At 72.6% G+C, this 54,342-nt stretch carries 60 protein-coding genes, 1 other RNA gene and 2 pseudogenes (1 of these 63 only partly in view); 29 read left to right on the forward strand and 34 right to left on the reverse strand.

Translation table 11 applies throughout. The features are described 5' to 3' along the window. Window positions 1-126 carry the start of an epoxide hydrolase family protein gene (locus O7635_RS03090; RefSeq protein WP_278078878.1) on the reverse strand. It extends 1,080 nt beyond the left edge of the window, so the window shows 126 of its 1,206 coding nt (coding positions 1-126); it begins with the start codon at window positions 124-126; its stop codon lies beyond the left edge, outside the window. A 235-nt stretch (window positions 127-361) separates the two neighbouring features. Here O7635_RS03090 and O7635_RS03095 point away from each other — a divergent pair, with 235 nt between their 5' ends. Beyond that, window positions 362-2,293, forward strand: coding sequence for a KUP/HAK/KT family potassium transporter (locus O7635_RS03095; RefSeq protein ID WP_278078879.1), 1,932 nt, complete (start codon window positions 362-364; stop codon window positions 2,291-2,293). A gap of 8 nt (window positions 2,294-2,301) precedes the next feature. Here the strand turns inward: O7635_RS03095 and O7635_RS03100 are convergent, their stop codons facing one another. Then, window positions 2,302-2,679: a metalloregulator ArsR/SmtB family transcription factor gene (locus O7635_RS03100; protein ID WP_278078880.1), complete on the reverse strand. Its 378-nt coding sequence runs from the start codon at window positions 2,677-2,679 to the stop codon at window positions 2,302-2,304. A 101-nt stretch (window positions 2,680-2,780) separates the two neighbouring features. On the opposite strand from O7635_RS03100, the gene arsM reads away from it, so the two are divergent. Continuing rightward, the gene (gene arsM / locus O7635_RS03105) at window positions 2,781-3,536 is read left to right on the forward strand and encodes an arsenite methyltransferase (RefSeq protein ID WP_278078881.1); all 756 of its coding nucleotides are present in this window, start codon (window positions 2,781-2,783) and stop codon (window positions 3,534-3,536) included. A gap of 78 nt (window positions 3,537-3,614) precedes the next feature. Here arsM and O7635_RS03110 read toward each other — a convergent pair. The 6 genes and pseudogenes from O7635_RS03110 to O7635_RS03135 form a co-directional block, all read right to left on the reverse strand. Then, window positions 3,615-4,283 (reverse strand): annotated as a pseudogene (locus O7635_RS03110) (MIP/aquaporin family protein); the annotation flags it as partial. Further along, window positions 4,283-4,699, reverse strand: a complete 417-nt coding sequence (locus tag O7635_RS03115) for an arsenate reductase ArsC (RefSeq protein WP_278078883.1) — start codon at window positions 4,697-4,699, stop codon at window positions 4,283-4,285. The pseudogene O7635_RS03110 and the gene O7635_RS03115, both read right to left, overlap by 1 nt. Then, a complete protein-coding gene (locus tag O7635_RS03120; RefSeq protein WP_278078884.1) occupies window positions 4,696-5,364 on the reverse strand; it encodes a helix-turn-helix domain-containing protein in 669 nt (222 codons plus the stop codon). Before O7635_RS03120 ends, O7635_RS03115 begins: the two co-directional genes overlap by 4 nt. A 75-nt stretch (window positions 5,365-5,439) precedes the next feature. Beyond that, window positions 5,440-6,225 carry an ABC transporter permease gene (locus O7635_RS03125; RefSeq protein ID WP_278078885.1) on the reverse strand — a complete coding sequence of 262 codons (786 nt, stop codon included), beginning with the start codon at window positions 6,223-6,225 and terminating at the stop codon, window positions 5,440-5,442. Further along, on the reverse strand, window positions 6,222-7,169 hold the full coding sequence (locus tag O7635_RS03130) for an ATP-binding cassette domain-containing protein (RefSeq protein WP_278078886.1): 948 nt from the start codon (window positions 7,167-7,169) through the stop codon (window positions 6,222-6,224). The genes O7635_RS03125 and O7635_RS03130 overlap by 4 nt, the downstream gene beginning before the upstream one ends. Before the next feature lie 10 nt (window positions 7,170-7,179). Further along, window positions 7,180-7,968 (reverse strand): GNAT family N-acetyltransferase, encoded by a 789-nt coding sequence (locus O7635_RS03135; protein ID WP_278078887.1) that lies wholly within the window; start codon window positions 7,966-7,968, stop codon window positions 7,180-7,182. 84 nt (window positions 7,969-8,052) lie between these two features. Between O7635_RS03135 and O7635_RS03140 the strand changes: the two genes are divergently transcribed. The 5 genes from O7635_RS03140 (at window position 8,053) to O7635_RS03160 (ending at window position 11,721) form a co-directional block, all read left to right on the forward strand. Continuing rightward, on the forward strand, window positions 8,053-8,991 hold the full coding sequence (locus tag O7635_RS03140) for a LysR family transcriptional regulator (protein WP_278078888.1): 939 nt from the start codon (window positions 8,053-8,055) through the stop codon (window positions 8,989-8,991). A 37-nt stretch (window positions 8,992-9,028) separates the two neighbouring features. Continuing rightward, on the forward strand, window positions 9,029-9,703 hold the full coding sequence (locus O7635_RS03145) for an STAS domain-containing protein (RefSeq protein WP_278078889.1): 675 nt from the start codon (window positions 9,029-9,031) through the stop codon (window positions 9,701-9,703). Between the two features lie 261 nt (window positions 9,704-9,964). Continuing rightward, window positions 9,965-10,702: a hypothetical protein gene (locus tag O7635_RS03150; RefSeq protein WP_278078890.1), complete on the forward strand. Its 738-nt coding sequence runs from the start codon at window positions 9,965-9,967 to the stop codon at window positions 10,700-10,702. A 60-nt stretch (window positions 10,703-10,762) separates the two neighbouring features. Further along, entirely contained in the window at window positions 10,763-11,092 is a 330-nt protein-coding gene (locus O7635_RS03155) for a hypothetical protein (protein ID WP_278078891.1), read from the forward strand. Continuing rightward, complete coding sequence (locus O7635_RS03160; protein WP_278078892.1) at window positions 11,089-11,721, forward strand: methyltransferase domain-containing protein; 633 nt, start codon at window positions 11,089-11,091, stop codon at window positions 11,719-11,721. Before O7635_RS03155 ends, O7635_RS03160 begins: the two co-directional genes overlap by 4 nt. On the opposite strand, the gene O7635_RS03165 is transcribed toward O7635_RS03160, so the two are convergent. Continuing rightward, window positions 11,702-12,118, reverse strand: coding sequence for a GNAT family N-acetyltransferase (locus tag O7635_RS03165; protein ID WP_278078893.1), 417 nt, complete (start codon window positions 12,116-12,118; stop codon window positions 11,702-11,704). The genes O7635_RS03160 and O7635_RS03165 overlap by 20 nt on opposite strands. Beyond that, window positions 12,115-13,506 (reverse strand): MFS transporter, encoded by a 1,392-nt coding sequence (locus tag O7635_RS03170; protein ID WP_278078894.1) that lies wholly within the window; start codon window positions 13,504-13,506, stop codon window positions 12,115-12,117. Before O7635_RS03170 ends, O7635_RS03165 begins: the two co-directional genes overlap by 4 nt. Before the next feature lie 97 nt (window positions 13,507-13,603). Here O7635_RS03170 and O7635_RS03175 point away from each other — a divergent pair, with 97 nt between their 5' ends. Further along, window positions 13,604-14,182, forward strand: a complete 579-nt coding sequence (locus O7635_RS03175; protein WP_278078895.1) for a TetR/AcrR family transcriptional regulator — start codon at window positions 13,604-13,606, stop codon at window positions 14,180-14,182. Here O7635_RS03175 and O7635_RS03180 read toward each other — a convergent pair. The 4 genes from O7635_RS03180 to O7635_RS03195 all read right to left on the reverse strand — a co-directional run bounded on the left by O7635_RS03180 (window position 14,179) and on the right by O7635_RS03195 (window position 17,811). Further along, a complete protein-coding gene (locus O7635_RS03180) occupies window positions 14,179-15,096 on the reverse strand; it encodes an RNA polymerase sigma-70 factor (protein ID WP_278078896.1) in 918 nt (305 codons plus the stop codon). The genes O7635_RS03175 and O7635_RS03180 overlap by 4 nt on opposite strands. Continuing rightward, entirely contained in the window at window positions 15,093-16,025 is a 933-nt protein-coding gene (locus tag O7635_RS03185) for an NAD(P)-dependent oxidoreductase (protein WP_278078897.1), read from the reverse strand. The genes O7635_RS03180 and O7635_RS03185 overlap by 4 nt, the downstream gene beginning before the upstream one ends. A 72-nt stretch (window positions 16,026-16,097) precedes the next feature. Next, complete coding sequence (locus O7635_RS03190; RefSeq protein ID WP_278078898.1) at window positions 16,098-17,036, reverse strand: glutamate-cysteine ligase family protein; 939 nt, start codon at window positions 17,034-17,036, stop codon at window positions 16,098-16,100. 91 nt (window positions 17,037-17,127) lie between these two features. Continuing rightward, the gene (locus O7635_RS03195; protein ID WP_278078899.1) at window positions 17,128-17,811 is read right to left on the reverse strand and encodes a GPR1/FUN34/YaaH family transporter; all 684 of its coding nucleotides are present in this window, start codon (window positions 17,809-17,811) and stop codon (window positions 17,128-17,130) included. A gap of 160 nt (window positions 17,812-17,971) precedes the next feature. Between O7635_RS03195 and O7635_RS03200 the strand changes: the two genes are divergently transcribed. The 3 genes from O7635_RS03200 to O7635_RS03210 all read left to right on the forward strand — a co-directional run bounded on the left by O7635_RS03200 (window position 17,972) and on the right by O7635_RS03210 (window position 20,290). Then, complete coding sequence (locus tag O7635_RS03200; RefSeq protein WP_278078900.1) at window positions 17,972-18,910, forward strand: NAD(P)-dependent oxidoreductase; 939 nt, start codon at window positions 17,972-17,974, stop codon at window positions 18,908-18,910. A gap of 1 nt (window position 18,911) precedes the next feature. Beyond that, window positions 18,912-19,829, forward strand: coding sequence for an RNA polymerase sigma-70 factor (locus O7635_RS03205; protein ID WP_278078901.1), 918 nt, complete (start codon window positions 18,912-18,914; stop codon window positions 19,827-19,829). A 71-nt stretch (window positions 19,830-19,900) separates the two neighbouring features. Beyond that, the gene (locus O7635_RS03210) at window positions 19,901-20,290 is read left to right on the forward strand and encodes a DoxX family protein (protein ID WP_278078902.1); all 390 of its coding nucleotides are present in this window, start codon (window positions 19,901-19,903) and stop codon (window positions 20,288-20,290) included. A gap of 8 nt (window positions 20,291-20,298) precedes the next feature. On the opposite strand, the gene O7635_RS03215 is transcribed toward O7635_RS03210, so the two are convergent. The 5 genes and pseudogenes from O7635_RS03215 to O7635_RS03235 form a co-directional block, all read right to left on the reverse strand. After that, entirely contained in the window at window positions 20,299-21,306 is a 1,008-nt protein-coding gene (locus O7635_RS03215; protein WP_278078903.1) for a hypothetical protein, read from the reverse strand. Beyond that, window positions 21,303-21,800, reverse strand: coding sequence for a SigE family RNA polymerase sigma factor (locus O7635_RS03220; RefSeq protein WP_278078904.1), 498 nt, complete (start codon window positions 21,798-21,800; stop codon window positions 21,303-21,305). Before O7635_RS03220 ends, O7635_RS03215 begins: the two co-directional genes overlap by 4 nt. A gap of 64 nt (window positions 21,801-21,864) precedes the next feature. Beyond that, complete coding sequence (locus O7635_RS03225; RefSeq protein WP_278078905.1) at window positions 21,865-22,995, reverse strand: aminotransferase class I/II-fold pyridoxal phosphate-dependent enzyme; 1,131 nt, start codon at window positions 22,993-22,995, stop codon at window positions 21,865-21,867. Window positions 22,996-23,223: 228 nt separating this feature from the next. Beyond that, a complete protein-coding gene (locus O7635_RS03230) occupies window positions 23,224-23,688 on the reverse strand; it encodes a hypothetical protein (RefSeq protein ID WP_278078906.1) in 465 nt (154 codons plus the stop codon). Beyond that, a pseudogene (locus O7635_RS03235) lies at window positions 23,681-24,838 on the reverse strand (molybdopterin-dependent oxidoreductase); the annotation flags it as partial. The gene O7635_RS03230 and the pseudogene O7635_RS03235, both read right to left, overlap by 8 nt. A 184-nt stretch (window positions 24,839-25,022) precedes the next feature. On the opposite strand from O7635_RS03235, the gene O7635_RS03240 reads away from it, so the two are divergent. After that, entirely contained in the window at window positions 25,023-26,102 is a 1,080-nt protein-coding gene (locus tag O7635_RS03240; RefSeq protein WP_278078907.1) for an NAD-dependent epimerase/dehydratase family protein, read from the forward strand. On the opposite strand, the gene O7635_RS03245 is transcribed toward O7635_RS03240, so the two are convergent. Next, a complete protein-coding gene (locus tag O7635_RS03245) occupies window positions 26,074-27,405 on the reverse strand; it encodes a hypothetical protein (RefSeq protein WP_278078908.1) in 1,332 nt (443 codons plus the stop codon). The two genes, O7635_RS03240 and O7635_RS03245, sit on opposite strands and share 29 nt — an antisense overlap. A 144-nt stretch (window positions 27,406-27,549) precedes the next feature. Here O7635_RS03245 and O7635_RS03250 point away from each other — a divergent pair, with 144 nt between their 5' ends. From O7635_RS03250 to O7635_RS03270, 5 genes are read left to right on the forward strand one after another with little or no spacing between them, the layout of a single operon-like run. Then, entirely contained in the window at window positions 27,550-28,245 is a 696-nt protein-coding gene (locus O7635_RS03250) for a glycosyltransferase family 2 protein (RefSeq protein WP_278078909.1), read from the forward strand. Beyond that, on the forward strand, window positions 28,242-28,913 hold the full coding sequence (locus O7635_RS03255; protein ID WP_278078910.1) for a TIGR04282 family arsenosugar biosynthesis glycosyltransferase: 672 nt from the start codon (window positions 28,242-28,244) through the stop codon (window positions 28,911-28,913). Before O7635_RS03250 ends, O7635_RS03255 begins: the two co-directional genes overlap by 4 nt. Then, complete coding sequence (locus tag O7635_RS03260) at window positions 28,910-29,533, forward strand: class I SAM-dependent methyltransferase (RefSeq protein ID WP_278078911.1); 624 nt, start codon at window positions 28,910-28,912, stop codon at window positions 29,531-29,533. Before O7635_RS03255 ends, O7635_RS03260 begins: the two co-directional genes overlap by 4 nt. A 59-nt stretch (window positions 29,534-29,592) precedes the next feature. Beyond that, entirely contained in the window at window positions 29,593-30,285 is a 693-nt protein-coding gene (locus O7635_RS03265; protein WP_278078912.1) for a response regulator transcription factor, read from the forward strand. After that, on the forward strand, window positions 30,278-31,285 hold the full coding sequence (locus tag O7635_RS03270) for an ATP-binding protein (RefSeq protein WP_278078913.1): 1,008 nt from the start codon (window positions 30,278-30,280) through the stop codon (window positions 31,283-31,285). The genes O7635_RS03265 and O7635_RS03270 overlap by 8 nt, the downstream gene beginning before the upstream one ends. Here O7635_RS03270 and O7635_RS03275 read toward each other — a convergent pair. Then, the gene (locus tag O7635_RS03275; protein ID WP_278078914.1) at window positions 31,271-32,125 is read right to left on the reverse strand and encodes a prenyltransferase/squalene oxidase repeat-containing protein; all 855 of its coding nucleotides are present in this window, start codon (window positions 32,123-32,125) and stop codon (window positions 31,271-31,273) included. The genes O7635_RS03270 and O7635_RS03275 overlap by 15 nt on opposite strands. 16 nt (window positions 32,126-32,141) lie before the next feature. After that, a complete protein-coding gene (locus O7635_RS03280) occupies window positions 32,142-33,299 on the reverse strand; it encodes a YibE/F family protein (protein ID WP_278078915.1) in 1,158 nt (385 codons plus the stop codon). A 91-nt stretch (window positions 33,300-33,390) separates the two neighbouring features. Between O7635_RS03280 and O7635_RS03285 the strand changes: the two genes are divergently transcribed. The 7 genes from O7635_RS03285 to O7635_RS03315 all read left to right on the forward strand — a co-directional run bounded on the left by O7635_RS03285 (window position 33,391) and on the right by O7635_RS03315 (window position 37,665). Beyond that, complete coding sequence (locus O7635_RS03285; protein ID WP_278078916.1) at window positions 33,391-33,876, forward strand: hypothetical protein; 486 nt, start codon at window positions 33,391-33,393, stop codon at window positions 33,874-33,876. Window positions 33,877-33,985: 109 nt separating this feature from the next. Next, a complete protein-coding gene (locus O7635_RS03290) occupies window positions 33,986-35,065 on the forward strand; it encodes a lytic polysaccharide monooxygenase (protein ID WP_278078917.1) in 1,080 nt (359 codons plus the stop codon). A gap of 68 nt (window positions 35,066-35,133) precedes the next feature. Continuing rightward, entirely contained in the window at window positions 35,134-35,961 is an 828-nt protein-coding gene (locus O7635_RS03295) for a hypothetical protein (protein ID WP_278078918.1), read from the forward strand. Continuing rightward, a complete protein-coding gene (locus tag O7635_RS03300; protein WP_278078919.1) occupies window positions 35,954-36,277 on the forward strand; it encodes a hypothetical protein in 324 nt (107 codons plus the stop codon). The genes O7635_RS03295 and O7635_RS03300 overlap by 8 nt, the downstream gene beginning before the upstream one ends. 1 nt (window position 36,278) lies before the next feature. After that, window positions 36,279-36,773, forward strand: a complete 495-nt coding sequence (locus O7635_RS03305) for a hypothetical protein (protein WP_278078920.1) — start codon at window positions 36,279-36,281, stop codon at window positions 36,771-36,773. 2 nt (window positions 36,774-36,775) lie between these two features. Beyond that, window positions 36,776-37,258 carry an EndoU domain-containing protein gene (locus O7635_RS03310; protein ID WP_278078921.1) on the forward strand — a complete coding sequence of 161 codons (483 nt, stop codon included), beginning with the start codon at window positions 36,776-36,778 and terminating at the stop codon, window positions 37,256-37,258. 83 nt (window positions 37,259-37,341) lie between these two features. Further along, complete coding sequence (locus O7635_RS03315; protein ID WP_278078922.1) at window positions 37,342-37,665, forward strand: hypothetical protein; 324 nt, start codon at window positions 37,342-37,344, stop codon at window positions 37,663-37,665. 288 nt (window positions 37,666-37,953) lie between these two features. Here O7635_RS03315 and ssrA read toward each other — a convergent pair. From ssrA to O7635_RS03360, 9 genes are all read right to left on the reverse strand, one after another. Beyond that, window positions 37,954-38,331, reverse strand: a transfer-messenger RNA (tmRNA) gene (gene ssrA, locus O7635_RS03320). 88 nt (window positions 38,332-38,419) lie between these two features. Further along, window positions 38,420-38,896, reverse strand: coding sequence for an SsrA-binding protein SmpB (smpB, locus tag O7635_RS03325; protein ID WP_278078923.1), 477 nt, complete (start codon window positions 38,894-38,896; stop codon window positions 38,420-38,422). A 113-nt stretch (window positions 38,897-39,009) separates the two neighbouring features. Continuing rightward, window positions 39,010-40,230, reverse strand: coding sequence for a M23 family metallopeptidase (locus O7635_RS03330; protein WP_278078924.1), 1,221 nt, complete (start codon window positions 40,228-40,230; stop codon window positions 39,010-39,012). A 180-nt stretch (window positions 40,231-40,410) separates the two neighbouring features. Continuing rightward, window positions 40,411-41,286, reverse strand: a complete 876-nt coding sequence (gene ftsX, locus O7635_RS03335) for a permease-like cell division protein FtsX (RefSeq protein ID WP_278078925.1) — start codon at window positions 41,284-41,286, stop codon at window positions 40,411-40,413. Between the two features lie 79 nt (window positions 41,287-41,365). Continuing rightward, on the reverse strand, window positions 41,366-42,046 hold the full coding sequence (gene ftsE, locus O7635_RS03340; RefSeq protein ID WP_089245428.1) for a cell division ATP-binding protein FtsE: 681 nt from the start codon (window positions 42,044-42,046) through the stop codon (window positions 41,366-41,368). Between the two features lie 134 nt (window positions 42,047-42,180). Then, window positions 42,181-43,302, reverse strand: coding sequence for a peptide chain release factor 2 (gene prfB / locus O7635_RS03345; protein WP_278078926.1), 1,122 nt, complete (start codon window positions 43,300-43,302; stop codon window positions 42,181-42,183). 79 nt (window positions 43,303-43,381) lie between these two features. Beyond that, window positions 43,382-43,897: a PadR family transcriptional regulator gene (locus O7635_RS03350; RefSeq protein WP_278078928.1), complete on the reverse strand. Its 516-nt coding sequence runs from the start codon at window positions 43,895-43,897 to the stop codon at window positions 43,382-43,384. A gap of 144 nt (window positions 43,898-44,041) precedes the next feature. Further along, window positions 44,042-45,280, reverse strand: a complete 1,239-nt coding sequence (locus tag O7635_RS03355) for a serine/threonine-protein kinase (RefSeq protein WP_278078929.1) — start codon at window positions 45,278-45,280, stop codon at window positions 44,042-44,044. Window positions 45,281-45,361: 81 nt separating this feature from the next. After that, window positions 45,362-46,162 (reverse strand): tryptophan 2,3-dioxygenase family protein, encoded by an 801-nt coding sequence (locus O7635_RS03360; protein ID WP_278078931.1) that lies wholly within the window; start codon window positions 46,160-46,162, stop codon window positions 45,362-45,364. Window positions 46,163-46,228: 66 nt separating this feature from the next. Between O7635_RS03360 and O7635_RS03365 the strand changes: the two genes are divergently transcribed. Further along, window positions 46,229-48,637 (forward strand): WYL domain-containing protein, encoded by a 2,409-nt coding sequence (locus O7635_RS03365; protein WP_278078932.1) that lies wholly within the window; start codon window positions 46,229-46,231, stop codon window positions 48,635-48,637. On the opposite strand, the gene pruA is transcribed toward O7635_RS03365, so the two are convergent. Continuing rightward, entirely contained in the window at window positions 48,634-50,262 is a 1,629-nt protein-coding gene (pruA, locus tag O7635_RS03370) for an L-glutamate gamma-semialdehyde dehydrogenase (RefSeq protein WP_278078933.1), read from the reverse strand. The genes O7635_RS03365 and pruA overlap by 4 nt on opposite strands. Before the next feature lie 242 nt (window positions 50,263-50,504). On the opposite strand from pruA, the gene O7635_RS03375 reads away from it, so the two are divergent. Continuing rightward, on the forward strand, window positions 50,505-51,578 hold the full coding sequence (locus O7635_RS03375; protein ID WP_278078934.1) for a hypothetical protein: 1,074 nt from the start codon (window positions 50,505-50,507) through the stop codon (window positions 51,576-51,578). On the opposite strand, the gene O7635_RS03380 is transcribed toward O7635_RS03375, so the two are convergent. Then, window positions 51,561-52,058 (reverse strand): hypothetical protein, encoded by a 498-nt coding sequence (locus tag O7635_RS03380; protein ID WP_278078935.1) that lies wholly within the window; start codon window positions 52,056-52,058, stop codon window positions 51,561-51,563. The two genes, O7635_RS03375 and O7635_RS03380, sit on opposite strands and share 18 nt — an antisense overlap. A 7-nt stretch (window positions 52,059-52,065) precedes the next feature. Then, window positions 52,066-52,479, reverse strand: a complete 414-nt coding sequence (locus tag O7635_RS03385) for a rhodanese-like domain-containing protein (RefSeq protein WP_278078936.1) — start codon at window positions 52,477-52,479, stop codon at window positions 52,066-52,068. 94 nt (window positions 52,480-52,573) lie between these two features. On the opposite strand from O7635_RS03385, the gene O7635_RS03390 reads away from it, so the two are divergent. From O7635_RS03390 to O7635_RS03400, 3 genes are all read left to right on the forward strand, one after another. Continuing rightward, entirely contained in the window at window positions 52,574-53,065 is a 492-nt protein-coding gene (locus tag O7635_RS03390) for an Lrp/AsnC family transcriptional regulator (RefSeq protein ID WP_278078937.1), read from the forward strand. A 63-nt stretch (window positions 53,066-53,128) separates the two neighbouring features. Continuing rightward, entirely contained in the window at window positions 53,129-53,353 is a 225-nt protein-coding gene (locus tag O7635_RS03395; RefSeq protein WP_278078938.1) for a helix-turn-helix domain-containing protein, read from the forward strand. Between the two features lie 329 nt (window positions 53,354-53,682). Beyond that, window positions 53,683-54,276, forward strand: a complete 594-nt coding sequence (locus tag O7635_RS03400) for an Rv3235 family protein (protein WP_278078939.1) — start codon at window positions 53,683-53,685, stop codon at window positions 54,274-54,276. Window positions 54,277-54,342 lie beyond the last annotated feature (66 nt).

The raw sequence follows: 54,342 nt of genomic DNA on the forward strand, positions 1-54,342 counted from the left end.
GTCGGTGACCAGCTCCTTGGTGGGCCATCGGGTGGCGGAGATCCGGCCGCGCAGGTCGGTGAGTGATTCCTCCGGCGTGTCGAGCCGGAAGGCGTGAATTCCATTGTCGCTGGTCAAGTTCTTCACCTGCCAGGTGTCGACCAGCGCCGGAGCGCCGGCGGATGGTCGGTCGTCGGCCCGGGTTGACGGGCCCGAGCCGGACCGGCTGGCATCCGATCATTGTCACACCACTCGCCGCTCGGCGGAGCGAAACGCCTCCGAAGCCAGCCGTTGGATGAGTCTTGACGCTTCCTTGACGCGGTGACCCGGGACCCGACCGGCAGGATGGACGGCGGTGTCGCGATCTCGAGAGGGCTCCCAGGTGCAGACAGATACTCGCCCGGCCGCGTCGCGCGGCGGACGCGACGTCGTCCGGGCGGCGGTCGTGGTCGGCGCGCTCGGGGTCGTCTTCGGCGACATCGGGACCAGCCCGCTCTACGCGCTCCAGACCGTGTTCAACCCGGCCGACCCGCATCCGGTGCCGGTCAATGACGAAAACCTGTACGGCGTCGTCTCACTGGTGTTCTGGGCCGTCATGCTCATCGTCACCCTCACCTACGTGACGCTGGTGATGCGGGTCAGCAACCAGGGCGAGGGCGGCATCATGGCCCTGATCACCCTGTTGCGCCGGTTGACCGACGGACGGGCCCGCCGGCGGGCGCTGGTCCTGGCCGGGCTCGGCGTGTTCGGCGCGGCGTTGTTCTTCGGCGACAGCATGATCACGCCAGCGATCTCCGTGCTCTCCGCGATCGAAGGACTGGAGGTCGTGCAGCCCGGCCTCGCCGACGCGGTCGTCCCGGTCACCGCGGTCATCATCGTGCTGCTCTTCCTCGTCCAGCGCCAAGGCACGGCCGTGGTCGGGCGGTTCTTCGGCCCGGTGATGATCACCTGGTTCCTGGCGATCGGCGCGTGCGGCATCGGCGGGATCATCCAGAACCCGGCCATCCTGCGGGCACTGTCCCCGACGTACGCCCTCGGTTTCCTGTTCGGGCACTTCCATATCGCGTTCTATGCGCTCGCGGCCGTGGTGCTGGCGGTCACCGGGGCCGAGGCGCTCTACGCGGACATGGGTCACTTCGGGCGGCGGGCGATCACCCGCGGCTGGCTCCTGCTCGTGCTGCCCGCCTGCATGCTCAGCTACTTCGGCCAGGGCGCGTTGATCCTCGACGACCAGAACGCGATCAGCAGCCCGTTCTTCCTGCTGACGCCGGGCTGGGCCCGCCTGCCGATGGTGGTGCTCGCCACGGCGGCGACGGTCATCGCGTCGCAGGCCGTCATCACCGGCGCCTTCTCGGTGGCGAGCCAGGCCGCTCAACTCGGCTACCTGCCCCGGTTGCGCATCGCCCACACGTCGGCGTCGACGATCGGCCAGATCTACGTGCCGTGGATCAACTGGCTGCTGATGGTCTCGGTGCTGACCCTGGTATTCGCGTTCCGCTCCTCGGCCGCTCTCGCGTACGCCTATGGCATGGCCGTGGTCGGCACCATCACCATCACCACGCTGCTGTTCTTCTATCTCGCCCACGTCCGCTTCAGGACTCCATTGTGGATAGCGGTGACCGGCGCCAGCATCCTGTTGGCGATCGACCTGTTGTTCCTGGCGGCCAACCTCACCAAGCTGCTGCACGGCGCGTGGCTGCCGCTGCTGATCGGGCTGACCGCGTTCACGGTGATGACGACCTGGCAGCGGGGTCGCCAGGTGGTCACCGGCGAGCGGGCGCGCGCCGAGGGTTCGCTGCGAGCCCTGGTCACCTACCTGCACAGCCACGCCGGTGGGCTCACCCGGGTGCCCGGCACCGCCGTCTTCCTCAACCGCGGCAAGGAGACCACGCCGCTGGCGCTGCGGGCCAACGTCGAGCACAACCACGTGCTCCACCGGCACGTGGTGATTCTCTCGATCGAGACCGAGACCGTGCCGTACGTGCCTGACAGCGAACGCATCGAGGTCGACGACCTGGGTTTCGCGGAGGACGGGATCGTGCACGTCATCGCCCGGTACGGCTACATCGAGACGCCGAACGTGCCCGCCGCGCTCGCGCTGCTCGAGCCGGACAGCACGGAGGGCGTGCTCGACCTCGACGACGCGTCGTACTTCCTGTCGAAGATCGAACTGACCCGCGGCGACGCGCCGACGATGGCTGCCTGGCGCAAGCGGCTGTTCATCGCCACCTCCTACGTCACGGCGGACGCCGCCGAGTACTTCGGCCTGCCGCGCGACCGCACGGTCATCATGGGCTCCCGCATCGCGGTCTGAGCCCGCCGTCACCGCTGCCGCGCCCCCGCGGCATCGAGATGCCCCACCGACTCAGCGACGAACGCCGGCGCGTCGCCCTCGTCAGCCAGCGCCGAGATGTCGAGCAGCTGGGACAGCGGCGCGAGGGCGCTCGGGATGACCCAGTAGTAGACCCAGGTGCCGCGGCGCTCACAGTCGATCAGCCCGGCCTCACGCAGCACGCGCAGGTGATGCGAGATCGTCGGGCCCTTGACCTGGAAGGCGTCGGTGAGGTCGCAGACGCAGATCTCCCCGCCGGCCCGCGCCGCGATCATCGACAGCAACCGTAGGCGCACGGGGTCGCCGAGCGCCTTGAAGGCCTTGGCCAGATCGGCGGCGCCCGCCTCACTCAGGGGTTCACGGACCATCGGCGCACAGCAGGCTTGCGTACTCACCGGACTATCTTGACAACTGTCGAATCAGCGTGCAAGTCTCTGCCTTGACGGTTATCGAATCAGGAGGTGCTGAGATGGCAACGGGGTACGAGACGCCGGTGACCCGTGAGGACGTCCGCGACCGCTACGCGGCGGCCGCGTTGAAGGTGCTCGACCAGGCCGGCTGCTGCGGTGGTGGTGGCGACGGTTGCTGCGGGCCTGCGGAGGACGAGGGCCTGTATTCCGCCGACGAGCGTGCGGAGCTGCCGCGCGCGGCCGTGGAGGCGAGCCTCGGGTGCGGCAACCCACTGATGGTGGCCGACCTGCACGAGGGCGAGACGGTGCTCGATCTGGGCTCCGGCGGTGGCATCGACGTGCTGCTGTCGGCCCGCCGGGTCGGCCCGAGCGGCAAGGCGTACGGCCTGGACATGACCGACGAGATGCTCGAGCTGGCCCGCCGCAACGCCGCCGAGGCCGGTGCGACCAACGTCGAGTTCCTCCGCGGCCACATCGAGGACATCCCGCTGCCGCCCGCCAGCGTCGACGTGGTGATCTCCAACTGCGTGATCAACCTGTCGACCGACAAGCCGGCCGTGTTCGCCTCGACCTTCGCGGTGCTCAAGCCCGGCGGCCGCCTCGGCGTCTCGGACGTGGTCGCCGACGACAGCCTCACCCCACGCGAGCGCGCTGAGCGCGGCAACTGGGTGGGCTGCATCGCCGGCGCGCTCTCGTTCACCGAGTACGAGCAGGGCCTGACCGCGGCCGGCTTCGTCGACGTGGAGATCACCCCCACCCACGAGGCGGCCGAGGGCATGCACTCGGCGATCGTCCGGGCTCGAAAGCCGCACTGACCGCACGCCGCGAGGTCAGCGATGGACAACGCCCGCGGCCGACGTGGGGACGGCGGGCGCGCCGCGGCCCGTCCGCCGTCCCTCGTCGGGATAGAGCACGCACAGCGCCGCGACCCCCGCCACCAGACCGACCAGCTGTGCCACGACGAACCCTGGCACCGACGCCGGCGCGATGCCGGCGAAGGTGTCCGTGAGCGCGCGCCCGACGGTGACCGCCGGGTTGGCGAACGAGGTCGACGACGTGAACCAGTAGGCCGCACCGATGTAGGCGCCGACCGCCGCCGGTGTGAGCGACGCTCGGCCGGTGCGGGCGAGGGCGAAGACCAGCAACACCAGCCCGCCGGTCGCGACGACCTCACCCAACCACAGCGGCGCGCCGGCGCGTGCGTGCGTCGACACGGTGACGGCGGGCTGGTCGAACATGAGGTTGGCGAGCACACATCCCGCGCCCGCGCCGACGAGTTGCGCGACCACATAGCCGGCGAGCGCCGCCAGCCCGGAGCGGTCGCGCCGGCCGAGCCACCACTCCGCGAGGGAGACGACCGGGTTGAGGTGGGCGCCGGAGACGGGGCCGACCACGAGGATGATGACCGCGAGCGCCAGCGCGGTGGCGATCGAGTTCGCCAACAGCTGCAGCCCGACATCCCCGGGCGACAGTCGGGCGGCCATGATGCCCGAGCCCACCACGGCCGTCACGAGCAGGCCCGTGCCGAGCGCTTCGGCGAACAGGCGCCGAGCCGGCCCCATCAGCTCGCGACCGGGATGTGCAGCTCGGCCAGCAACGACCGCACGCGCCGCTCGATCTCGTCGCGAACCGGGCGCACCTCGGCGACGCCCTTGCCGGCCGGGTCGTCGAGGTCCCAGTCGACGTAGCGCTTGCCCGGGAAGACCGGGCACGCGTCGCCGCAGCCCATGCTGACCACCACGTCCGCCGCCCGGACCGCCTCGTCGCTCCACCGGTGCGGGCGCTCGCCGCTGATGTCGATGCCACGCTCCCGCATGGCCTCGACGGCGGCCGGGTTGACCTCGGCGGCCGGGGACGAGCCGCCCGACCAGCCGACGGCGCGGGCGCCCGCCAGCCGGCGGAAGAAGCCGAGCGCCATCTGGCTCCGGCCGGCGTTGTGCACGCACACGAACAGGACGGTAGGCAGGCCGGCGCTCACGCGGACGCTCCAATGAGGACGGAGGACAGGCGGTCGACACGGTCGGCGATGACCGCGTAGGCACGTTCGAAGGCCGCGTCGGTGTCGTCGCGCGCGGGGTCGGGCACGGACCAGTGCACCCGAGCGGCCGGCAGTTGCTCGTGGGCGCTGTCGCACACCGAGACGACCAGGTCGTCCGGCCCGACCACGGCGGCCACGTGCAGCGGCCGGGCACCGGCCAGATCGAGGCCGTGTCGCCGCCCCACCGCGACCGCCCGCGGATGCACGGCCGCCGCGGGATCGGTGCCCGCCGACCTCACCGGCATCGGGGCGCGCGACGCCAGCAGGGCGGCCGCCAGTTGGGACCGGGCCGAATTGTGGGTGCACACGAAGACAACCCGGGAAGCCGCCAGGGACGGTGGCCGCAGCAGGCCGGAGAGAACGTCGGGCACGAGCCGCAGATAGCTCCGCCGGCGATCGCCCTCCGAACGGCGCCGCCGGATCAGGCCCGCCGCGTCCAGCACGCCCAGATGGTGCGCCACGAGGTTGGTCGGCTGGCCGAGGAGCCGCCCCAGCTCGCCGGGTGACGCGTCGCTGAGCGCGAGCCGGTCGACGATGGCGAGGCGGGCCGGGTCGGCCAGCGCCGCATGCACCCGAGCCCGCCGCTCAACGGAATAATCGCTCATTGCCTCAATCATCGTTGAGGCATCGCGACGAAGTCAACGCCGGAGGGCGTCGGCGCCGCCCTCCGGCCCGGCGAACTACTTCGCGTCGCTGTTGAACTTCGAGGTCGCCCAGACGTAGCCCAGCACCGCCAGACCCACGCACCACGCGACCGCCAGCCAGCCGTTGTGGCCGATCTCGCTGCCGAGCAGCAGGCCGCGCAGCGTTTCGATGGCCGGCGTGAACGGCTGGTACTCGGCGATCGGCTGGAACCAGCCCGGCATCGCGTCGATGGGGACGAACGCGCTCGACAGCAGCGGCAGCAGGATCAGCGGCATCGCGTTGTTGCTGGCCGCCTCGGCGGTCGGGCTGACCAGGCCCATGCCGACCGCGACCCAGGTCAGCGCCAGCGCGAACAGCGCCAGCAGGCCCAGCGCCCCGAGCCACTCGAGCGGGCCGGCCTCCGCCGATCGGAAGCCGATGGCCACGGCGACCAGGCCCACCAGCACGACGCTCGCGACCGACTGCAGCACGCTGCCGACGACGTGCCCGACGAGCACCGAGCCGCGGTGGATCGCCATCGTGCGGAAGCGGGCGATGATGCCCTCCGACATGTCGTTGGAGACGGACACCGCGGTGCCGATCACGGTGCTGCCGATGGTCAGCAGCAGGAGACCTGGCACGACGTACGCGATGTAGGCCGAGCGGCCGCCGCCCCCGATGCCCGCGCCGAGCGCGTCGCCGAGGATGTAGACGAAGAGCAGCAGCAGCATGACCGGCGTCAGCAACAGGTTCAGCGTCAAAGACGGATATCGGCGCGCGTGCAGGAGGTTGCGACGCAGCATGGTGGACGAGTCGCGCGCCGTCAGGGCGAGGGTGCTCATCGGATGGCCTCCACGGGCTGGTTGGCGCCGGTCAGGGCGAAGAAGACGTCGTCGAGGTCGGGGGTGTGCACGGTGAGCTCGTCGGCCTCGATGCCGGCCGAGTCGAGGAAGCCGAGGATCGAGCGGAGCTCGCGCTGGCTGCCGTCGCTGGCGATCCGCAGCGCGAGCGACTCGTCGTCGCGGCCGGCGTCGGGCAGCGCCAGGGCGGCCGACTGGTAGGCGACCGGGTCGGTGAACCGCAACCGGACGTGCCCGCCGGGGATGAGCCGCTTGAGCTCGTCGGCGGTGCCCTCCGCGGCGATCTTCCCGGCGTTGAGCACGGCGATCCGGTCGGCGAGCTCGTCGGCCTCCTCGAGATATTGGGTGGTGAGGAAGACGGTGGCGCCGTCGGCGACCAGGCCGCGGACGATCTGCCACATGTTGTGGCGGCTGCGGGGGTCGAGGCCGGTGGTGGGCTCGTCCAGGAAGATGATCCGCGGGTTGCCGACCAGCGTCATGGCGAGGTCCAGCCGGCGCTTCATCCCGCCGGAATAGGTCGAGGCCGGCTTGCGCGCCGCGTCGACCAGGTCGAAGCGCTCCAGCAGCTCGGCGGCGACCCGGCGGCCCTGGCGCTTGGACAGGTGGTGCAGGTCGGCCATGAGGAGCATGTTCTCCTCGCCGGTGATCAGGTTGTCGACGGCGGAGAACTGGCCTGTGACGCCGATGGCGGCGCGGACCGCCTGCGGCTCGGTGGCCAGGTCGTGGCCGCCGACGCGGATCTCGCCGGAGCCGGGGTCGGCCGAGATCAGCGTGGAGAGGATCTTGACGGCGGTGGTCTTGCCGGCGCCGTTCGGGCCGAGCAAGGAGAAGATCGTTCCCTCGGGTACGGCGAGGTCGACTCCGGCGAGCACGACTTTGTCGCCGTACGACTTGCGTAGGCCGTACGCCGCGATGGCGTTTTTCATGACAAACCTCTTAAGGCAGGACGAGCTCGTACCTGTTGGTACGGCCGAACGGGCGGAAGCCGAGGTGTTCGCGGACGGCGAGCAGGCGCGCGTCGTCCTCGGCGGTGACGGTTTCGATCTCGTTGACGTGCGGGTGGTGCGTGCGGAGGCGCTGGACGAGCGCGGCGTTGACCCAGCGGGCCAGGCGATGTCCGCGGTGGCCGGGCAGCACGGCCGGCCCGTACTGCCGGGCCCGAGGCGGGTCGGAGTCGCCGACGACGGCCACCGCGAAGGCCGCCGGGCCACCCCCGCCGCCCGCCTCGGCGACGGTCAGCAGGGCGCTGCCCGGACTGCTCGGACGACGCAGCAGCTCGTCGACCCCGGCCGCGGCGGAGAGGTCGCCGGTCCAGTGCGTCAGCCGGTAGCCGGCGTGCTCGGTGTCGACCAGCTCACCGAGCCACGCCCCGTGCACATCGCAGTAGGTCAGCAGGTCGTGGCGCCGGGATCCGGTGTGCCGGAAGCCGTGCCGCCGACAGAACGCCTCCCCCGGTGAGCCGGCGACCACGTCCGCGAGCAGGCGCGGCCCGGCGGCCTGCGCCCGGGCGGCGGCCAGGAGCTGGGAGCCGACCCCCCGTTGACGCCACGCCGGCTCCACGTGCAGGCTCAGCTCCAGGCCGCCCGACTCCAGGCGCGGCGGCGGATCCGGCCCCAGGGCGACCACCGGCCGCAGGCTCACCACTCCGGCCGACCCGTCCGGCACCATGGCCCGCCACCGCAGGGCCGCCGGATCGGCCACGATCTCGATCAGGGCTTCACTCATGGAGATCACCATCGCGGCGGCGGCCACCAGGAACAACGCCAGATAACGAGCCGCCGCTTAAGCCACCGGTTATCGTTCCTGGCCGTGGAGCTGCGCGACATCGAGATCTTCCTGACCCTGGCCGAAGAGCTGCATTTCGGGCGTACGGCCGAGCGCCTCCGGGTGTCCCAGGCGCGGGTCAGCCAGTCGATCAAGCAGCAGGAGCGCCGGATCGGCGGCGCGCTGTTCGAGCGGACCAGCCGCAGCGTGCGCCTCACTCCCCTGGGCGAGCGGCTGCGGAACCGGCTCACGGCGGGTTACGGCGAGATCATGGCGGGCATCGACGAGGCGGCCGCCTCCGCGCGCGGCCAGGTCGGCACCCTGACGGTCGGCACCATGGACATCCAGCACCGCGAGATCGCGGCCGTCCTCGACCTGTTCCGCCAGCGGCACCCGCAGTGCGAGCTGCGGATGCGCGAGATCCTCCCCTCCGACCCGTTCGGCCCACTGCGGGCCGGCCGCGTCGACATCGGGCTGCTCTGGCTCCCGGTCCGCGAGCCCGACCTGGTCGTGGGTCCCGAGGTGTTCTTCGAGCGGACGGTGCTGGCCGTCGCCACCGACCACCCGCTGGCAGGTCGGGAGCGGGCCGAGATGGAGGATCTCGGCGACCACCCGGTCGTCTACATCGACGGACCGATCCCCGACTACGTCTGGGAGTCGCACACCCCGTCGGTGACACCGGGCGGACGGCCGGTCCGGCGCGGGCTCGCTGTGACGACCGTCGAGGAGGCCTTCACCGCGATCGGTTCGGGCCGCGTCATCTCCCCCATCGGCGCGTTCACGGCCGCCGCCCGGCGCCGCGACGACGTCACCTTCCTGCCCATCACCGACGCGCCGACCATGCGGTACGCGCTGGTGTGGCGCAGCGCCGGCGAAACATCACTCGTACGCGCCTTCGTGCGGGCCGCCGAGGACGCGACCGCCACCACCAGTGACCCGCATGCCTCCAAATTGGACGAGGTCGACGGGCCCGATCCCGAGTAGCCTGAAACGGTCGCCGTCGGCAGCGCAGGAGGTGAGCATGACCGACGAAGTCGTCCTCGACGCCACCGAGGGCGCTCTCGACGCGCACACCGCCGGCGACCTCGGCGAGGGTGTCACGCAGGCCATCGCCCTGGCCGATCTGACCCCGCACCGGCGGCTCCTGGTCGACCTCCGGCACCTGGAATCTCTGGCGGCCGCCGGCGCGCGGGCGTTGCGCGACGCCGCCGTGCGGTGTGCCGGCCACGGCGTCCAGTGCCACGTCGTCGCCCCAACCGGCCACGACTCCCGCCGGGTGCTCGACCGCCTCGACGTCGGCCCGCTGCTGCGGATCATCGACGACGACCCGACGCTCGCCGACCCGACGGACACCGGCGCCTTCGACGAGAGCTATCTCGCCGTCGAGACCCACCGGTCCGACGGCATGATCCGGCTGGTCGCGTTCGGCGACATCGACATGGAGACCGCCGACGAGCTCGAGCGGGCCCTGCACGAGGCGGTGACCGCCGAGCCCGCCCGGCCCACCATCGTCGACCTGGCCGGCGTCGCCTTCCTCGACTCCACGGGCATCAGGGTGCTGGTCCAGGCCAAGGTGCGCGCCGAGGCGCGGGGCGTGTCGTTCGGCATCACCAACCCGCAGCCCAACGTCGCGCGGGTCCTCGAGATCACCGCCGTGCTCACCGCGCTCACCGCCCTCGACCACCAGAACGGTTAGCCACCCGCCTCCCACCGTCGCGGCTCTGGCCACTGTGGACCCAACACCGCTGGTTCTGGCCGGCGAGACCGTCACTGCCCCAGCCGAACGCCGGGGCCGGGCCGCGCATCGGTCGATCCTGTTCGCGCCCGTCGTCGACGGCGACGTCCTGCCCGCCACACCGTGGTCCGCGTGGGCCACCGGGGCCGGCTGATTTAGCAGGACCACTCCTTCGCCGAATTGCGACTAGCGCCAATAGGTTTGTGATGGAAACATATTGGCATGACTACTGGAGTGGCGAGCGTCGGCAGCGACCCGAGCCGGCTGCTGGCTGACGCCCGCGCCCTCGCGCGCCGGGTCCGGGTCGCTCAACGGGTGACCTGGCTGCCGCTGCTCGTGCTGGCCGGGGTGACGCTCGGGTCGATCCCCGTCTACCTGGTCAGCCGCCCGGTCACCGGCAGCTGCCACGCCGTCGACGGCGGCGAGCTGTGCCGGATCTGGGAACCCGTGGCCGACACGTACTGGCTGGTCGCGACGGTCGCCGCCTACGCCGCGATCGCCCGCGGCTACCTCCGCGTCGTCTACGCCCGTGGGCTGGGCTCCCGGGTGCTGCCCTACATGGTCGCCGGCGGTGGGCTCGCGGTCGCGATGTTCGCCGCCGTCGCGTTCGGCGCGGGGGCGTGGATCGTCCGCGACCCGCAACAGCTGCTGGACCCGTCGCTCTTCGTCCGCGTGCTGTTCCGGCTGCTCACCCCGACCGGCGCGATCGGCCTGGCCCTGCTGGTGCTGGCCTGGCTCGAACGGCACGTGGCGCTGCTGCTGTTCGCGCTCGGCTACCTGGCGGTGGTGCTGGCGCCGGTCAGGTTCGGCTGGCTGGGCCACTGGGGCGGCGTGTGGGCCGACGGCCCACAGCTGGTCGTCAACGGCGCGGTGCTGCTGCTGGGCAGCGCCGCCTTCGCACTGGCACAGCGGTCACCCACCGCACGGACGGAAACCACTCAGCCCCGGGCGGCCGGATGACCCGCGGCTCGTGCGGGGCAAAGCCGTGCCCACCGAGGCGTGATCGACCAGACTGCTGGTGTGGACATCAACCAGATCCTGTCGACCGCGCGGGAGGCGCTGTCCGTGCGGCGGGTGTTCGGTGATCCGGTCGAGCGCGACGGCGTCACCCTCGTTCCCGCCGCGATCGTGGTCGGCGGCCTCGGCGCCGGCGGCGGTGAACGCGACCAGCAGTCGGGCGCCGGCGGCGGGGCGGGCGGGTTCGCGGTGCCGGCCGGGGCCTACAGCATCGCCGGCGGGCGCGTCCGCTGGCATCCGGCCGTCAACGCCAACGCGATCGCGGTGGCGGCGGCCGCGGTCGCCATGACCTGGCTGGTCACCCGGTCCCGCGGCCGGCGGCGGTGGTCGTGAGCGGCGAGAGCGCGACCGCGCGGCAGCGGCGGATCTGGGACAAGGCCGCGCCCAGCTACGACCGGCAGATCGCGGTCTTCGAGAAGATCTGGTTCGGCGGCGGGCGCCAGTGGCTGGGCGAGCGGGCCCGCGGCCGGGTTCTCGAGGTGGCCGTCGGCACCGGCGGGAACCTGCCCTACTACCCGGCCGACGTGACGCTCACCGGCATCGAGCTCAGCCCGGAGATGCTCGCCCGCGCCCGGCAGCGGGCCACCGACCTCGGCCGCGCGGCCGACCTCCGCGAGGGCGACGCGCAGGACCTGCCGTTCCCCGACGCGTCGTTCGACACGGTGGTCTGTGGGCTGGGCCTGTGCACGATCCCGGTCCCCCGCCGGGCGATCGGCGAGATGTGGCGGGTCCTCACGCCCGGCGGCCGCCTCCTGCTGCTCGACCACGTGGTCAGCACCTCGCGCCCGCTTTACGCGGCCCAATGGCTGGTCGAACGGCTCACCATCCGGTCGGCCGGCGAGCACCTCACCCGCCGCCAGCTACCCCTGGTCGAGGCGGCCGGCTTCGAGGTGGTCGAAACGGAGCGCCTCAAGGCCGGCACGGTCGAACGCGTCCACGCCGTCAAGCCCGCGCGGGAATGACGAACGCCATGCCCACCGACTCCGGCGCCGTCTCCGCGAAGCCGAACTTCGCGTAGAGGTGGCGGGCGGCGCCGTCGGCGATGAGCGAGACGTACGCCGTGCCGGGCGCCACCTCCCGCAGCCGCTCCATGAGCGCGCCCATGATCGCCGCGCCCACGCCTCGGCGCTGGTGCTCGGGCAGCACGCACACATCGACGATCTGGAAGGCCGTGCCGCCGTCGCCGATGACGCGCCCCATGCCCACCGGCTCGTCGCCCGCGTAGGCGATCACCGCGTGCCAGCCGCCGGCCAGCCCCGCCGCCGCCGCTACTGTCGACTTCGGACTCAGGCCGGCGCCGGTCCGTAGCCGACGATAGAGCTCCACCGAGGGCGTTTCCGCCCGCACGACGTAGGTCATCGTGCCGCCTTCGGGGTCAGCACCGCGGCGACCAGGGCCCCGACGCCGGCCACGATCGCCGCCAGCACGAAGCCGTGCTCGAAGCCACGCAGTGTGTCGCCGACGATGCTGGCCGCGGCCACGCTGGAGATGACCGCGGCCCCGATGGACGCGCCGAACTCGTGGAACGTGCTGACGATCCCCGACGCGACGCCCGCCTCGTACGGCGCCACCTGGCCGAGCGCGGTCGCGGACGAGACGACGAACAGCGCACCGGTTCCCGCCGCCGCGACGGCCACGCCGGCGGTCACGGTCACCGGGTGCATGAACAGCGCCGGCGCGGCCATTCCGAGCGCCGCGAGCAGCAGGCCGGCGACGGCGAGCGGCCGCGCGCCCGCCCGGGCGACGAGGCGGCCGGTGAGGTTGGCGCCGACCATGGTCGCGATCGCGATCGGCAGGAACAGCAGACCCGTACGCAGGGCGCCGTAACCCCGCGCGTGCTGGAAATAGAAGGTGCCCATGAAGAACACGGCGATCATCAGCGCGGTGGCCAGCAGGATGAGGAACGTGCCGGTGGCCACGGGCCGGCGCGCCAGCAACCGCAGGTCCATGAGCGGCGCACGGGACCTGCGCTGCCAGAGCGCGAACGCCGCGAGGCCCACCGCCGCCAGCACGAGCAGCCAACCGGTGGTCGGCGTGAGCCAGCCCTGGTCGCCCGCGTTGACGAAGGCATAGATCAGGGTGCCGGACGACGCGGTGACGAGCAGGGCGGCCAGCACGTCGAGCCGGACCCGCGGCGCGGCGCCGTCGAGGCGCGGCAGCATCCGGGCCAGCACGGCGAGCACGACCACTCCGATCGGCACGTTGACGAAGAAGACCCAGGGCCAGCCGGGGCCGGCGGTGAGCAGCCCACCCACGAGCACGCCGAGCGCCGCGCCGCCGCCGCCCAGCGCGGACCAGACGCCCAGCGCGCGGTTGCGTTCGTCGCCGTCGAACAGCCGCACCACCAGCGACAGCGCGGCCGGAGCGAACAGCGCCGCGCCGACACCCTGCGCCACCCGGCCGGCGATCAGCACCGCGGCCGAGCCGGCCAACCCGGTCGTCAGGGACGCGGCGGTGAACACCAGCAGGCCGGCGAGCACCACCCGCTTGGCGCCGAGCAGGTCGGCGATCCGCCCGCCGAGCAGCAGCAGCCCGCCGAACGTCAGCGTGTAGGCGCTGACCGTCCAGGTCACCGCCGCCCGGCTCAGGGCGAGGTCCGCGCCCATGTGCGGCAACGCGATCGCCACCACGGTGACGTCCAGGATCAGCATCAGCTGCGCCACACCCAGGAAACCCAACATCCGCCACCGTGCCGGGTACGCGGTCCGCGTCGCCGCCGCCTCCTCGGGCGCCTCGTTCCGGGTCATCTCCGCCAGCCTCCCCGCGCATTAACTCGTACTCTCGAATACGAGTTCCTGCGCCGAGGCTAACTCATACACCGGCGTACGAGCTAGTGTGTTCAGCATGACCACCGCCGCCGCCCGACCGCGCCGTGCGGATGCCGAGCGCAACATCGCCCGGATCGTCGCCGCGGCCCGCGCCACGCTGAGCCGCAACCCGGACGCGACCGTCGACGACGTCGCCAAGGCGGCGGGCGTCGGGCGAATGACGGTCTACGGCCACTTCCGCACCCGGCCGGAACTCGTCGAGGCGGCCCTGGTCGAGGCGTTGCGGGCCGGCGAGGAGACCCTCTCGGCGGTGGAGCTCGGGGGCGACGCGCGCGCGGCGCTCGGCCGGCTGCTCACGTCGACATGGTCGCTCGTCGCCGAGTCGTCAGCGCTGGTGACGGCCGCCGAAGGAGTGCTGCCCCAGGGGCGCCTGCGCGAGCTGCACGCGGGCCCCGCCAAGCGGGTCGAGCAGCTGATCAAGCGGGGCCAGCGGCAGGGCGTGTTCCGCACGGACCTGCCGGTCGGCTGGCTGGTCAGCTCGGCGCACTACCTGGTCAAGGGCGCGGCCGCCGAGATCCACGCCGGCCGGCTCGAACCGGCCGACGCCCCGCGCCTGGTCACCGAGAGCGTCCAGTCACTGCTGGCCGCACGCTAACTCCCACGGGCGGCGTTGGTCTCGCGCAGCACCGCCCAGTTGTCGCCCACCGGGCCCAGGTGGGCGAGCTTGTCGGGGTTGTGCACCACCCGGATCGCCTGGATCTGGCCGTCCACGATGTCCAGTGCCATCGTGTTGAGGATGCGGCCCTCGCGGTCGCGGAGGATCGCACCCGGTTGGCCGTTGACCTCGTGCGCCTCCACGATGCCGCCGATCCGGACGAACGGGGTGACCAGCGTCGCGAGGACCTTGGCCACCGCGGCCGCTCCGTGGAACTCCGGCCTCCACTGTGGAGACTTTCCGCCCGCGTCGCTGACGAGCTGCGCGTCCGCCGACAGCAGCGATCGGATGCCGCCGAGGTCGCCGTCGCGGAAGGCGTCGAGGAACCGGCTCGCGAGCTGCTGGCGCTCGTGGCGGTCGGCATCGAACCGGGGCCGCCCGGCGTCCATGTGGCGCCGGGCCCGCACCGCGAGCTGGCGGCAGGCCGCCTCCGACCGGCCCACCGCCGCCGCGATCTCGCCGAAGTCGAACGCGAACACCTCGCGCAGCACGAACACCGCGCGCTCCAGTGGCGTCAGCCGCTCCAGCAACAGCAGCGCCGCCATCGAGACCGAGTCGGCCAGCTCCGCCGCGCGTTCGGGATCCTCGTAGGGATCGGTCAGCAACGGCTCCGGAAACCACGGCCCGACGTACGCCTCGCGGCGCACGCGGGCCGAGCGCAGCACGTCGATCGCGATGCGGGTGACCACCGCTGACAGGAACGCCTTGGGCGACGCCGGCGGGGTCGGCGCGTTCGCGTAGCGCAGCCACGTCTCCTGCACCGCGTCCTCCGCCTCGCCCACACTGCCGAGAATCCGGTACGCGATCGAGAACAGCAGCGGCCGCAGGTCCTCGAACTCGTCGACGCGACTCATGCGAGTCCGTCCCGGAAGCCCTGCCGCCACGACGGATAGCCCGGCTCCCAGCCCAGCTCCCGCTTGGCCTTCGCGTTGGAGAAGCCGCGTCCCTCGGTCATCATGATCACCGCCTGGTCGCCGGCGAGCAGCCGGGCCAACCAGACGGGTACCCGCATCGGCGGCTTCGCACCCGCGCAGGCCGCGAGATGCGGCAGCCACTGGTTGGCCGGGGCGGGGTCGTCGTCGACGATGTTGAAGACGCCGCGCGCCTTGTGCTCGACGGCCAGCACGGTGGCGCTCGCCGCGTCGTCGAGGTGGATCCACGAGCTGTAGCCGGTGCCCTTGCCGACCAGCGGATATTGCCGCCGGCGCAACAGCTCCACCTGGTCGTCGGTGGCGCCGGGCCCGTAGAACGCGCCGTAGCGCAGGACCGCGCCGCCGGCCCGGACGACCACGTCCTCCACGTGCGCCATCGCCTGGAGTCCCGCGTTGGCCCGGGTGCCCGGCAGCAGGTCGAGCGGATCCTCCTCGGTCTTCACCCACCCACCTTCGCGGATGCCGTTCCAGCTGGCGTAGCCCTGCGCCACGAAGTGCGGCACCCCGGTCGCCTCGGCGGCGGCCAGCAGGTGGTCGGTGCCGGCGCGGCGCAGCCGGTTGGTCTGCGCGAACCAGCGGTCCGGGTGCTTGATGTCGGGCTTGCCGGCGTGCGCCATCGAGATGGCGGTCATCTGGTGCACGATCACGTCCGGCCGGGCCGCGGCGACCGCCTGCCCCACCGAGGCCGCGTCGAGCCCGTCCATCACGACACCCCGAGCGCCCAGGCCGGCCAGCAGTCCCAACTTGGCCGGGCCGGTCGTCGTCGCGGTCACCTCGTGCCCCCGGGCAACCAGCTGCGGCACCAGGCGCCGCCCGAGCACACCGCTGCCTCCGGCCACGAACACGCGCATGATCATCACTTCCCCGTGTCGACTGACTTGGCGTTCGTCAACCGAGACGAGGCAGCCCGCCGGGCTGTGACATCACCTCCAGGGTCGCAGCGTCTGGTCGGCGACGGCGTCGAGCACCTGCGGCACGCTGCCCGTGCGGCGCAGCACGGCCCGCTGCCTGGTCGCCCCGTTGCCGTGCCGCCGCAGCTGGGCCAGCCCCCCGTCGACCAGCTCCGCGTCACCGGCCAGCGCCGGACGGACCAGCGCGGCGAGCTCGTCGACGAGCTCCCAGGCCGGGCGGAGCTGTCCGGCGAACGGATCGACCAGCTCACCGTCGAGACCGCTGTGCGCGGCGCGGCGGTAGGCCACCGACAGCACGCCGTCGCGCAGCCGCGGCGCCGGACGACCCGCCCGGATATCCGCGACCGCGGTGGCGACCAGGCCACGGACGAGACCGGCCGCGAGTACGGTCTCGGCGGTGGTCAGGCACACGTCGCCGGCGTCGACGTCGACCGCCGGGTCGGCTGGCCACGGGCTGGCGTGCCAGAACGTCGTCCGACGGTCGAGCAGCCCGCGGATCGACCGCCAGCTCGCCTGACCGCTGTCGGCGCCCAGGTGGAGCGGCGAGTTGGCGGTGATCGCGTGGATGACCGGCAGCCAGACCCGCAGCCGCTCGCAGACGTCGGTGGCGACCGCCCGGTCGGGCACGCTGACGCGTACCCGGCAGCCGGCGACCGCGGTGTCGCGGTACATCCCTGGCTCGATGTCGGACACCGGCGTCGCACCGATCGCGGTCAGCCGGGCGCCGGCGCCGTGCGCGGCGACGGCGGCGGCCCACCGCATCTTGTCGAGCCGTTCGCCGAGCTCGGCGAGGTCGCCGTAGGGCCGCGTGGTCACCACCCGATGGCCGAGCGGCACGCCCCCGCCGTCGTCGGGGTCGAGCAGGAGGAACTCCTCCTCGACGCTGACGGCGAAGGCCGGCTGGTCGAGGGTCGCGACGTCATGCCCGGCCGGACCGGGTCGCATCGTCATGGTGCACCGTTTCTGCTGGAGCGGGCCGGCCCCGCCACCGGCCCGCGGGCGACCGGACTACCCGTGGGCGACGGCCGCAAACAGCGAGCTCTCAGAGCTGCTGCCGTACGCCCGGTTCGGTGCTTATGTCGGCGACCTGGTCGGATCTGGCGCCACTCAGCGCGGTCCGACCCTTGCCGTGCCGGCCCAGCGGCAGCACCGTCCGGCCGCGCACGTCCTCGAGGTTCGCCGCCCAGGCCGCGTACATTGCGACGGCGAACAGCACCACGCCGATCACGCCGGCGGTCCTTTCCCACGCCACCGAGCCGCTCAGCTCATAGCTGGCGGTGGCGAAGAAGCGCAGGGCGGCGAGCAGGAACACCAGCGCGGGTACGAGCTTGCCGAGCGCCGCCGACAGCGCCAGGAGCGTCATCACGCTGCCGGAGACCAGCAGGAACAGGCCGAGGGCCGGGCTCGTGGCGCCGGGACGGGACGTCACGAGGACGAGCCCGACGACGAGCCAGGTCAGCGCCAGCGTCGCCATCGCCGTGCCGATGGTGCCGTCGCGGGCCAGCAGGCTGAACACGGCCGCCACGAGCTGGGCCACGAAGGCGAACCCGATCAGGGCCAGCGCGACCTGGTGGCCCTGGTCGGCGCCGATCCAGCCGAGCTGCAGGCCACTGAGTGGCAGCGTCGCCCCGGCCAGGCCGAAGAGCCCGATCGAGGTGGGTGCGCCGACCGGCCGCAGGACGATGGTGAGCCGGTCCCGCGGGCCGGGTTCCGCCGTGGTGGTCATGTCCGGACGCTATCGCCGACCCATCGCCAGAACCGGTCAACCGCGCGGAAAGCGCCGTTTGTCCCGATCCACCACGGCGTACTGTGACCTGGGTAACCGCCGTTCATGACAGGCCAGGACGTCTCGTCTCTATCGCATAGGCAACGACGAAGGAGACGTCATGAAGATCTTTCTTGCGGGCGCATCCGGAGCGATCGGACGCGAGCTCGTCCCCATGCTGGTGGCACGCGGCCACGACGTGGTCGGCACGACCCGCTCGACCACCAAGACGTCGGCCCTGCGGGCGCTCGGCGCCGAACCCGTCGTCGTCGACGCGCTCGACCCGGACGCCGTCGCCGACGCGGTGGCCAAGGCCGAGCCCGACGTGATCGTGCATCAGCTCACCGGGCTGAGCGGCAGCCTCCGGCAGGCGAAGCAGATGATGGCCAACACCAACCGGCTCCGCACGGAGGGCACCGACCACCTGCTGGCCGCGGGACGAGCCGTCGGCGTACGCCGGTTCGTGGCCCAGAGCTTCGCGGGTTGGATGGAGCGGGCGGGCGGGCCGGTCGCCGACGAGAACGGCCGGCTCGAGCCCAACCCGCCGGCCGACGCCGCGCCGCTGGTGGCCGCGTTGCGCCACCTGGAGGAGGCGGTGACCGGCATCGGCTGGGCCGACGGCATCGCCATCCGCTACGGCGGGTTCTACGGTCCCGGCACCGACCTCGACTCCGCACCGGACGCCGTCATGGGCGGACTGATCCGCAAGCGGCGCTTCCCGATCATCGGCAACGGCGCCGGAATCGCGTCGCTGGTGCACATCACCGACGCCGCCGCCGCGACCGTGTCGATCATCGAGCGCGGCCGGCCGGGCATCTACCAGGTCGCCGACGACGAGCCGGCGCCGGCCAACGAGTGGCTGCCGGCGATGGCCCGGGCGCTCGGCGCGAAGCCGCCGCGGCGGGTGCCGGCCTGGCTCGTCCGCCCGCTGACCGGCGCGGCCGCCGTCGACATGATGACCCGCGCCCGGGGCATCTCCAACGCGAAGGTCAAGCGGGACCTGGACTGGACGCCCCGCTATCCGAGCTGGCGCACCGGATTCGTCGAGGGACTGAGCTGACGTGTCCACATCGGAGCTGTACGGCGAGCTGCGGCCCCGGGCGATGGCCATCGCCTACCGGATGCTCGGCAGCGTCGCGGAGGCCGAGGACGTGGTGCAGGAGGCGTTCCTCCGCATGCACCAGACGCTGGAACGGGACGAGCCGATCGCCTCGCCGCGGGCGTACATCGCGACGCTCGTGACCCGGCTCGCCATCGACCAGCTCCGGTCGGCCCGCCACCGACGGGAGAGCTACGTCGGTGAGTGGCTGCCGGAACCGCTGTCCACCGGCCCGTCGCCGGCGGACCAGGTCGAGACCGCCGACTCGCTGTCGCTGGCGTTCCTGGTGCTGCTGGAGAACCTGTCGCCGGCGCAGCGGGCCGCGTTCCTGCTGCGGGAGGTCTTCGACTACCCGTACGCGGAGGTGGCCGGCATCATCGACACCGATGTGGACAGCGCCCGGCATCTGGTGGCCCGGGCCCGGTCCCACGTCCAGGAGCGACGGCCGCGCTACTACGCGTCCCGCCAGGACCGGACCGAGCTCGCCACCCGCTTCTTCGCCGCCGCCGAGCACGGCGACCTGCCGGGGCTCGAGGCGCTGCTGACCCAGGACGTGGCGCTGCACGCGGACGGTGGCGGCAAGGCGCCGGCCAACGTGCACCCGGTCAACGGCCGCGAGCGCGTCGCCAAGGCCCTGATCACCGGTCTGTCCACGCTGCCGCGCCTCGGCGTGCGCATCGAGGTCACCGACGTCAACGGCCAGCCGGGCGCGATGGCCTTCGACACCGGGAACCGCCTGATCGCCGTCGTCGGCCTCGACATCGTCGAGGGCCGGATCCAGACGATCCACGCCGTCGTCAACCCCGACAAGCTGCGCCACCTCGACGAGGTCGGCGACCTGGCCGGCCTCCAGCGAGCCGCGCGCAAGCGCCGCCGCTGACGATTCCCTACCGTTCCACCGGCTGCCCCCACACCGGGCAGCCGGCGATGAAACCTGCGAGGAGACACCTCATGGACCTCAACGTCTGGCTCTGGATCGCCACCGGCGTGCTGGCCGCCGTCCTGCTCGTCAGCACCTCGAAGATGTTCGTGCCCCGGGAGCGGATCGCGGCGGTCGGGCATGCCGGGGAATGGGTCATGGACTTCACCCCCGGTTCCCTCCGGGCGATCGGCACCTTGGAGATCGCGGCCGCCGCCGGCCTGATCCTGCCGGCCGTGCTCGACATCGCGCCGGTGCTCGTGCCGATCACCGCCGTGTGCGTGGCGCTGCTGTTCACCGGCGCGGTGATCATGCGGTTGCGCCGCGGCGAGCGCGCGACGATCGCCGCCGACCTGGTCTATCTCGTGCTGGCGCTGTTCATCGCCTGGGGCCGCTTCGGACCAGCGCCCGTCAACGGCTGAGCGGTTCGTCAGCTGACCGGTTGGAGCACGACCTGCCACGCCCCGGTGACGTGTTCGGGGACGATCTCGATCGTGACCTCGTCGCCGGGGCGCGGGTCGAGGCCGAACTCGGCTCGCCACGCGCCCTCCCGGTCGCCGTACATGCCGTAGCCGGCCACCTGGTAGTCCCACCATTCGCCCGTGACCACCTGCACGCCGTCGACGCGGACGTGCAGGTAGCCGGGTGTCTGCGCGACCATGTCGATGCTCTGCAGCGGCTTCCAGGTCAGGGTGCGCCGCACCACCGTCGTCGGGTCGGCCGGATCCGATCGGATGATGACCGCGCCGGGGCACAGTTGCTCGGTGCAGCCGGCCGGCAGGGTCCCGGTGAGCGGCGCCAGCGTTCCCGACGGCCGGGGCGGCAACGGGAACTGGGCGAACTCGATCCGCTCCCCGATGGCGAACGCGAAGGCGCCCGTCGAGGGGACCGGTGCGGCGGTGTTCTGTGCGCCGTCGAACCGCTCGGCGCCGGTGATCGTCATGACGAACGTCGTGGGCTGGCCGACCACGACGCTCGGATTGGTCCACTTCGACCACCGGGCCGCACCTCCGCAGGTGCCGTTCAGCACGTCGCGGCCGTTGACGGTGATCTTCTCCTGTAGCACGAGGTCGTCCGCGGCGTCGCAGCGGCTGAAGATGACCAGGTCCGCCGCGCCGGGGGTGATCGTCAGTTCCACCCGGCGTGCCGGCAGGGCGCCCGACTTCGCGGCCACGACGCGGGCGCCGCCGGCGTACTCGGGGAAGCCTTCGATCGTGCGTATTGCCGGGGTGATGGGCGTCGTGGTCCGGTCGGGCACGACGACCGCGGCGATACCGGCGAGCGCGACCACCGCGCAGGCGGCCCACGCGGCGACCCGACGGCGCCGGCGGCGGCGGACCTTCGTCGCCACACCCTGCAGCCGCAGGTGGTGCATGACACGGTCGGCCGACGCGTCCGACCGCTCGTCGAGCAGCTGCCGCAGCTCCGTCGTGTTCATCGCAGCATCCCTTCCGGCGCGAGCGTCTCGTCGAGGCGCAGCTTGGCCATGGCCCGGCTGGCCTGACTCTTGACGGTGCCGACCGAACAGCCGAGCGCCTCGGCGATCTCCTGCTCGGAGAGGTCCTCGAAGTAGCGCAGCACCAGCACCGCCCGCTGCCGCCGGGGCAGTCGACCGAGCGCGCGCCACATCCGGTCCCGGTCGTCGAACTCCCGCTGCGGGTCGCCGGCGTCGGCCGCCTCGGGCAGCTCGGCGGTCGGCAGCTCACCCCGCCAACGGCGGCGCCACGCGGAGGCGTACGCGTTGACGAGGATCCGCCGCACGTAGGGCTCCGGATCGCCGTCGATCCGCGTCCACGCCTCCCAGGCCCGCGCGAGCGCGGTCTGCAGCAGGTCCTCGGCCAGCGCCCAATCGCGGGTGAGCAGGAACGCGGTCCGCAGCAGCCGCGGTGAGCGGCTCACGACGAAGTCGGCGAACCCATCGGGTGTGTGCACGTGCCCGCCCTCCTGCCATCGGTCAGCAGGTAGTACCGGCTGCGCGCCGAAAAGGTTGCACCAGTTATGCGGCGGATACCATCCGGTCGACGGCGGCGGTCAGGATGTCGGCGCTGGTGCCGAAGTTGAGGCGCACGAAGCCGCTGCCGGCGGCGCCGAACCGCGGACCCGGCTCGAGCGCCACGCGACCCTTGGTGAAGAACAGCTCCCGCGGCGTGGCCCCCGCACCGATCGCGGTGCAGTCGAGCCAGGCCAGGAAGGTCGCCTCGGGCGGGCGCCAGGAGACCTTGGGAAGGCGCTCGGCGAGCAGGTCGCCGAGCAGGGTGCGCCGGTCGTCGAGAGTCGCCAGGAGGCGGTCGAGCCAGGGCGCGCCTTCGTCGTACGCGGCGATGCTGGCCAGGACGCCGAAGTGGCCGACCCGCCACGGGGTGTCCGGTGGTAGCCGGTCGGTGACGGCGGCCATCTCCGGCGCCGCGGTGACGATCGTGGCGCACTTGAGCCCGGCGAGGTTCCAGGCCTTGCTCGACGAGACGAGGCTGATCGCCACCTCGGCGGCGCCCGGGACGGTGAGGATGGGGGTGAACTCGGCGCCCGGCAGGGTCAGCGGCGCGTGGATCTCGTCGCTCAACACCGGCACGCCGTACGCCGTGGCAAGCCGGACGAGTTCGGTCAGCTCCTCGCGGGTGTGCACGCGGCCGACGGGGTTGTGCGGGTTGCAGAGCACGAAGGCGGCCGGGTGCGTGGCGAAGGCGCGTTGGAGGCCGGCCAGGTCGAGGCGGCCGTCGACGAGTGGCACCTCGTGCACGCGGCCGCCGGCCTCGGGCACCCAACCGAAGAACGGCGCGTAGACCGGTGGGCAGATCACCACGGGGTCGCCCGGGCGGGCCAGGACGCGCAGCAGTTCGACCACGCCGACCCCGACGTCGGTCACGGCGGTCACCGCGGTCGGGTCGATCTCCCAGGACCAGCGTTCGCCGGCGAACCGGGCGAGGGCGTCGGCGAGCGCGGGCATCGGGGCCGGGTAGCCGGTGTCGGAGCGCTCGACCGCGTCCGCGAGGGCCGCCTGGATCGGCGGGGCGAGGTCGAAGTCCATCTCGGCGACGGGCAGGGGCAGCACGTCGGCGGGATGGCCGCGCCATTTCTGGCTGTGGCGTCGGCGCAGCGTCTCGATCGGGGCGACGGGCAGCAGGTCCATGTGGTCCACCCTGCCACCGCGGGAGTTCGTTCACCGGGTGGCGGCCCCAGCGGCGGCGCGATCGCGGCCGGCCAGTCGACGGAGTACCCGGTCAGATAACCGCCGGTCCCGGGCGGCGCAGTCAGGCGGTGCGCCGCCCGGCCCGGATCCGACCGATGTCCCACAGATGATGATGCGCGTCATGACAGTTGTAGCGGACGAAGCACCCCAAGCCTCCACCCGGCGACCCTAACGGCGACTCGCGTCCTGGCGGCGGAGGGACGGCCAGCGCACGGCCAGGGCGACCGCGCTCAAGCCGAACAGAGCACCACTCACCGCGACCCAACGCACCGCGTACGAGATGCGGGGTTGGCCGGTCGCCGCCTGGTAGGTCGCTTCGCCCAGGTCGAGGATGCCCGGCAGGAAGACCAGGAACAGCAGGGCCGCGGCCAGGGCGGGCGCGCGGAGGTGGTTGAGGACCGCGCGGCGGGTGGCGGTGCCGGTGCCCGTCGCGCGGGTGAGGAGACCGTCGGCCGCCGCGTAGAGCGGGAACAGGATCAGGTCGTGGAACACCGCCGCGCCGATGAACCAGAGGGCCATTCGCCATAGGGTTGGCTCGCCCCAGAGGTAGAACACCGACCAGCCCGCCAGGGTGAAGCAGCCCAGCAGGAGCAGGGCGTGCGGTGTGCCGGCGCCGTAGAAGCGGTCACGCATCGCGGAACTCGATGCGGGCGACCCACTTCGTGCAGTGCACGCCCGGCAGCGCCGGCACGATGACGCGGGCCGGGTAGCCGTGGTCGGGCGACAGGTCCGCGCCGTTGACCCGCAGCGCGAGCAGCGCATCCCGGTCGGCGACCTGGTTGGCCTGCAGCGTCGCCTGGCGGAACAGGCCGCCGCGCTCCAGCGACACCACGTGGGCCGACGCCGGGTCAGGCACGCCGGCGAGCGCCGCCAGGTCCGCCAGGCGTACGCCGGTCCAGGTCTGCATGGTGGACCAGCCCTCGACGCAGGCGATCGGCAGCCGCGCGGTGTGCTGCGTCATCGCCAGCAGCGCGGCCCGGTCGAGCGACACGGGCCGTGCGCCGCCCGTCAGCGTCAGCCGCCAGCCCGCTCCGGTCGAGGCCGGCTCGATGCCCGCCGCCGCGGCGCTCCGGTTGACCTGGAAGCCGTTCGGGCCCCGGCCCGGGTTCTCGCCCCGCGGCAGCAGGAGCGCCGTGCGCCGCAGCGGGCCGTCGAGGTGCTGCCCGACCGTGAGCAACGCCAACAGCAGCGAGCCGCCGCCGGCCAACGCGAGCACGCCTCGCCGGCTCATGGTCCGCGGCCCAGGAGCGGCCTCGGGGTCGCGGTGGCGCAGCGCGGACACCAGCCGCGGCAGCTTCAGCGCGACGTGGGCGACGAACGCGCCGATGAACACCCACGCGCCGAAATAGTGGGCGGTGTAGAAGTCGAATCCGAAGAGGTACGCGTACTGGATGTTCAGCACGCCCGTCACGATCTCGAAGAGGATGCCACCGACGAGCAGCAGCAGGGAGAGCCGCTCCAGGACCTGCGCGAGCGACCGCGCCGGCGGCCACACGAACAGCTTCGGGATCACCGACCAGAGCTTCGCCAGCACGATGGGGATCAGCACGATGCCCAGGCCGACGTGCAGGCCCTGGGTCAGCCGGAACAGCCACGACGGCCGGGTGGGCCAGTCGAACGGCGGCAGCCGCAGCCAGCCGACCTCCAGCGGGAACGCCTGATGGAACTGCGGGCCGTAGGCGGCATAGTCCAGCAGCCCGGTGACGATCACCAAGGGCAGGGCGACGAGCAGGACGAGTCCCAGTAAGGAAGTCAGCCGCGGACCACGCACCGGGCTGCGCCAGCGCCGGTCCAGCGGACCATCCGACCGTCGATCGTCCAAGGCGGACAACGCCGCACCTCCTGTCGCTCAACACAAGCAGGCTATGCGGACCCGACGGCGCCGGACCGTGTTTGCGCCCTTGCGAACTCCTTACGGATCGCCCGATCCGCCGCGCGCCGGCCCGGACGTTCCTACGCTCGACGGCATGCGGGTACTGGTGACGGGCGCGGCCGGTTTCGTCGGGTCGCACGTGGTGGATCTGCTCGTGGAACAAGGGCACGAGGTGGTGGCGCTCGACGCCCTGCTGCCGCAGGCGCACGGCGGCGAACTGCCCGAGTGGTCGCGACGGCACGACGTCGTGCGGGGCGACGTGCGCGACGCCGACCTGCTCGACCGGCTGCTGTCCGGAGTGGACGCCGTCTGCCACCAGGCGGCGATGGTCGGCCACGGCCTGGATCCTTCGGATGCGCCCGACTACGCCAGCCACAACGACTACGCCACCGCGGTGCTGCTCGCCGCGATGCACCGGGCCGGCACCCGCCGGCTGGTCCTGGCGAGCTCGATGGTGGTCTACGGCGAGGGCCGCTACCGGTGCCCGGCCCACGGCGTCACCCGGCCCGCCCCGCGCACGGAAGCCGACTTGGCCGCCGGCCGCTTCGACCCGACCTGTGGCGCGTGCGGCGCCACGCTGACGCCCCAGCTGGTGCCCGAGGACGCCCCGCTCGAACCCCGCAGCACCTATGCCGCGACCAAGCTGGCGCAGGAACACCTCGCCGCGGCCTGGGCCCGGCAGACCGGTGGCGCCGTCTGGGCTCTCCGCTACCACAACGTCTACGGGCCCCGGATGCCGCGCGACACCCCTTATGCCGGTGTCGCCGCCATCTTCCGCTCGGCCCTCGCCGCCGGCCGGCCGCCCCGGGTGCTCGAGGACGGCCGGCAGCGCCGCGACTTCGTCCACGTCACCGACGTGGCCCGCGCGAACCTGCTCGCCCTCGCCACGCCCGCCCCCGACGCGCTGGTTCCCGTCAACGTCTGCTCCGGCGAGCCGCACACGGTCGGCGATCTCGCCACGGCGCTCGCCGACGCCATGGCCGGCCCGATGCCGCTGGTGGTCGGCGGCGCCCGGGCAGCCGACGTGCGGCACGTCGTCGCCGACCCCCGCCGGGCCACCGAACTGCTGGGCTTCACGGCCCGCGTCAGCTTCGCCGAGGGTGTCGCCGCCTTCGCCGTCGACCCGCTGCGCGCCCCGGCCGCGGTCAGGACACCGTCCAGAGCAGATGGTTGACCGCCAGCGCGGTGAGCGCCTGACCGGCCAACCACCAGCGGTGCGTACGCGCCGGCAGCAGCGCGACCGCGGCCAGCGCCCATACGGCGAACGGCAGCCAGATCCGTTCCACCTCGGCCTTGCTCATGCCGGACAGGTCCGCGCCGACGACCGCGAGCGCACCGGCCAGGGCGAGCAGCACCACCGGCGACCGTTCACGTAGCCCGGCCACCGCCCGCCGCAGCGCCGGACCGACCACCGGGCCGGCCGAGACGACGAACGCCGCCAGGTTGGCCCAGACCCAGTACGCGTAGGGCCGCTCGGCCGCCCAACCCTGGTTGTAGCGCCGCACCACCAGCTCGTAGCCCTCCCACCAGTGGAAGCCGGCCACCGTGAAGGCCACCACGACGGCGGTGACACCGGCGGCGCCGGCGAGCAGGGCGGCCACGCGGCGGTCGCGCCGGCACACGAGCGCCGCCACGGCCAGCACGCCGGCGAGCACGAAGCCGTAGGAGAGATAGAGCGCGAAGCCGAGCAGCAGCCCGCCGCCGACCGCCAGCGCGGGACCGCGGGCCACCAGGAGCGCGACGCCGGCCGCCACCACGGCGGCGAAGATGCCGTCGGCGGAGGCGCCCACCCAGACCGCGCCGGGCAGCAGCACCAGGAACGGCACGGTCGCCCGGGCGGCGTCGGGCGCGCCCAGCGCCCGCAGGGTCACCGGCACCGAGACGGCCACCGTCGCGCCGATCAGCACACAGGCGAGCCCGGCCGCGGCGCCGCCGCCGAGCCCGATGCGGTCGAGGAACACGAACAGCAGCAGGGCGCCGGGCGGGTGCCCGGCCGTGTGGGTCGACCAGGACCCGGGTTGGAAGTCCAGGATCCGATCGGCGAACCCGGCCAGCAGCGCCCCGATGTCGGTCACCCGCGGCACCTCGGTGAGGTACTCCGCCTGCGGAGTCAGTCGCTCGGCGAGGCCGGCCGACCAGCCATCCACCATGGACAGCGCGAGCGTCCAAGCCACCGAGCCCAGCCAGGCGGCGCCGAGCAGTGTGCCCCAGCGCGCGGTGCGCGCCCACGGCACACCCCAACCGATCACCGCACCGGCGATCAGCACCGCGGCCGGCGTGCCCCAGCCGACGTGCGGCTGCCAGGTCGCGAACAGCGGCGCGGCATCCGCGTGCAGGCCCACGCCGCGCCGGTTGAGCAGGAGACCGACCACCACCGCGGCGCCGAGCAGCACCGCCTCGGTGCCGAGCACGACGAGGTCGGCGGCGATCGGCCGGCGGGTCCGGGCGCGCTCCGGCGGCGCGGTGACGACAGCCATGACGATCGAACGTAACCGCCGCACGGCCCCGGGCAGGGCCGAACCCGGCTCCTGTCACCGGATGGTAAGAACCACGGCCGGCGGTAAGGGATCGGTAATCCGCGAACGCCGACGGCGGCCGGTGCGGGCCCATAGCGTCGAAGCATGCCGACTCCGTCCAATGCCGACAGCCACGCGATCGACGTGGTGCTGCCCTGCCTCGACGAGGCCGCCGCGCTGCCCGGTGTGCTGGCCGCGCTGCCGCCCGGCTACCGGGCGATCGTGGTGGACAACGGATCCCGCGACGGTTCGCCGGAGGTGGCGGCCCGGTGCGGGGCCACGGTCGTGCACGAGCCACGCCGGGGGTACGGCGCCGCGGTGCACGCCGGCCTCGCAGCGGCCGGGACGGACGTCGTCTGCGTGCTGGACGCCGACGGCTCGTTCGACCCGGCCGAGCTGGCGGCGCTGGTGACGCCCGTGCTCGCCGGTCGCGCGGATCTGGCGGTCGGCCGGCGGCGCCCGGTCGCCCGCGGCGTGTGGCCGTGGCACGCGCGGGCCGGCACCGCGCTGGTGGCCGCCCTGCTGCGCCGGCGCGGCGTACCGCTGCACGACCTGAGCCCCATCCGGGCCGGCCGGCGCGAGGCGCTGCTGGCCCTCGGCGTCCGCGACCGCGCCTTCGGCTATCCGTTGGAGCTGCTGATCCGGGCCGCGCACGCGGGCTGGCGGATCCACGAGATCGACGTGCGCTACGCCCCGCGCGCCGCCGGCACCCGCTCCAAGGTCTCCGGTTCGGTGCGCGGCACGCTCCGGGCGACGCGCGACTTCGCCGCCGTGCTGCGTACCGTCGGAGTGCCCCGATGACCGTCCTCCTGGTGATGGCGAAGGCGCCGGTGCCCGGCACGGTCAAGACCCGGCTCTGCCCGCCGGCGACCCCGGAGCAGGCCGCCCGGATCGCGTCCGCGGCCCTGCTCGACACCGCCGAAGCGGTCCAGGGCACGACCGCGCTGACACCGGTGCTCGCCTGCGCGGGCCGGCTGCGGGCCGGGGTGGCGGGAGAGGCGCTGGTCGCGGCGTTCGCCGGCTGGCGGGTGCTGCCGCAACGCGGCGCCGGCCTGGGCGACCGCCTCGCCAACGCGCACGCCGACGTGGCGACGGCCTTCCCGGGTCGCGCGGTGCTGCAGATCGGCATGGACACGCCACAGCTGAGCCCGGACCTGCTCGACGCCGCGGCCCGCCGGCTCGACGACGCTTCCGCCGTGCTCGGCGCGGCCGCCGACGGCGGGTGGTGGGCGCTCGGTCTCCGCGACCCGCGGCATGCGACGGTCCTGCGCGCGGTGCCCATGTCCACACCGGACACCGGCCGCCGCACCCACGCGGCGCTGGAGAGCCGCGGACTGACGGTCGCGTCACTGCCCGTGCTGCGCGATGCCGACGAGTGGCCGGACGCGCTGGCGGTGGCCGCGGCGGCGCCGGGCGGCCGGTTCGCCCGTGAGGTCGCCGCCGTTCGCGCCACCCTCGTGTCCGGATGACCGCGACCGGCTTCGCCGCGGCGCTCCGGGGCGACCCCGCCTGGCTCGTGCACGACGACGGGCGCCGCCAGCGCCTGCCCGTGCGGCGCTGGCACGCGACCGCCGAACCGGAGACGGCGGCCGTGGTGAGCCGGTGCACCGGCCCGACCCTCGACCTGGGCTGCGGGCCGGGCCGGTTGACCGTGGCGCTGGCCCGGGCCGGGGTCACCGCGCTCGGGGTCGACGCCAGCGCCGAGGCGGTCGCCATCGCCCGGTCCCGCGGCGCGGTCGCCATTCACCAGGACCTGTTCGCGCCGCTGCCCGCCGAGGGGCGCTGGGCGCACGCCGTGCTGCTCGACGGCAACATCGGCATCGGCGGCGACCCGGTGGCCCTGCTGCTTCGCTGCCGGGCCCTGCTGCGACCGACCGGCACGGTGCTCGTCGAGCTCGACGGCCCCGGTACCGGCTTCTGGCGCGGCCACGCTCGGGTCGCCTCCTCGGCGCTCGGCCCCCGCTTTCCCTGGGCGCGGCTGGACACCCGGTCCGCGGTGGGCATCGCGGCCGCCGCCGGGCTCGTGGTCCGGGAGATCGCCCACCGCCGCGACCGCTGGTTCGCCGAGCTGCTCGTGGACGCGACGTAAGAAGCTGGCAAGGATCGCCCCCGCCCACCGTGGCTACGCTAAGCCCGGGGAGGTGGGCCATGCGGCAACGCGTACTCGTGGTCGACGACGACCAGACGGTAAGCGACGTCATCTGCCGCTACCTCGACCACGCCGGCTACGCGGTAGCGCACGTCGGCGACGGCGCCGCCGCCCTGGAGGCGGTCCGCCGCGAGGCACCGCAGCTGGTCGTGCTCGACGTGATGCTGCCGACGATCAGCGGCCTGCAGGTGTGCCGTGAGCTGCGCTCCACGCCCGACGGCGTACCGATCATCATGCTGACCGCCCGTGGCGACGAGGCCGACCGCGTGCTCGGCCTGGAGCTGGGCGCCGACGACTACCTGACCAAGCCGTTCTCTCCCCGCGAGCTCGTGCTGCGGGTCGGCTCCGTGCTCCGCCGCGCCGGGGCGCCCGCGGCGCCGGCCGCCGAGGTGCTCCGGGACGGCCCGCTGGAGGTGCTGACCGGGCCGCGGGTGGTCCGCCTGGGCGCGGCCGAGCTGACCCTGACGTTGCGCGAGTTCGACCTGCTGGCCCACCTGATGCGCCACCCGGCCCGCGCCTTCACCCGCGCCGAGCTGCTCGAACAGGTCTGGGGCTGGACGTTCGGCGACCAGTCGACGGTGACGGTGCACGTGCGCCGGCTGCGGGAGAAGATCGAGGCCGACCCGGCCGACCCGCGGCGCATCGTGACGGTGTGGGGCGTCGGCTACCGCTACGAGCCGGCCGATGCGTGACCTCGCCCTGATCTTCGCGATCGCCCTGGCCGCGGCGCTGGCCGTGGGCCTGGCCGCCGCCCTGCTGCTGCGCCTGCTCCGGCGCCGCTCGATCCTCGTGCACCTGACCGTGCTGCTCACCGCCACGGTGCTGGCCGTGGCCGGCGGGGTGGCCGCGGTCGCCGAGGCGATGTTCCTCTCCGCCCACGACCTCGAGGTCGTGCTGATCACGATCGCCGCGGCGGCCGCCGTCAGTCTCGGCGTCGGCTGGCAGTTCGGGCGGCGGCTGGCCCGGGCCGCGGTCTGGGCCGACCAGGCTCGGGATCGGGAGCGGCGGCTGGAGAAGAACCGCCGGGACCTGGTGGCCTGGGTCTCGCACGACCTGCGTACCCCGTTGGCCGGTCTCCGCGCCATGGCCGAGGCGCTGGAGGACAGGGTGGTCAGCGACCCGGCCACGGTCGCCGAATATCACCGGCGGATCCGGCTCGAGACCGACCGGATGAGCCGGCTCGTCGACGACCTGTTCGAGCTGTCCCGGATCAACGCCGGCGCGCTGCGGCTGTCACCGACGGCGGTCGGCCTGGGCGAGGTGGTCTCCGACGCGCTCGCCACGGCGGCGCCGCTGGCGTCGGCCCGGCGAATCAAGCTCGTGGCGCCGGAGTCCGGCTGGCCGACGGTCACGGCGAGCGAGCCCGAGCTGAGCCGGGTGGTCGCCAACCTGCTGCTCAACGCGGTGCGGTATACGCCCGACGACGGCACCGTCCGCGTCGAGGCCGGCCACGAACCCGACACCGCCTGGCTGGCCGTCGCCGACAGCTGCGGTGGCATCGCCGCGGCCGACCTGCCGCGGCTGTTCGACGTGGCCTTCCGCGGCGAGTCGGCGCGCACCCCGGACAACGGCGCCGGCGGCGGGCTGGGCCTGGCGATCGTGCACGGCCTGGTGCAGGCCCACGGCGGCTCGGTGGACGTGCACAACACCGCCGACGGCTGCCGTTTCGTGGTCCGTCTACCGGCGGCCTGAGTCCCACCACGCCAGCACCGACAGCGCGCGGGCCGTGTTGAGGCGGCTCGCGCCGGGCGGCTCGGCCTGAAACCACTGCTTCCCCGGGTACGCCGAGTAGGTCGGCCACCGGCCGTCCTTGCGGCGGGCCCGCGCCACGACGTCGACCGCGTCGGCCAGGCGGTCGTCGCGCGCGCCGGTCCGGGCGAAGTATTCCAGCCCACGCAGCACGTCGAAGTGCCACTCGGGGAAGGCCGGGAAGCGCACGCTCCCGCGGACCGCGACCTCGCCCGTACGGTGGGAGCGGTAGAGCCGGTGCGCCAGGAAGAACTCTCGACCCCGCTCCGCCGCGACCGCGTCCGGACCGCCGGCCGCCTCCAGCGCTTCGAGCGCCATGATGCTCGTGTGGAACGAGCTGTGCTTCGCCCGGTCCCCGCGGGCCGCGCAGTTCCACCCTCCGTCGTCCTGCTGCTGGTCGAGCAGGAAGGCGATCGCCTCGTCGACCTCGCCGGTCCGGTGGCCGAACGCGCACGACACCCGCACGAACATCGACACGACGCAGGTCTCCGCGACCCGTCGGCGGTCCTGCCACTCCCACAGCCGCGCGCAGCCCCGCAGCGCCGCCGGATGTCCCGGCACCAGACCGAGCCAGAGCAACCGCAACAGGGTGTACGTCGTGGAGGTCCACTTCGGTGTGTAGACCCCGCCGCCCCAGGTGCCGTCGGGCGACTGCTCCGCGAGCAGGCGGGCACCCCAGCCTTCCGTGGCGACCCGGGCCCGTTCCCGGGTCACCTCGGGCTCGCCGGCCCCGGTCAGGTCGCGCAGCACGCGCCAGCGGACCGCCGGGTCGCCGTCGAGCAACCAGGTGCGCAGCTCGTCATCGATGGCCGACAGCGTAGCGCGACGCCGTGACCAGCGCGGCCAGCCCGGTGGTGACCGGCACCGCCGCAACCAGCCCGATCGTCCCGACCACGCTGCGGACGATCTCGTCGACGATGAACTCGCTGGTGAGCACGGTGGACGCCGGCTGCCCGCCGATGATCACCAGAAGCAGCAACGGGAGCGACGCGCCGGCGTACGCCAGGACGATGGTGTTGACCGTCGAGGCGATGTGCGATCGGCCGACCCGGGTCGCGGCGCGGTAGAGACCGCGGGCGTCGAGCGTCGGGTTGGCCTGCGCGAGCTCGCCGACGGTGGCCGCCTGGGTGACCGTCACGTCGTCCAGCACACCGAGCGTGCCGATCACGATGCCGGCCAGCAGCAGGCCGCGCGGGTCGATCTCGCCGAGGAAGACGGCGAGCAGGCCGGTGTCCTCGCTGCCGAAGCCCGTCAGGTGCAGCGCTTCCGTCGCCGCGACCGCCAGCCCGCCGGTCAACGTGAGGCTGACCAGCGTGCCGAGCACGGCCACCGAGGTCTGCACGCTGAAACCGTGGGTGAGGTAGAGGACCATGAACATGATCGCGGAGGCGCCGACGATGGCGATCAGCAGCGGCGGCTTGCCTACCGCGATCGCCGGGAGGATGAACGTCAGCAGGATCGCGAAGCTGACGCCCAACCCGATCAGCGCGGCCACGCCCTGCCACCGCCCGAACGCCACGATCACGAGCGCGAAGATCCCGATCAGCACGGCGAGCGGCACGCCGCGTTGGTGGTCGAGGACGGCGTACTGCGGTGGTCCCTCCGGCGCGACGCTCTCCGCCACGACGATGTCGTCGCCGACCGACACGACGGGCGAGCCGGGTCCTTCGGGGATGGTCGCGGTCACCGTCTGGCCGGACTGCGGCCCGTTGGTCAGCCGGACCGTCACGGACCCGCACTGGCGGGCCGTCCGCTGCTGGCACGGCTCCGGCTGGACGGCGGTCACGGTCGCGTCGCGCCGGGCCGGCTGGTCGGTCGCGATCGTCGCGGGCCCGGTGTACGGCCAGAGCACGGCGAGCCCGATCCCGGTCAACACGGCCAGCGGTACGAGGATCGCCGCCACCACGATCTGGATGCGCCGCGGCGACGGGCCGACCGGTCCGTGCGCGTGCGACATGAGGCTCACGCTATATGTCCGTTATATCCCATGGCCGCGAAAGCGGGGCAACCCGTTGACCATCACCCGGCCGGCGTGCCGCCATGGTGGAATGAGCGCCGTCAGCCTGGCCGGGGTCGCGGTCGTCGGATTCGCGTCGGCGTTCCAGCCGTTCACCCCGGTCGAGGCCTATCTGGTCGGCGTCATGGCCACGACCGGCACGGCGCCCGTCGCGGCTGGGGTCGCGGCCGCGGTCGGCCAGACCGCCGGCAAGGTGCTCATCTTCCTCGCGACCCGCGGCCTGCTCCGCGGGTCGTTGCTCCAGCGGATCGTGGACCGGACCCGCCGGCCGGCCCGCCGCCCGTCGGCGTTCCGCGACCGGATGACGGCGCTGATCGCACTCCTGGACCGCCCGCGCTGGTCGGCGGCCCTGCTCTTCACGAGCGCGGTCGCCGGCATCCCACCCTTGATCGCGGCCACGGTCTACGTCGCCCGTACGCCCATGTCGCTGTCGCTCTTCACGATCCTGTGCGTGACGGGCCGCATCGTCCGCTTCGTCGCCCTGGCCTTCGCCCCAGCCCTGGTGCTGCCGTCCTGAGCGATTGACTCCTGTGCATGTGTCGTGGCAGGCTGGGCGCGCTGTTGCGGGAGCGACGTAGCGAAACGGAAGCGAGGGCGGCTTCCGGCCTCGACTCCTGGAGCTCTCCATGCGCATCGCCCGACTCCTGGCGGCGCCGTTGATCGCGCTGGCCGCCGTCATCGTCGTCGTCCTCCCCTCCTCGCCCGCCTCCGCACACGGCAGTGTGGTCAATCCCGCGTCCCGCAACTTCGGCTGCTGGGAACGTTGGGGTTCCCGCTTCCAGGCGCCGGAGATGGCCACCGAGGACCCGATGTGTTGGCAGGCCTGGCAGGCCAACCCCAACGCCATGTGGAACTGGAACGGCCTCTACCGCGAGAACCTCGGCGGCAACCACCAGGGCAACATCCCCGACGGCCAGCTGTGCAGCGGCGGCCGGGCCGAAGGCGGTCGCTACAACGCGATGGACACCGTCGGCAACTGGCGGCCGGCCAATGTGGGCACCTCGTTCTCGTTGCGGCTCAACGACCAGGCCAGTCACGGCGCCGACTACATCCGGGTGTACGTGACCCGGGCCGGCTACGACCCGACCACCCAGCCGTTGCGGTGGAGCGACCTGCAACTGGTCAACCAGATCGGCAACACGCCGGCGTCGCAGTGGCAGCCGGCCGCCCAGGGCGTGCAGATCGACATCCCGGTCAGCGTGCCGGGGCGCACCGGGCGGGCCATGTTCTACACGATCTGGCAGGCCAGCCACTCGGACCAGTCCTACTACTTCTGCAGTGATGTCTCCTTCGGCGGCTCCGGCGGCAACCCGACCAACCCGCCGACGAACCCACCGACCAACCCACCCACCAACCCACCCACCAACCCGCCGACGAACCCGCCCACCACGCCGCCGGCCGGGCCGGGCAGCTGTGCCGCCAGTTACAGCCTGGTCGGCTCGTGGACCGGCGGCTTCCAGGCCGACGTGCGGGTGACCGCGGGCTCGGCGGCGATCCGCGGGTGGACGGTCACCTTGACCTACGCCAACGGCCACCAGGTCGCGCAGGTCTGGAACGGCACGGTCACCACGAGCGGATCGACCGCGACCGTACGCAACGCCGGCTACAACGGCGCCCTCGGCGCCGGCGCGAGCACCACGTTCGGCCTGCTCGGCTCGTCCAGCGGCGCGCACACCGCGCCCACCGTCAGCTGCGCCGCGGCCTGACGTCGGTAAGGAGCGGCATCGCCCGCAGCGGACGGTGCCGCTCGCACCCGGCTGATAGAGTTCGGCCGATGTCGAGCGACCGGGGGGACGACTTCGCGGCCAGACTGCGGGCCGCGCGGTCGCAGAGGGGGGCCGACGCCGCGCCGTCGGGGTCTGGCGAGGGTTCGTCCTTCGCCGGGCAGGTGCGCGCGTTCGCCGCGGCCGGCCGGCTCGACCGGCTCGAGCTCGAGCCTCACCTGCTGCGGCTCACGCCCGACGAGCTCGGCGCATACGTGCTCGAGGCGGCCAACGCGGCCCTCGCCGCGTCGGCGACGGGCGACACCGGTGACGCGCCGCCCGATCCCGAGGCGCTCGCCGCCGCGCTGGGCCCGGCCATGGAGTCCGGCACGGCGATGATGCGCACGATCTCCGAGTCGCTCGGCGACGTCATGTTCCGGCTCCGCGAGCGCACCGGGATGAGCGGCGACCCGGGCACCCAGGGGCTGGCGTCGATCCTCGACGAGACCAGCGACCTGTTGCGGCTCGCCGCCGGCACGACCACCGACGAGCCCGGCCCCGCCCCGGAGCAGAGCGCCCAGAGCGACGACGGCTCCGTCGTCGCGACCGTACGGCCCGGGCCACGGGTGGTGGCGCTCGACATCGCGGGCCGGGCGCTGCGGGCCGGGGCGGGCACGCTGGCCGGCGAGATCGTGACCGCGGTCAACAACGCCCTCGACGGCCTCGCCGCCTCGGCCGGTCCGGCGGCCGGTCCCGCCATGCCGCTCGAGGGGCGGGTGCGCGACCTCCAGGACGCCAGCCTGGCGCACATGCGGGCCTACACCGGCGCGCTGCGGGCGCTGCTGGGCAGTGTCGGCGGGCCGGAGCCGGTGACACGCGAACGGAGCGGGGATGGCTGACCTCAACATCGACTCGGCGGCGCTGCGCTACTCGGGCAGCGGCGTGCAGACGACGGCCGAGGACATGGGCCAACGGTTCACGGCCTTCCAGGCGGAGCTCGCCTCGTTCGGCCAGCCGTGGGGCAACGACGACCTGGGCTCGCTGATCGGCATGGCCTACGAGGTCGTCATGGAGGTGGCGATGGACTGCATCAGCGGCAACCTCGACGGCCTCGTCGAGGACGGCGCCGGGCTGCTCGGCATGGCCGACAACTACGACGCGGTCGAGCAGGAGAACGTGGCCGGCAGCCAGGCGTTCGACGGCCTGGTGGGCTGACGTGGGGCTGCAGCTGCCAGGCGAGCTCACCTCGCTGCTCGCGATGCTCGGCTACAACTGGCCCGAGGCCGACGAGGAGAAGCTCTTCGAGATGGGCCAGAGCTGGCTGCGGTTCGGCGGAGGGCTGCCGGCCGACCTCGAAGCCGCCAACGCGTACGCCCAGCAGGTCTGGACCCGCAACGAAGGCCAGGCGGTGGCCGCGTTCCAGGCCGCGTGGTCCGACCCCGAGTCGTTCAGCGCCAACCTGGACGACGCCGGCGTCGCCTCGACCATCGTCGGCGCGGCCCTGATCGCCTGTGCCGGCATCGTGCTGGCCCTGAAGATCAACGTCATCGTCCAGCTGGTCCTGCTGGCGATCCAGATTGCCCAGGCGATCGCCACGGCCGTCGTCACCTTCGGCGCGTCCCTGCTGGAGATCCCCATCTTCAAGATGATCACCAGCCTGATCCTGGACCAGCTGATCGACCTGGCCCTCAACGCGGTCCTCAATGGATAGTCATGGCGCGGGCTAGCCGCGGCGGCAGCGCCGGCATCTTCGAGCCGGCCCTGAAATGGATGCGCAAGAAGGTGCAGCGCAGCCGCCGTCACCACCACGTCTTCCGCGGCGAGGTCCGCCGCGGCCCGGGCGGCGGCCTGCGCGGCAGCGGCTGGCACCACCGCTTCATGGGCCAGGACCCACCGGACCGCCGGGTCACCCAGGTCACCCGCCGCGGCGCGGACGGCACCTACGCCGCCGACGTGGAGATGCGCGGCGGCCCCACCGGCGCCTGGTACCCCAAGCCCGCCGGCAGCAGCTTCTTCCCTGATAATTGGACCCCACAACAGGTCGACCGAGCGATCGAAAGCGCCTTCGCCAACAGCACCCCGGTGCCCGGCACCAACGGCCGCCGCTGGCGAGGCGTGGCCGACGGCGTCCTCATCGAAGGCTCGTACCACCCCAACGGAAGGGCATGGAACTCAGGATGGCCGATCGTCCAATAAGCGGCGTCACCTTCCACCGCGACGACCACGGCGCCCCCGCCTTCCACCCAACGGACGACACCTGGAGCGCAATAGGCTCCCTGATGACCAGCGACGTCCAAAACGTAGCTCTCTGGGCCCTCCGCCTCCTAGCCAACGTAGACGACGTAGAAGCCGGCCAAACCGACCTGGAAACCTGGCAAGGCAACAGCTGGCAAGTAGAAATCACCAAAAAAGGCATGCACCTACAGGACCTGTACTCAGACGACTGGTCAGGCACCCACTCGCTGAGCGAAGCGAAAGCAGTACTCCTGGCCTACCTAAAGTTCCTCCTGCCCAGCAACACGCAGCGCCAGTCAGAACTAGCAAACTGGGAACAGCAGGAGGGCCGCCCACACCCCAGCCGCGAAGCCATCGAGGCCCTGTAGGTCCTGCGCCGGCGGCAATATCTCCACCGTGACCACACGCGCGGGGTTCCCCGGGCGCTCGGCCCCCGAGAGGCCCTGTAAGTCCCGCGCCGGCGGCAACATCTCCACCGCGACCACACGCGCGGGATCCCCCCGGGCTCGGCCCTCGGAGGCCCTGTAAGCCCTGTGCCGGCGGCAATGTCTCCACCGTGACCACACGCGCGGGGTTCTCCGGGGGCTCGGCCCCCGGAGCAGACATAACGAGTGGGCGGGGCGTGCGCTTTTTGCACGCACACCCCGCCCACCCACTCGTGGAGGTGCCGGGAATCGAACCCGGGTCCTTCGGCGCCTTGTCAGGGCTTCTCCGAGCGCAGCTCGCTGTGTCCTTACTCGGCCCCACCGATCACGCGAGCGAGTCGGTGAGACGGGCCCAGTCGCTGATTGATCTCGCCGCGCGGCCCCCGCGACCGGGGCCGGTTGGCCAGCCTTCTAGCTGATGCCGGCTAACTGGGCCGAAGGCACTCCCAGGCCGACAAGTTCGCTAACCCGCCGTCAGGCGGCGAGGGCGAACTGAGCGCGATTCTGCTTGGCGCTTATTGGTTTCCAACGACCGATTATCGAGACGACGTTGGCTTCCTCGGCTCGCTTCCCCTGTCGCAACGGACGAAGTCGAAACCAGTCACCCCCTCGTGCTGCGCCTGCCGCAGCCACTACAGATTAACGTGCCGCGCCACGGGTTTCTTCCCGAGGTGGGAACCGCCCGTTGGCGGACATATCACTCCATGCCCTTGCCCCGCCGGCCGGCGGCTCGCTGGATCTCCCGATCGGCGTCGCGTTTGGCCAGATCCTGCCGCTTGTCGTAGGACTTCTTGCCGCGCGCCAGGCCGAGCTCGACCTTGGCCCAGCCGTCGTTGAAATAGACCGAGAGCGGCACCAGGGTCACGCCGTCGTCCTTGAGCTTGCCCAGCAGGCGGTCGATCTCGAGCCGGTTGAGCAGCAGCTTGCGGGTGCGGCGCGGCTCGTGGTTGGTCCACGTGCCCTGGCTGTATTCGGGGATGTGCATCCCGTAGAGGTAGAGCTCGCCGCCCTGCGCCTGGGCGAACGAGTCGACCAGCGACGCCCGGCCCGCGCGCAGCGACTTGACCTCGGTGCCGGTCAGCGCCATCCCCGCCTCGTAGGTGTCGAGGATGGTGTAGTCGTGCCGGGCGCGGCGATTCGACGTCACGACCTTGCGGCCCTTTTCCCGTGGCACGACAACCTCCCTTAGACAACCGTGCAATGTTACCCGTCACGGCCGCGATCGACATCCGCATAACGACAGTGGGCCCGCGCCACAATCGGCACGGGCCCACTCCGGAGGCGGGTTCAGCAGAGGCAGGGGGCCAGGAAGTCCAGCGGCTGCACCGGGTCACCGTTGAGCCGCACCTCGAAGTGCAGGTGGTCGCCGGTCGAGGCGCCGGTCGTGCCGACCCGGCCGATGACCTCGCCGCGCTTCACCTCCTGTCCCTCGTGGACCAGGATCTTGGACTGGTGCCCGTAGCAGGTCGACATCGACCTGCCCCGGTACTTGCCGTGGCTCAGGCACGTGTAGTTGCCGTAGCCACCGTTCCAGCCCGCCATGATCACCTTGCCCGCGGCCGCGGCGTGGATCGGCGTGCCACCGCCGGCCGCGATGTCCATGCCCGCGTGCAGCTGCCACACGTGGTAGTACGGGTCGAACCGGTTGCCGAAGTCGCTCGACTTCTCGCCGTGCACCGGCATGAACAGCCGCCCCGCCGACAGCTTGGCCTCGGCCGCCGCCTGCTGCTTGGCCTCCCACGCCCGGAGCGCCGCCGCGATCTTCGCCGACTCCGCCTTGGCCTCCTTGTACTTCTGGAGGCTCGCGGCCCGCTCCTCCTGGGCCACGGTCAGCGCTTCCTCTTTCTGCCGAACGAGCTGCGCGACCTCCCGTACGGCGTCCTCGGCCTGGTCTTCCGCGACCGAGGCCTCGTCGACCGCCGTGTCCGCGGTCAGCATCGCCTCGTCAGCCGCGGCCCGGGCCACCGTCGCGTCGTTCTCCTCGTGCCGGGCGACCGCGACCGCGTCGAGGTAGCTGCGCACCATCCGCCTCTGGTCGGAGATCACCCGGTCGACGTAGCCGAACCGGTAGAGCGCGTCGGTCGGGTTGTCAGCCCGGATGAGGACGTTGATGTTGGCGATCGTGCTGCCCTTGTAAGCGGCGGCCGCGAGCTCGACGATCTGCTGCTGTCCCTCGCGCCGGTCCCGGTCGGCCGCCGCGAACCGCTTCTGCGCGCTGGCCACGGCCGCCTGGGCGACGTCGGCCTTGCGCTGCGCCGTCTCGGCCCGCACCTGCGCGGCGACGACCTGACCCTTGCTCTCGATCACCAGCTGCTCCGCCGCGGGCATCTTGCCCGTCGCCGCGACCAGCTGGCGGGCCGCCTCCTGAGCACGCTCGGTGGCGCCCTCGAGTATCGACGACGCCCGGGCGACCTCGGCGTCGATCCGTTTCTTGTCGTCCCGTGGATCTCCTCGGGCGGCGCCGGCCGGCTGGATCGCCGCGAGGACGACCACGGCCAGCACCAGCACCGCTAACTTCGGACGTTTTCTGCGATAGGAGTACATCTCGCACCCTTCACCCGCACGTGAGCATGACGCTACCTACGGCACACAGGGCGCAAAGGCGAAACGGAATAACAAGCGGCACACAGCACGGCGCCCGCCACGCCGCTCTCGCGACGTGACGGGCGCCCCAGCCGTGTGCCGAAGTTAGACCCGCAGATAGAAGCGGAGGGTGACCCAGGCGGTGATCGAGCTGACCAGGGTGCCGGCCAGCGCCATCAGCGGCAGCATGATCAACACCTTGCCCCACGACAGCGGCGTCAACAGGTCGGTCAACTCCTGCAGCGACCCGTCGAGCAACAGCACCTTGCCGAGCGCCAGCGCACCGAAGCCGATGATCGCGCCGAGGAGACCGGCGACCACCGCCTCCAGCACGAACGGCGCCTGGATGAACCAGTTGGACGCGCCGACCAGCTTCATGACCGCGACTTCTCGGCGTTTGCTGTAGGCCGCCACCTGGATCGTGTTGCCGACCAGCAACAGGGCGGCGATCGCCATCACGCTGGCCGCCACCAGCGCCATGGTCTGCACCGAGCCGAGGATGTTGAAGATCTTCTCCAGCAGGTTCCGTTGGTCGATGATCTGGTCGACGCCGTCCTTGCCCACGTAGGCCTCGCGGACCTGCTGGTATTGCTCCGGGTTCTTCAGGCCGACCCGGAACGACTCGGGCAGCTGGCCGGGCTTCACCGCGTCGACGACCGCCGGCACGTCGGCGAACATCTCCTGGAACTTGGTGAAGGCCTGGTCCTTGGACTCGTAGATGACCTCACGAACCAGCGGGTCGGCCTTCAGCGCGCCCTCGAGGCTGCTGCGCTGGTCGTCGGTGATCTCGGGCTTCAGGAAGATGGCGACTTCGATCTTGTCGTAGTAGTACGCCTTCATGTCCTTGACCTGCGTGTAGATCAGGCCGCTGGCGCCGAGCATGGTCAACGAAACTGCCATCGTGATGATCATGGCGACGGTCATCGTCACGTTGCGCCACAGTCCGACCATCACCTCGGACATGACGTACTTCAACCGCATCGGGGGGATTCCTTCCGGAGCTCCACTGGACTAACCGACTTGCCGGGGGGCGAGTTGCGCGCGAGGGGGGTTGCGCGGCTCAGCCGTATACGCCCCGGGCCTGGTCGCGAACGATGCGACCACTTTCGATCTCGATGACGCGCCGGCGCATCTGGTTGACGATGTTGGAGTCGTGGGTGACCATCACGACCGTCGTGCCGGTCCGGTTGATCCGGTCGAGCAACCGCATGATCTCGATCGACGTGTCGGGGTCGAGGTTTCCGGTCGGCTCGTCGGCCAGCAGGATCAGCGGCCGGTTGACGAACGCGCGCGCCACGGCGACGCGCTGCTGCTCACCACCGGACAGCTCGTGGGGGTAGCGGTGCTCCTTGCCGCCCAGGCCGACCAGCTCGAGGACCTCGGGGACCACGCGCCGGGCGACCGCCTTGGTCTTGCCGATCACCTCGAGCGCGAACGCCACGTTCTCGTAGGCGGTGCGGTTGGGGAGCAGGCGGAAGTCCTGGAACACGCACCCGATCTGCCGGCGGAACGCCGGGATCTTCCACGACCGCATCGCCGTCACGTCGCGTCCGTTGACGTGCACCCGACCGCGGTTGGGGGTGACCTCGTGCAGCAGCAGCTTGATGATCGTCGACTTGCCGGATCCCGACGGGCCGATGAAGAAGACGAACTCGCCCTTCTCGATCCCGACAGAGACCTCGTCAAGCGAAGGCCGCGAAGCCTTGGGGTAGGTCTTGGTCACGTGCTCGAGCTGAATCACGGGTCGTGAGTCTACGCGGTGTAACGAAAACTCCAAGCCTCCAGGCACCCCTGCTGCCCGTAATGCCGGAAAGGCCGAAATTTATTCCACACATTAGACGGAGACGCACACGCAGCGTCACCGAAAATAACGGGCTAGGCCGGGTTCGTCTCGAGCTCGCGCTGCTTGCGCCAACGGATTCCGGCCTCGATGAACTCGTCGATCTCGCCGTCGAAGACCGAGGACGGGTTGCCCGTCTCCTCCTCAGTTCGAAGGTCTTTCACCATCTGATAAGGATGGAGGACGTACGAGCGCATCTGGTCGCCCCACGACCCGGCCGCATCCGTCTTGAGCCCGTCGAGCTTGGCCTGCTCCTCCTGCCGCTTGCGCTCGAGCAGCCGGGCCTGGAGCACCCGCAGCGCCGACGCCTTGTTCTGGAGCTGAGACTTCTCGTTCTGGCAGGTGACCACGATGCCGGTCGGGATGTGGGTGATCCGGACCGCCGAGTCGGTGGTGTTGACGCTCTGGCCGCCGGGACCCGACGACCGGTAGACGTCGACCCGGATGTCGTTCTCGGGGATGTCGATGTGGTCGGTCTGCTCGGTCACCGGCAGCACCTCGACGCCGGCGAAGCTCGTCTGCCGCCGGCCCTGGTTGTCGAACGGGCTGATCCGGACCAGCCGGTGGGTCCCGGACTCGACGCTCAGCGTGCCGTAGGCGTAGGGCGCCTTCACCGCGAAGGTCGCCGACTTGAGACCCGCCTCTTCCGCGTACGAGGTGTCGTAGACCTCGGTCGGGTAGTTGTGCCGCTCGGCCCACCGCAGGTACATCCGCAGGAGCATCTCGGCGAAGTCGGCGGCGTCGACGCCACCCGCACCGGCCCGGATCGCCACCAGCGCCTCCCGCGAGTCGTACTCGCCGGAGAGCAGGGTGCGGACCTCCATCTCCTCGACCGACTTGTGCAGCGCGGTCACCTCGGTGCCGACCTCGGCCAGCGCGCCCGGGTCGGACTCGGCCTCGGCCAGCTCCAGCAGCACGTGGGCGTCGTCGAGCCGGCCGCGGAGGGCGGCCAGGCGGTCGATCTCGCTGTTGACGTGGGAGAGCTTGGAGGTGACGGCCTGCGCGCGGGCCTGGTCGTCCCACAGGTCCGGGGCCGACGCCTGCTCCTCCAGGTCAGCCTTGTCCCGGCGCAGCTTGTCGAGGTCGAGCACGGCCTCGATGTTGCGCAGGGTGGCATCGAGAGTCTTGAGCTGTTCGGCGTAATCGGCAGCGGTCACAACACTGAAGCGTACCGCTGTCACGCCGGATCCCCCGCTCAGCGGGTTGCCCGCCGAGCGAGGGAGCTCCGATCGGGACCTACTTCGCGGGGGCTGCCTTCAGCCAGCTGAGGGCCGCCTTGTGGTAGTTGACCGCGAAGTCGAGGGCCGCGGCGCCGTAGGCGTCGCCTTCCTTCTTGGCCTCGCGGGACTGCTCGCGGGCCGAGGCGAGCGCCTCGGTGTGGTAGGCGTTCGCGTTGGCGTAGAGCTCCTTGAGCTGTCCGCCGGAGTGCTGCTGGCCGAACGCCACGCGAAGGGCCGTCGGGTTACGCACGGCGTCGCGGCCGGGCGTCTCGCCGAGCCACCGGGTGAAGGCCCGCTTGCCCGCCGCGGTGATCGCGTAGGGCTGACTGGATCGGGGACCCGGCTTGCCGAGACGCACGTAGCCCTGCTCGGCCAGCGCCGGCAGCTCGCGGTAGACCTGGCTGCGGGTCATCGACCAGTAAGGGCCGAGCCGACGCTCGGCGGACGCCATCAGCTGCCCGCCGGTCATCGGTCCTTCGTGGAGCAGACCGAGCAGTGCGGCCGCCGTGGGGTTGATGTCATTATCCGCCATATCTCAAAGGTCGCACCTCGACGGCCCCTCGTCCAGGATTTCCGCTGATCAAAAACGGAGCGTCTCCACAATGCACTGTCTGGGACAGACAGTCTGCTGAGGACAATGAAGCCAGGCGGGCAGGATCGGCGGCAAAAGCCTTGATCATGTCGTCCCGGGCATGGAAGGCATGAGATCACCGATACCGGGCAGCGATCCCGGCGTCGGCACACCGGCGGGTGACGGCGCGGGTGAGGTGGCGGTGGGAGCGGTGGGACCACTGGGGACGGTGGGGTCCGGCAGGGCGAGCGCCGCCAGGGTCACGACGGTGACCAGCGCCACGCCGCCACCGAGCAGCGCGACACGCGGGCCGGCGCGCCGGGGCCGGGGATCCGGTCGACGTTCTGGTCGAGGTTCCGGCCGGGGTTCCACAGGGGCCGGTGGTGGCGCCGGGAGTCCGGCGACGGGGATGGCGACCAGACCTCCGGCGTACGCGGACGCGGGCGAGACGGGCGCGGCCTTCAGGGGCACCCAGGCGACCGGGGCACGGGCCACCGTGGACCCGCCCGGTCGGGGCCACCAGGTGACCTGCTCCCCGCCCAGCGGGTCGAGTGTCGGCGCGCCGTCGAGGGCCGGCTCCAGCCCGCGCAGCCGGCCGGCGAGCAGTCGCGCCGGTGGCCGCCGGTCGGGCGCCGGCGCCAGGCAGTCCTCGATCACCGGCCAGACGACGGCGGGCAGGCCCGGCGGTGGTACCGGTGTGCACGTGGTGTGCCGGGCGAGCACCTGGGTCGGCTGGCCACCACGGTAGGGACTGCGACCGGTGAGCATCTCGAAGAGCACGATGCCGAGCGCGTAGACGTCGGCGGCCGGGCTGGCCGGCTCGCCGGCGACCACCTCGGGCGCGACGTACTCCGGCGTGGCGTGGATGACCGCGGGCCGGCCGTGGGCCAGCCGCCGCGCCACGCCGAAGTCGGTGACCCGTACCCGCCCGCCGTCGGCCGGCACGAGCAGGTTCGCCGGCTTGATGTCGCCGTGCACGACGCCCCGGCCGTGCAGATAGGCGAGCGCGTCGGCCACCTGGGCCGCGATGTGCGCCGCGACGGCCGGCGGCACCGGCCCGTCCCGCCGGATCCGCCGCCGCAGGTCGAGGCCGACGACCAGGTCCAGCACGAGCGCGGGCGCACCGTCGATCGTGGTCACGTCGCGCAGCCCGACGATGCCGGGATGGTCGAGCTCGCCCAGGATCTCCGCCTCGGCCGCGAAACCGGCGACGAGCTCGCGCTCGGCGGCCGCCTCCGGCCGCAGCACCTTGACCGCCACGGGCTCGCCGCGGTCCCGGTCGACACCGCGCCACACGGCGCCGACCGCGCCCCGCGCGATCTCGTCCCCCAGCTCGTACGCCATCACGAACCTCCCCGCGGCCCAAGCTAGGCGCGGGAATGCCGGCGCCGGCCCGACGACCGTCGGGATGGCACGAATCAGGGTCTAGAGGCGGCTGCGGAACTCCCACAGCTCCGGATAGAACCGCAGCTCGATCCGGGAGCGCAGGTAGGCGCCGCCTGCCGAGCCGCCGGTGCCGGGCTTCGTGCCGATCTGGCGCTCGGCCATCAGCACGTGCCGGGCCCGCCACAGCGAGAACGCCTGGTCGTGCGCGACCAGCGCCTCGGCCAGGTCCCAGAGCTGACCGAACCGTTCGCGGTCGTTGGCTATCGCCGCGTACGCCGTGAATCGCGCCTCGGCATTCGACACGTCGAAGCCGGCCTTGGCCAGCACCGCCAGGAAGCCCTCCCAGAGGCTCGGCTGGTCGAGGCGCGCCTGCAACCGGGCCCGGTCGTCGTCGGCGAGCCCCTTGAACCGCCGCAGGAAGCCGGGGTCCTTGGCGCCGGAGAGGAACTCGATCTCGCGGAACTGGGCCGACTGGAAGCCGGAGGCCGGCGCCAGCTTGTTGCGGAAGGCGAGGAAGTCCTGCGGCGTCATCGTGTCGATCACGTCGACCTGGTTGATCAGCACCCGCTCCACCACCAGGCAGCGCTCCAGCCGCACGCGTGGCAGGTAGCTCTCCCCGACCAGCATCCGGTCGCGGGCGTCGGTCAGCTCCGACAGCAGCAGCTTGAACCACAGCTCGTACACCTGGTGGATGGTGATGAACAGCAGCTCGTCGTGGGCGGGCGGTGACGACTCCGGCACCTGCTGGTCGAGCAGGTCCGGCAGCCGCAGGTAGGCGCCGTACGTGAGGCGGCCACCCTGCTCACCGAAATGGGCGTCGTGAAGGATCTCTTCGGTCACCTTCGCACGGTATCCCCTCAGGGTGTTTGACCTGCCGGGGCGGGTGGAGCAGGCTGACTGGCCGTGGTGTCCGCGTTGGTGGGTTGGCTGGCTCTCCGCACGCCCGAGGAGCTCGCCGCGATCATGCGCCGGCGCCCCGACGCACTGCCGGCCGCCGACCTGGAAGCCCTCGCGGCCCGGCTGGCCCGCGACGGCTCGGTGGCGGCCGCCCTGTCCACTGTGCCGCTCCCCCAGGCCCAGGTGGTCGAGGCGCTGGCGGGCCTCGGCGGCCCCGGCGTCCGGCCCGACCGGCTCGCCCGCCTGCTCGGCCGCGCGGAGCACGACGCCGACCTGGCCGAGGCGCTGGCCGAGCTGGCGGAGCTGGCGCTGGTGTGGCCGGACGAGACGGGCGCGCTGCGGATGGCCGACCCGCTCTGGTCCCACCCGGAGTTCCCGCTCGCCCTCGGCCCGCCGGCCGCCACGCTGCTCGCGCCGGTCGACCGGGAGCGGCTGGCCGGCATCGCCGCGGCCTGGGGGCTGCGGCCCGACCGGCCGCGGACACTGGTGGCCGCGGTGGCCGCGGCGCTCGGCGACGAGCAGCGGGTACGCGCCGCGCTCGCGGACGCGCCCGCGCAAACCCGGGACCTCCTCGACGAGTTGGCCCATCAGGGCCCGACCGTGCCGCTGCCCGAGCCGGCGCTGGCCTGGGCCCTCGATCGGGGTCTGGTGATCGCGGACGGCTGGCGGCGGGCCACCATGCCGCACGAGGTCGCGGCGGCCCTGCGCGGGCCCGAGTGGCGTGCGCCGTTCGACCCACGGCCGCCGGTGCTCGCGGTCGGCCTCGCGCCGGCCGCCGCGGTCGAGCGCGAGGCGGTGTCCGCCGGCACGCTCGCGGTGCACCGGGTGGGCGCGTTGCTCGACGCGGCCGAGCGCGCGCCGCTGGCGGCGCTGAAGTCTGGCGGCGTCGGCGCCCGCGAGGTGCGGCGGGTGGCCAAACTGATGGGCGCGATGGATGGCGAGACCCGGCTGTGGCTCGAGGTCGCGTCGGCGGCCGGGCTGCTCGGGTTGGCCGACGAGACGCTCGCGCCGACGGCGGCCTACGACGAATGGCGCGCCGCCAGCCCGGCCGAGCGGCTCGCCAGCCTCGCCACCGCCTGGCTGACCGTGGCGAGCCTGCCCTCGACCGACCACCGGCCGGGCGGCGGTCCGCCGATCGCCGCGCTGCAGCCGGACCTCGCCTGGGCGGCCGTGACCGAGGCCCGCCCCCGGTTGCTGCGGCTGCTGGCCGCGCTGCCACCAGGGCGGGGCGCGGCGGCGGCCGCTCCGCGCGACGACGGTCGTCCCACCGATCCGGCCGCGGTCGTCGCGGCGCTGCGCTGGGAGCTGCCAGTGCTGCTGCCCACCGCCGACGCGGCGACCGTCCTCGTCGAGGGCACCCTGCGCGAGGCCGGGTGGCTCGGCCTGGTGGCGCTCGGCGCGCTGAGCCCGGTCGGCCGGGCACTGGTCGAGGCGCCCGACAAGGTGGCCGGGGCCGCCGCCGAGCTGCTGCCGGACGCGGTGGCCGAGGCGATCTTCGAGAGCGACCTGACCGCGCTCGTACCCGGGCTGCCGGCGGCGCCGCTAGCGACCCTGCTGGACGCCGCCGCCGAGCGGACGGCGGCCGACGGCAACGCGGCCGGCTGGCGGTTCACCCCCGACTCGGTGCGGTCCGCGCTGGACGCGGGCTTCACGGCCGGCACGCTGCTGGAGGCGCTGCGGATCGTGGCCGCGGACGGCGCGCTGCCGCAGGTGCTGGAGTACCTGATCGAGGACACCGGCCGGCAGCACGGCCAGGTGCGGGTGCGCGCCGTCGGCTGCGTGCTGCATACCGAGTCGGCGGCGCTGGCCGCGGAGCTGCTCGGCGCCCGGCCGCTGCGCGGGCTCGGCCTGGTCGCGCTGGCGCCGACGATCCTGACCAGCCCGCGCGCGGCCGAGGAGACGCTCGACGCGCTGCGGGCGGCCGGCTACGCGCCGGCGAGCGAGGACGCGACCGGCGCGCCGACCGTGCGGCGGGTGCCCCGGGCCCGCGCCGCGCCCCGCCGGCGGCACGTTCCCGCGGCGCGGCCGGCCCCGGCCGGCGACCTGGTCGAGGTGGCGGAGCGGCTGCTGGAGGCGGACGTCGTGGTGGCCGTCCCGGCGAGCGGCGCCGACGAGCCGGCCCGGCCGATGCTGTGGCTGGTGCCCGACGAGACCGCCGCCGAACCGGCGCCGGACGTGGCCGCCGAGGTTCGGCGGCACGCGCCCCAGCTCGACCAGCGGCAGCAGGAGCTGCTGGTCTACGCGATCGTGGCCGGCGAGCCGGTCACCATCGACTACCGCACGGGCGGCGGCGACTTCTCCAGCCGGGTCGTCGAGCCCCGTGAGCTCGACGGCAAACGGCTGGTCGCCTGGTGCCGGCTCCGCGACGACGAACGCGTCTTCGGCCTCAACCGGATCGAACGCGTCCGACCGGGCTAGCCCATGTGCGGGTAGCGGTGGTCGGTCGGCGGCACGAAGGTCTCCTTGATCGTGCGGGGGCTGACCCAGCGGATCAGGTTGTGCCACGAGCCGGCCTTGTCGTTGGTGCCGCTGGCCCGCGCGCCGCCGAACGGCTGCTGGCCGACCACGGCGCCGGTCGGCTTGTCGTTGATGTAGAAGTTGCCCGCCGCGAAGCGGAGCACCTCGGCGACCTGGTCGACGACCCGGCGGTCGTTGGCGAAGATCGAGCCCGTCAGCGCGTACGGCGCGACGTTCTCGGCCTGGCACACCACCTCGTCGAACTTCGCGTCGTCGAAGACGTGGACGCCGAGGATCGGCCCGAAGTATTCGGTCGTGAACACCTCGTGGGTCGGGTCGCTGCTCTCGACGACGGTCGGGCGGACGAACCAGCCCTCGCTGTCGTCGACGGTTCCGCCGGCCAGCACGGTGCACGACGCGGAGTTCTTGATCCGGTCGAGCGCGCCCGCATGCTTGGCGAACGCCCGGGCGTCGATCACGGCGCCACCGAAGTTACTGAAGTCGGTGACGTCGCCGTAGGTGAGGCTGTCGGCGGTCGCGGCCAGCCGGTCGCGCAGGCCACCCTCCCAGATCGACCGCGGGACGTACGCGCGGGAAGCCGCGGAGCACTTCTGGCCCTGGAACTCGAAGGCGCCGCGGATCAGCGCGGTGTGCAGCGCGTCGACGTCGGCGCTGGTGTGCGCGATCACGAAGTCCTTGCCGCCGGTCTCGCCGACGATCCGCGGGTAGCCCCGGTAGCGGTCGAGGTTGCCGCCGACCTCGTGCCACAGGTGGCGGAAGGTGGCCGTCGAACCGGTGAAGTGGATGCCGGCCAGGTCGGGGTCGGCCAGCGCCACCTCGGAGACGGCCAGGCCGTCGCCGGTCACCATGTTAATCACGCCGGGCGGCAGGCCGGCCGCCTCGAACAGCCGCATCGTGAAGTGCGCCGCGAACTGCTGGGTCGGCGACGGCTTCCAGATCACCGTGTTGCCCATCAGCGCGGGCGCGGTGGGCAGGTTGCCGGCGATCGCGGTGAAGTTGAACGGCGTGATCGCGTAGACGAAGCCCTCGAGCGGGCGGTGGTCGAACCGGTTCCACACCCCGTTGGCCGAACGGGGCTGGTCGGCCAGCAGGTCGCGGCCGAAGTGCACGTTGAACCGCAGGAAGTCGATCAGCTCGCAGGCCGCGTCGATCTCCGCCTGGTAGGCGGTCTTCGACTGGCCGAGCATGGTCGCCGCGTTGAGCGTGTCGCGCCAGGGACCGGCCAGGAGGTCGGCCGCCCGGAGGAAGATGGCTGCCCGGTCCTCGTAGGGGAGGGTCCGCCACATGGGTGCCGCCGCCTTGGCGGCCGTCACCGCCGCCTGCGCGTCGGCGTTGGACGCGTTGTGGGTGACCCCCAGCACATGCCGGTGCCGGTGTGGCTGCACGACGTCGATGGCGTCGCCGGCGCCCATGCGCTGCTCGCCGTCGATCGTCATGGTCAGCTCGGCCCGCTCACCGGCGAGTTCGGCCAGGCGGCGCTGAAGGCTGTCCCGCTCGGCGCTGCCGGGCGCGTAGTCACGCACGGGCTCGTTGCGCGGCTCGGGGGTCTGGAATATGGCGTCCATCTTCGGCTCCTGACCGATCTCGACGGCTCTGGCGACATCGGGCCCGCCGGCGCCGGGCGGTCAACCGGGCGCGCGCCCGCGACCACCGGCGGGTGCCGGCGCCACGGTGGTGGGACCTCACGCCATATTCGCACGTCCGACCGCGTGGCGGCCCGTCCGCGCCCGCGCCCGGGGGCGCTCAACCGGCCCGCGTACGCTGGGCTGTCGAGCGGACCGGGGTCGAGCCGACCGAAGGGGAGACGATGAGCGAGCGCACCGGGGCTGTGGACTCGCCCCCCGCCGACGAGACGCCGGCCGTGGTCGAACAGCGCAAGCCCGTCGAGGAGGCGGTCGCCGACCGGCCGTCCGTCGACGAGCCCGCTGACGACGAGGCGGCCGCCGACGAGGTGGTGGGCGACACCGAGCCGGTCGCTGCCGAGGAGGCCGCCGACGACGAGACGCCCGTGCGGATCTCGTCGCGCCCGACCGGGCGTACGACCGGGCTGATCCCCGCCCCCGGCGCCGGACTGCTCGCCCTGTTGGCGCTGGCCTGGTTCGGCACGACGCTCTGGGTGTTGCAGCGGGAGATCTCGACCTCCGTGACCGACGCGGTGGCCATCGCATCCGCCGCCATCTCGCTGCCCACGGTCGTCTCGGCCAGCCTGGTCGCGGGCGCGGCGGCGGCGCTGGTGACGGTCAACCTGATCGCCCGCGCCGGCTGGACCCCGGCGGCCTCGACCCGGTGGGCGGGCGCGCTGGTGACCAGCATCGTGGTCGGTCTGCTGGGCGCGCTCGGCGTGCTGGCCGGGTACGACGGCCCGGGCAGCCGGGTGCTGGCGGCCACGATCGCGGCGGCCGCGGTGGTCGGCGGGGCGCTGGCCGGCCTGCGCCCCACGTCGGTGGTGGCCGCGATCTGCTCCGGCGCGCTCGCGGTGTTCGCGGTGCAGTTCGTGCTCAACTACCTCGGCGCCGGGGTGATCTCCGGGGCCAGCATGCTCGCGGCGATCGTCGCGGGGCTCGTCGGGGGCCTGGTGCCCTACTTCTACCTCCGCAAGGTCGGCAAGCGGGAGACCACCGAGGGCGGCCCGCTGCGCTGGCCGGCCTACATGGTGACCGGCGCCGGGGTCGGCCTCGCGCTGCTGGTGACCGAGGTGATCACCCGGGTCGGCGGCGCGCAGGTGCTCGACGCGGTGGCCGCGCTCAGCGACCTCGACCGGGCGTACCGGGCGCACGTGGACGCGGACCGCCTCACGTACGCCCTCGTCGTGCTCTTCGTGGGTGCGCTGGCCACCACGATCGCCTTCGGGCGGACGCTGCCGTCAAAGAAGCGTGTCTAGCTCCGAGACGTCGTACCACTCGAGCTCGTGGTCCTCGGCCCCGTCGACGGTGAACTGCGCGTCGGGGTCGCCGGCCAGCGCCTCCTCCACCTGATCGGCGGCCGCGGCCACGTCGGGCTCGGCGTCGGCGCTGTCGACGTGGATGGCCGCGACCGCCTGCACCGGCACGGGACCGGTCAGCCTGACCATGCTGGAGCCGAGCTCCGCGTCGACCCGCTGCACGGCTGACCGGGCCAGGTCGGCCGAGACCACCACCCGCCGGCGGGGCGCGGTCGGGTCCTGGCGGAGGAGCCGCAGGGCGCTCTGGGCGGCCCGGGTGAAGGCGACGTACTCGAGCTCCTCCTCGTCGCCCTCGGCGTACCACTCCCGGAGGTCGGCGGTCACCGCGTGCGCGGCGGCGGCGGTCAGGCCCTCGTTGCGGAGGGCGGCGAGCATCGGCAGCGTCGCCGGCAGGTAGACCCGGATCAGAGCGTCTGGCACCGCACGTTCATACACTGCCGCCGGGTGTGGCCGCCAGCGGCGCGGTCAACGGGTCTGCCGGCCGGGTGACCAGGCCCTCGGGGGTGACGACCGGGAAGCCCTCGCGGATCCAGTACTCGATGCCGCCGATCATCTCCTTGACCTCGTAGCCGCGGCGGGCCAGGTCGTAGGCCGCCTTGGTGGCGCCGTCGCAGCCGGGGCCCCAGCAGTGCACGACGATCGGCTTGTCCTTGTCGAGCAGCTTGTCGGCGCGCATGGGGATCATGCGCCGTGGGAGGTGGATCGCCTGCTGGATGTGAGCCTGGCGCCAGGAGGCGAGGTCGCGGACGTCGACGAGGGTGACGGTCTCGATCTCCGCGTGTACGTCGGAGACGTCGGTCTGGAAGGCGAGCTTGGCGGCGAAGAAGTCCTGGGCGTTCATGGTGGTTGACGGTATGCGGGTTTGCTCCCCTGATGAATGGGCGATCGGTGGTCTTGGCGTTGTTCGGCCGCTGGATCGACGGTAGTTTGGCGGCGTGGCCGCTTCTTCCCCGGTGCTCGACCCGACCGACTGGCGATTGCTCGCTGCGCTGCAGGAGGCGGGGCGGGCGTCCTATGCCGAGCTGGCGCGGATGGTGGCGATGTCGCCGAGCGCGGTGGCGGAGCGGGTGCGGCGGTTGGAGGAGGCCGGGGTGGTCTCCGGGTACCGCGCGGTGGTGCCGCCGGCGGTCGTCGGCCTCGAGATCATGGCCTTTGTCCGGCTGCGTTACCCGACGGGCAACTACAAGCCGTTCTACGCACTGCTCGACAGCACGCCGGAGATCATCGAGGCCCACCATGTCACGGGCGAGGACTGCTTCGTGCTCAAGGTGGTGGCCCGGTCGATGCGTCACCTCGAGTCGGTGTCGGGCCGGATCGCCGGCCTGGGCGCGGTGACGACCAGCGTCGTCTACTCGAGCCCGCTGCCCGGCCGCGACGTCTCGGCCGCCGCGGCGCTCGATCCGGCTGGCCCCGGGGCCAGGGCATAGGTGCTGCCGACAGGCAGTCGATGGCAAACTGAGGCGACCGGACCGATCTGGGGAGTGATTTCGGTGGCCGAACCGAGATTCCTGCAGCTGTCCGAGGTGGCCGAGGAGCTGGCCGTCTCGGACTCGCAGGTCTACCACATGGTCCGCAGCGGCGAGCTTCCGGCGATCAAGATCGGCGGTCGGGGGCAGTGGCGGGTCGAGCGGGTCAGGCTCGAGGAATACATCGCCCGGAAATATGCCGAGACCGCCGAGTGGGTCCAGAGCAACCCGCTGATCGACAAAGAGTGATTTCCCGGTAAGTGGGGTGTCCGCGGTGCGCGGACACCTCACTTTGCCTGCCCGCCATTGACGGTGGCCGAAGTCTGAGCGCAGAATGAGCTGGTCGAAGGCAAACGAAAGCAAACACAAGATTCTTTGTCTGATCAGCCCACCGGGGAGGCTGCTCGATGTCGACCACGACCCTCAACCACCGACTACCAGCACGGGCGCGGGCCACCGGGACAGGATGGCCGAGTCCTGCAACGCGCCACCGTGTCGCAACCCTCAGCGGGCGCGGTCAGCCCGACAGCAACGGCGGGGCAACCCCTCGCCGTGTCGTGCATGATGCGGGGGCGTCGTTGATTCGGCGGTCGCCGCAGCAGCGGCGGACGGTGACCCGCGGCGGCTACTACCCACCGATCCGGGTGCGGCCGGCGCCGTCGTTCGAGACGCCGTTCGCGCACGAGGACGGCGCCGACGAGTGGTATCGCGAGGCTGGCGGCCAGCTCTCCTTCGACTTCGCCGCGCTGACGCGGCGGGCGGAGCCGATCCGCGAGATCCCCATGGCGCCACCGCCACCGGCCGAGCCGCGCCCCGTCGCGTCGCCCGATGCCCGCCGCGCGGCCGGCCGGTTCACGCGGACCTGTCTGGAGATCCTCAACGGCTACCGCCCGGTGGCCCACGTCCGGCCGCTCGCCAAGCCGGCGACCGCCCACACGCTGATCGACCAGCTGCTGGACGCCCTTCGCCGCATGCCGGTCGCGCCGACCGTGCCGCGGCGACAGCAGCAGCCGGAGCTGGTGAGGCTACGCCGGCTACGCATCAGCGAGCCGACGCCCGGCGTCGTCGAGGCCGCCGCGGCGCTGGGCACCGACGCCCGCACGTGGGCGATGGCCTTCCGCCTGGAACACACCAGCACTCGATGGCTCGGCACGGTCCTGCAGGTCCTATGACTCCCCGGAGCGCCCACCAGGCCCGGGCACGCCGGTGGGCGCTCCGGGGCTCCACCACCACCGCGC

Origin of the sequence: Asanoa sp. WMMD1127 (assembly GCF_029626225.1) — a bacterium.
Lineage (GTDB): Bacteria > Actinomycetota > Actinomycetes > Mycobacteriales > Micromonosporaceae > Asanoa.

Coding starts and splice junctions, on each gene's coding strand:
- O7635_RS03100 (WP_278078880.1), bottom strand. CDS start 2,679: ATGGTCCGTGAACCCCTGAGTGAGGCGGGCGCCGCCGATCTGGCCAAG.
- arsM (WP_278078881.1), top strand. CDS start 2,781: ATGGCAACGGGGTACGAGACGCCGGTGACCCGTGAGGACGTCCGCGAC.
- O7635_RS03120 (WP_278078884.1), bottom strand. CDS start 5,364: ATGAGCGATTATTCCGTTGAGCGGCGGGCTCGGGTGCATGCGGCGCTG.
- O7635_RS03125 (WP_278078885.1), bottom strand. CDS start 6,225: ATGAGCACCCTCGCCCTGACGGCGCGCGACTCGTCCACCATGCTGCGT.
- O7635_RS03130 (WP_278078886.1), bottom strand. CDS start 7,169: ATGAAAAACGCCATCGCGGCGTACGGCCTACGCAAGTCGTACGGCGAC.
- O7635_RS03135 (WP_278078887.1), bottom strand. CDS start 7,968: ATGAGTGAAGCCCTGATCGAGATCGTGGCCGATCCGGCGGCCCTGCGG.
- O7635_RS03145 (WP_278078889.1), top strand. CDS start 9,029: ATGACCGACGAAGTCGTCCTCGACGCCACCGAGGGCGCTCTCGACGCG.
- O7635_RS03150 (WP_278078890.1), top strand. CDS start 9,965: ATGACTACTGGAGTGGCGAGCGTCGGCAGCGACCCGAGCCGGCTGCTG.
- O7635_RS03165 (WP_278078893.1), bottom strand. CDS start 12,118: ATGACCTACGTCGTGCGGGCGGAAACGCCCTCGGTGGAGCTCTATCGT.
- O7635_RS03170 (WP_278078894.1), bottom strand. CDS start 13,506: ATGACCCGGAACGAGGCGCCCGAGGAGGCGGCGGCGACGCGGACCGCG.
- O7635_RS03175 (WP_278078895.1), top strand. CDS start 13,604: ATGACCACCGCCGCCGCCCGACCGCGCCGTGCGGATGCCGAGCGCAAC.
- O7635_RS03180 (WP_278078896.1), bottom strand. CDS start 15,096: ATGAGTCGCGTCGACGAGTTCGAGGACCTGCGGCCGCTGCTGTTCTCG.
- O7635_RS03185 (WP_278078897.1), bottom strand. CDS start 16,025: ATGCGCGTGTTCGTGGCCGGAGGCAGCGGTGTGCTCGGGCGGCGCCTG.
- O7635_RS03190 (WP_278078898.1), bottom strand. CDS start 17,036: ATGACGATGCGACCCGGTCCGGCCGGGCATGACGTCGCGACCCTCGAC.
- O7635_RS03195 (WP_278078899.1), bottom strand. CDS start 17,811: ATGACCACCACGGCGGAACCCGGCCCGCGGGACCGGCTCACCATCGTC.
- O7635_RS03200 (WP_278078900.1), top strand. CDS start 17,972: ATGAAGATCTTTCTTGCGGGCGCATCCGGAGCGATCGGACGCGAGCTC.
- O7635_RS03210 (WP_278078902.1), top strand. CDS start 19,901: ATGGACCTCAACGTCTGGCTCTGGATCGCCACCGGCGTGCTGGCCGCC.
- O7635_RS03215 (WP_278078903.1), bottom strand. CDS start 21,306: ATGAACACGACGGAGCTGCGGCAGCTGCTCGACGAGCGGTCGGACGCG.
- O7635_RS03225 (WP_278078905.1), bottom strand. CDS start 22,995: ATGGACCTGCTGCCCGTCGCCCCGATCGAGACGCTGCGCCGACGCCAC.
- O7635_RS03230 (WP_278078906.1), bottom strand. CDS start 23,688: ATGCGTGACCGCTTCTACGGCGCCGGCACACCGCACGCCCTGCTCCTG.
- O7635_RS03240 (WP_278078907.1), top strand. CDS start 25,023: ATGCGGGTACTGGTGACGGGCGCGGCCGGTTTCGTCGGGTCGCACGTG.
- O7635_RS03245 (WP_278078908.1), bottom strand. CDS start 27,405: ATGGCTGTCGTCACCGCGCCGCCGGAGCGCGCCCGGACCCGCCGGCCG.
- O7635_RS03250 (WP_278078909.1), top strand. CDS start 27,550: ATGCCGACTCCGTCCAATGCCGACAGCCACGCGATCGACGTGGTGCTG.
- O7635_RS03255 (WP_278078910.1), top strand. CDS start 28,242: ATGACCGTCCTCCTGGTGATGGCGAAGGCGCCGGTGCCCGGCACGGTC.
- O7635_RS03260 (WP_278078911.1), top strand. CDS start 28,910: ATGACCGCGACCGGCTTCGCCGCGGCGCTCCGGGGCGACCCCGCCTGG.
- O7635_RS03265 (WP_278078912.1), top strand. CDS start 29,593: ATGCGGCAACGCGTACTCGTGGTCGACGACGACCAGACGGTAAGCGAC.
- O7635_RS03270 (WP_278078913.1), top strand. CDS start 30,278: ATGCGTGACCTCGCCCTGATCTTCGCGATCGCCCTGGCCGCGGCGCTG.
- O7635_RS03280 (WP_278078915.1), bottom strand. CDS start 33,299: ATGTCGCACGCGCACGGACCGGTCGGCCCGTCGCCGCGGCGCATCCAG.
- O7635_RS03285 (WP_278078916.1), top strand. CDS start 33,391: ATGAGCGCCGTCAGCCTGGCCGGGGTCGCGGTCGTCGGATTCGCGTCG.
- O7635_RS03290 (WP_278078917.1), top strand. CDS start 33,986: ATGCGCATCGCCCGACTCCTGGCGGCGCCGTTGATCGCGCTGGCCGCC.
- O7635_RS03295 (WP_278078918.1), top strand. CDS start 35,134: ATGTCGAGCGACCGGGGGGACGACTTCGCGGCCAGACTGCGGGCCGCG.
- O7635_RS03300 (WP_278078919.1), top strand. CDS start 35,954: ATGGCTGACCTCAACATCGACTCGGCGGCGCTGCGCTACTCGGGCAGC.
- O7635_RS03310 (WP_278078921.1), top strand. CDS start 36,776: ATGGCGCGGGCTAGCCGCGGCGGCAGCGCCGGCATCTTCGAGCCGGCC.
- O7635_RS03315 (WP_278078922.1), top strand. CDS start 37,342: ATGACCAGCGACGTCCAAAACGTAGCTCTCTGGGCCCTCCGCCTCCTA.
- ftsX (WP_278078925.1), bottom strand. CDS start 41,286: ATGCGGTTGAAGTACGTCATGTCCGAGGTGATGGTCGGACTGTGGCGC.
- O7635_RS03350 (WP_278078928.1), bottom strand. CDS start 43,897: ATGGCGGATAATGACATCAACCCCACGGCGGCCGCACTGCTCGGTCTG.
- O7635_RS03355 (WP_278078929.1), bottom strand. CDS start 45,280: ATGGCGTACGAGCTGGGGGACGAGATCGCGCGGGGCGCGGTCGGCGCC.
- pruA (WP_278078933.1), bottom strand. CDS start 50,262: ATGGACGCCATATTCCAGACCCCCGAGCCGCGCAACGAGCCCGTGCGT.
- O7635_RS03375 (WP_278078934.1), top strand. CDS start 50,505: ATGAGCGAGCGCACCGGGGCTGTGGACTCGCCCCCCGCCGACGAGACG.
- O7635_RS03385 (WP_278078936.1), bottom strand. CDS start 52,479: ATGAACGCCCAGGACTTCTTCGCCGCCAAGCTCGCCTTCCAGACCGAC.